Origin of the sequence: Nonomuraea bangladeshensis, from assembly GCF_039529455.1 — a bacterium.
Lineage (GTDB): Bacteria > Actinomycetota > Actinomycetes > Streptosporangiales > Streptosporangiaceae > Nonomuraea > Nonomuraea bangladeshensis.
The window spans coordinates 165,438-219,054 of the sequence record NZ_BAAAMV010000012.1 but is presented as its reverse complement, the minus strand read 5'-3'; the positions used below and the strand labels follow the sequence as shown (position 1 = coordinate 219,054).

The 53,617-nt window shown below is 74.9% G+C and carries 58 protein-coding genes and 1 riboswitch (2 of these 59 only partly in view); of the genes, 36 read left to right on the top strand and 22 right to left on the bottom strand.

The genetic code is table 11. The features are described from left to right. The 3 genes in view from ABD292_RS38345 to ABD292_RS38335 are tightly spaced (at most 56 nt apart) and all read right to left on the bottom strand, a layout consistent with a single transcriptional unit that may run on beyond the window. A protein-coding gene (locus ABD292_RS38345) for a hypothetical protein (RefSeq protein WP_344216344.1) crosses the window boundary here: on the bottom strand, positions 1–289 show its start. Its footprint begins 656 nt before the window's first position; the window shows 289 of its 945 coding nt (coding positions 1–289); its start codon is at positions 287–289; its stop codon lies off the left edge, out of view. A gap of 56 nt (positions 290–345) precedes the next feature. Continuing rightward, a complete protein-coding gene (locus tag ABD292_RS38340) occupies positions 346–1,200 on the bottom strand; it encodes a haloalkane dehalogenase (protein WP_344216342.1) in 855 nt (284 codons plus the stop codon). Positions 1,201–1,240: 40 nt separating this feature from the next. After that, on the bottom strand, positions 1,241–2,056 hold the full coding sequence (locus ABD292_RS38335; RefSeq protein ID WP_344216340.1) for an NAD(P)H-binding protein: 816 nt from the start codon (positions 2,054–2,056) through the stop codon (positions 1,241–1,243). Positions 2,057–2,146: 90 nt separating this feature from the next. Here ABD292_RS38335 and ABD292_RS38330 point away from each other — a divergent pair, with 90 nt between their 5' ends. Continuing rightward, positions 2,147–2,713 carry a TetR/AcrR family transcriptional regulator gene (locus ABD292_RS38330; protein WP_344216337.1) on the top strand — a complete coding sequence of 189 codons (567 nt, stop codon included), beginning with the start codon at positions 2,147–2,149 and terminating at the stop codon, positions 2,711–2,713. Here the strand turns inward: ABD292_RS38330 and ABD292_RS38325 are convergent. Next, positions 2,661–3,692, bottom strand: coding sequence for a DUF418 domain-containing protein (locus ABD292_RS38325; protein ID WP_344216335.1), 1,032 nt, complete (start codon positions 3,690–3,692; stop codon positions 2,661–2,663). The genes ABD292_RS38330 and ABD292_RS38325 overlap by 53 nt on opposite strands. 122 nt (positions 3,693–3,814) lie before the next feature. On the opposite strand from ABD292_RS38325, the gene ABD292_RS38320 reads away from it, so the two are divergent. Both ABD292_RS38320 and ABD292_RS38315 read left to right on the top strand, forming a co-directional pair. Beyond that, entirely contained in the window at positions 3,815–4,999 is a 1,185-nt protein-coding gene (locus tag ABD292_RS38320; RefSeq protein ID WP_344216333.1) for a sensor histidine kinase, read from the top strand. Then, positions 4,996–5,655 (top strand): response regulator, encoded by a 660-nt coding sequence (locus ABD292_RS38315; RefSeq protein ID WP_344216331.1) that lies wholly within the window; start codon positions 4,996–4,998, stop codon positions 5,653–5,655. The genes ABD292_RS38320 and ABD292_RS38315 overlap by 4 nt, the downstream gene beginning before the upstream one ends. Positions 5,656–5,668: 13 nt before the next feature. Here ABD292_RS38315 and ABD292_RS38310 read toward each other — a convergent pair whose 3' ends face one another. Beyond that, positions 5,669–5,914 (bottom strand): hypothetical protein, encoded by a 246-nt coding sequence (locus tag ABD292_RS38310; protein WP_344216329.1) that lies wholly within the window; start codon positions 5,912–5,914, stop codon positions 5,669–5,671. A gap of 352 nt (positions 5,915–6,266) precedes the next feature. Between ABD292_RS38310 and ABD292_RS38305 the strand changes: the two genes are divergently transcribed. The 11 genes from ABD292_RS38305 (at position 6,267) to ABD292_RS38255 (ending at position 14,757) form a co-directional block, all read left to right on the top strand. Continuing rightward, positions 6,267–7,091, top strand: coding sequence for a nitroreductase/quinone reductase family protein (locus tag ABD292_RS38305; protein WP_344216327.1), 825 nt, complete (start codon positions 6,267–6,269; stop codon positions 7,089–7,091). Positions 7,092–7,135: 44 nt separating this feature from the next. Further along, positions 7,136–7,702: a helix-turn-helix domain-containing protein gene (locus ABD292_RS38300; RefSeq protein ID WP_344216324.1), complete on the top strand. Its 567-nt coding sequence runs from the start codon at positions 7,136–7,138 to the stop codon at positions 7,700–7,702. 27 nt (positions 7,703–7,729) lie between these two features. Next, a complete protein-coding gene (locus ABD292_RS38295) occupies positions 7,730–8,248 on the top strand; it encodes a GNAT family N-acetyltransferase (RefSeq protein WP_344216322.1) in 519 nt (172 codons plus the stop codon). Positions 8,249–8,540: 292 nt separating this feature from the next. After that, a complete protein-coding gene (locus ABD292_RS38290; protein WP_344216320.1) occupies positions 8,541–9,176 on the top strand; it encodes a biotin transporter BioY in 636 nt (211 codons plus the stop codon). A gap of 7 nt (positions 9,177–9,183) precedes the next feature. Beyond that, on the top strand, positions 9,184–10,560 hold the full coding sequence (locus tag ABD292_RS38285) for an AMP-binding protein (RefSeq protein WP_344216318.1): 1,377 nt from the start codon (positions 9,184–9,186) through the stop codon (positions 10,558–10,560). Continuing rightward, complete coding sequence (locus ABD292_RS38280) at positions 10,557–11,729, top strand: thiolase family protein (RefSeq protein WP_344216316.1); 1,173 nt, start codon at positions 10,557–10,559, stop codon at positions 11,727–11,729. Before ABD292_RS38285 ends, ABD292_RS38280 begins: the two co-directional genes overlap by 4 nt. Before the next feature lie 12 nt (positions 11,730–11,741). Further along, positions 11,742–12,416, top strand: coding sequence for an energy-coupling factor ABC transporter ATP-binding protein (locus ABD292_RS38275; RefSeq protein WP_344216314.1), 675 nt, complete (start codon positions 11,742–11,744; stop codon positions 12,414–12,416). Beyond that, the gene (locus ABD292_RS38270; RefSeq protein ID WP_344216312.1) at positions 12,413–13,018 is read left to right on the top strand and encodes an energy-coupling factor transporter transmembrane component T family protein; all 606 of its coding nucleotides are present in this window, start codon (positions 12,413–12,415) and stop codon (positions 13,016–13,018) included. Before ABD292_RS38275 ends, ABD292_RS38270 begins: the two co-directional genes overlap by 4 nt. 49 nt (positions 13,019–13,067) lie before the next feature. Continuing rightward, positions 13,068–13,433, top strand: a complete 366-nt coding sequence (locus ABD292_RS38265) for an ArsR/SmtB family transcription factor (RefSeq protein ID WP_344216311.1) — start codon at positions 13,068–13,070, stop codon at positions 13,431–13,433. Then, entirely contained in the window at positions 13,420–14,034 is a 615-nt protein-coding gene (locus ABD292_RS38260; RefSeq protein ID WP_344216309.1) for an SRPBCC family protein, read from the top strand. Before ABD292_RS38265 ends, ABD292_RS38260 begins: the two co-directional genes overlap by 14 nt. Before the next feature lie 84 nt (positions 14,035–14,118). Next, positions 14,119–14,757 (top strand): NAD(P)-dependent oxidoreductase, encoded by a 639-nt coding sequence (locus tag ABD292_RS38255; protein WP_344216307.1) that lies wholly within the window; start codon positions 14,119–14,121, stop codon positions 14,755–14,757. 7 nt (positions 14,758–14,764) lie between these two features. On the opposite strand, the gene ABD292_RS38250 is transcribed toward ABD292_RS38255, so the two are convergent. Then, on the bottom strand, positions 14,765–15,112 hold the full coding sequence (locus ABD292_RS38250; RefSeq protein WP_344216305.1) for a YdeI/OmpD-associated family protein: 348 nt from the start codon (positions 15,110–15,112) through the stop codon (positions 14,765–14,767). Positions 15,113–15,173: 61 nt separating this feature from the next. Between ABD292_RS38250 and ABD292_RS38245 the strand changes: the two genes are divergently transcribed. Both ABD292_RS38245 and ABD292_RS38240 read left to right on the top strand, forming a co-directional pair. Beyond that, positions 15,174–16,142, top strand: coding sequence for a helix-turn-helix transcriptional regulator (locus ABD292_RS38245; RefSeq protein ID WP_344216303.1), 969 nt, complete (start codon positions 15,174–15,176; stop codon positions 16,140–16,142). Between the two features lie 71 nt (positions 16,143–16,213). Then, positions 16,214–16,831: a DedA family protein gene (locus tag ABD292_RS38240; RefSeq protein ID WP_344216301.1), complete on the top strand. Its 618-nt coding sequence runs from the start codon at positions 16,214–16,216 to the stop codon at positions 16,829–16,831. Positions 16,832–16,885: 54 nt separating this feature from the next. Here ABD292_RS38240 and ABD292_RS38235 read toward each other — a convergent pair whose 3' ends face one another. Then, positions 16,886–17,209, bottom strand: a complete 324-nt coding sequence (locus ABD292_RS38235) for a DMT family transporter (protein WP_344216299.1) — start codon at positions 17,207–17,209, stop codon at positions 16,886–16,888. Between the two features lie 16 nt (positions 17,210–17,225). Then, positions 17,226–17,294, bottom strand: a riboswitch (guanidine-III (ykkC-III) riboswitch). Between the two features lie 88 nt (positions 17,295–17,382). Here ABD292_RS38235 and ABD292_RS38230 point away from each other — a divergent pair. After that, positions 17,383–18,294 (top strand): NAD(P)-dependent oxidoreductase, encoded by a 912-nt coding sequence (locus ABD292_RS38230; protein WP_344216297.1) that lies wholly within the window; start codon positions 17,383–17,385, stop codon positions 18,292–18,294. Continuing rightward, complete coding sequence (locus tag ABD292_RS38225; protein ID WP_344216295.1) at positions 18,291–19,028, top strand: SDR family NAD(P)-dependent oxidoreductase; 738 nt, start codon at positions 18,291–18,293, stop codon at positions 19,026–19,028. Before ABD292_RS38230 ends, ABD292_RS38225 begins: the two co-directional genes overlap by 4 nt. A gap of 5 nt (positions 19,029–19,033) precedes the next feature. Here the strand turns inward: ABD292_RS38225 and ABD292_RS38220 are convergent, their stop codons facing one another. Further along, a complete protein-coding gene (locus ABD292_RS38220) occupies positions 19,034–19,864 on the bottom strand; it encodes an AraC family transcriptional regulator (protein ID WP_344216293.1) in 831 nt (276 codons plus the stop codon). A 64-nt stretch (positions 19,865–19,928) separates the two neighbouring features. Between ABD292_RS38220 and ABD292_RS38215 the strand changes: the two genes are divergently transcribed. Continuing rightward, positions 19,929–20,366 carry an SRPBCC family protein gene (locus tag ABD292_RS38215; RefSeq protein ID WP_344216291.1) on the top strand — a complete coding sequence of 146 codons (438 nt, stop codon included), beginning with the start codon at positions 19,929–19,931 and terminating at the stop codon, positions 20,364–20,366. Positions 20,367–20,376: 10 nt separating this feature from the next. Here ABD292_RS38215 and ABD292_RS38210 read toward each other — a convergent pair whose 3' ends face one another. Beyond that, positions 20,377–20,736, bottom strand: coding sequence for a winged helix-turn-helix transcriptional regulator (locus ABD292_RS38210; protein WP_344216289.1), 360 nt, complete (start codon positions 20,734–20,736; stop codon positions 20,377–20,379). A 92-nt stretch (positions 20,737–20,828) separates the two neighbouring features. Here ABD292_RS38210 and ABD292_RS38205 point away from each other — a divergent pair, with 92 nt between their 5' ends. Next, positions 20,829–21,701 carry an NAD(P)-dependent oxidoreductase gene (locus tag ABD292_RS38205; RefSeq protein WP_344216287.1) on the top strand — a complete coding sequence of 291 codons (873 nt, stop codon included), beginning with the start codon at positions 20,829–20,831 and terminating at the stop codon, positions 21,699–21,701. Here the strand turns inward: ABD292_RS38205 and ABD292_RS38200 are convergent. Then, entirely contained in the window at positions 21,685–22,398 is a 714-nt protein-coding gene (locus tag ABD292_RS38200) for a CTP synthase C-terminal region-related (seleno)protein (RefSeq protein WP_344216285.1), read from the bottom strand. The two genes, ABD292_RS38205 and ABD292_RS38200, sit on opposite strands and share 17 nt — an antisense overlap. A gap of 88 nt (positions 22,399–22,486) precedes the next feature. On the opposite strand from ABD292_RS38200, the gene ABD292_RS38195 reads away from it, so the two are divergent. The 4 genes from ABD292_RS38195 to ABD292_RS38180 all read left to right on the top strand — a co-directional run bounded on the left by ABD292_RS38195 (position 22,487) and on the right by ABD292_RS38180 (position 25,613). Continuing rightward, a complete protein-coding gene (locus ABD292_RS38195) occupies positions 22,487–22,837 on the top strand; it encodes an iron chaperone (protein ID WP_344216283.1) in 351 nt (116 codons plus the stop codon). A 41-nt stretch (positions 22,838–22,878) separates the two neighbouring features. Further along, positions 22,879–23,769, top strand: a complete 891-nt coding sequence (locus ABD292_RS38190; RefSeq protein ID WP_344216281.1) for a LysR family transcriptional regulator — start codon at positions 22,879–22,881, stop codon at positions 23,767–23,769. Positions 23,770–23,847: 78 nt separating this feature from the next. Continuing rightward, positions 23,848–24,795, top strand: a complete 948-nt coding sequence (locus ABD292_RS38185) for an ATP-binding cassette domain-containing protein (protein ID WP_344216279.1) — start codon at positions 23,848–23,850, stop codon at positions 24,793–24,795. Beyond that, positions 24,792–25,613, top strand: a complete 822-nt coding sequence (locus ABD292_RS38180; protein ID WP_344216277.1) for an ABC transporter permease — start codon at positions 24,792–24,794, stop codon at positions 25,611–25,613. Before ABD292_RS38185 ends, ABD292_RS38180 begins: the two co-directional genes overlap by 4 nt. A gap of 89 nt (positions 25,614–25,702) precedes the next feature. Here the strand turns inward: ABD292_RS38180 and ABD292_RS38175 are convergent, their stop codons facing one another. The 4 genes from ABD292_RS38175 to ABD292_RS38160 form a co-directional block, all read right to left on the bottom strand. Then, positions 25,703–28,780: an AfsR/SARP family transcriptional regulator gene (locus ABD292_RS38175; protein WP_344216275.1), complete on the bottom strand. Its 3,078-nt coding sequence runs from the start codon at positions 28,778–28,780 to the stop codon at positions 25,703–25,705. Between the two features lie 47 nt (positions 28,781–28,827). After that, positions 28,828–30,159 carry a serine hydrolase domain-containing protein gene (locus ABD292_RS38170; protein WP_344216273.1) on the bottom strand — a complete coding sequence of 444 codons (1,332 nt, stop codon included), beginning with the start codon at positions 30,157–30,159 and terminating at the stop codon, positions 28,828–28,830. Between the two features lie 47 nt (positions 30,160–30,206). Then, positions 30,207–31,223 (bottom strand): CE1 family esterase, encoded by a 1,017-nt coding sequence (locus ABD292_RS38165; protein ID WP_344216271.1) that lies wholly within the window; start codon positions 31,221–31,223, stop codon positions 30,207–30,209. A gap of 110 nt (positions 31,224–31,333) precedes the next feature. Continuing rightward, on the bottom strand, positions 31,334–32,212 hold the full coding sequence (locus ABD292_RS38160) for an SCO6745 family protein (protein ID WP_344216269.1): 879 nt from the start codon (positions 32,210–32,212) through the stop codon (positions 31,334–31,336). A gap of 33 nt (positions 32,213–32,245) precedes the next feature. Between ABD292_RS38160 and ABD292_RS38155 the strand changes: the two genes are divergently transcribed. The 3 genes from ABD292_RS38155 to ABD292_RS38145 all read left to right on the top strand — a co-directional run bounded on the left by ABD292_RS38155 (position 32,246) and on the right by ABD292_RS38145 (position 33,929). Continuing rightward, on the top strand, positions 32,246–32,845 hold the full coding sequence (locus ABD292_RS38155) for a CGNR zinc finger domain-containing protein (protein ID WP_344216267.1): 600 nt from the start codon (positions 32,246–32,248) through the stop codon (positions 32,843–32,845). A gap of 55 nt (positions 32,846–32,900) precedes the next feature. Beyond that, on the top strand, positions 32,901–33,161 hold the full coding sequence (locus ABD292_RS38150) for a hypothetical protein (protein ID WP_344216265.1): 261 nt from the start codon (positions 32,901–32,903) through the stop codon (positions 33,159–33,161). Between the two features lie 183 nt (positions 33,162–33,344). Continuing rightward, positions 33,345–33,929 carry a hypothetical protein gene (locus ABD292_RS38145; protein ID WP_344216263.1) on the top strand — a complete coding sequence of 195 codons (585 nt, stop codon included), beginning with the start codon at positions 33,345–33,347 and terminating at the stop codon, positions 33,927–33,929. Between the two features lie 78 nt (positions 33,930–34,007). Here the strand turns inward: ABD292_RS38145 and ABD292_RS38140 are convergent, their stop codons facing one another. Continuing rightward, positions 34,008–35,852: a rhamnogalacturonan lyase gene (locus ABD292_RS38140; RefSeq protein WP_344216261.1), complete on the bottom strand. Its 1,845-nt coding sequence runs from the start codon at positions 35,850–35,852 to the stop codon at positions 34,008–34,010. A 167-nt stretch (positions 35,853–36,019) separates the two neighbouring features. On the opposite strand from ABD292_RS38140, the gene ABD292_RS38135 reads away from it, so the two are divergent. The 4 genes from ABD292_RS38135 (at position 36,020) to ABD292_RS38120 (ending at position 41,590) form a co-directional block, all read left to right on the top strand. Further along, positions 36,020–36,877, top strand: coding sequence for a TIGR03619 family F420-dependent LLM class oxidoreductase (locus tag ABD292_RS38135; RefSeq protein WP_344216259.1), 858 nt, complete (start codon positions 36,020–36,022; stop codon positions 36,875–36,877). 80 nt (positions 36,878–36,957) lie between these two features. Next, positions 36,958–37,359 (top strand): ATP-binding protein, encoded by a 402-nt coding sequence (locus ABD292_RS38130; RefSeq protein ID WP_344216257.1) that lies wholly within the window; start codon positions 36,958–36,960, stop codon positions 37,357–37,359. Between the two features lie 67 nt (positions 37,360–37,426). Beyond that, entirely contained in the window at positions 37,427–38,983 is a 1,557-nt protein-coding gene (locus ABD292_RS38125; protein WP_344216255.1) for an AMP-binding protein, read from the top strand. Positions 38,984–39,079: 96 nt separating this feature from the next. Further along, positions 39,080–41,590, top strand: coding sequence for a DUF7825 domain-containing protein (locus ABD292_RS38120; protein WP_344216253.1), 2,511 nt, complete (start codon positions 39,080–39,082; stop codon positions 41,588–41,590). Positions 41,591–41,645: 55 nt separating this feature from the next. On the opposite strand, the gene ABD292_RS38115 is transcribed toward ABD292_RS38120, so the two are convergent. Then, entirely contained in the window at positions 41,646–42,623 is a 978-nt protein-coding gene (locus ABD292_RS38115; protein ID WP_344216251.1) for a helix-turn-helix transcriptional regulator, read from the bottom strand. An 87-nt stretch (positions 42,624–42,710) separates the two neighbouring features. Here ABD292_RS38115 and ABD292_RS38110 point away from each other — a divergent pair, with 87 nt between their 5' ends. Next, positions 42,711–44,294 (top strand): FUSC family protein, encoded by a 1,584-nt coding sequence (locus tag ABD292_RS38110; RefSeq protein WP_344216249.1) that lies wholly within the window; start codon positions 42,711–42,713, stop codon positions 44,292–44,294. Beyond that, positions 44,291–44,866, top strand: a complete 576-nt coding sequence (locus ABD292_RS38105; RefSeq protein ID WP_344216247.1) for a MarR family winged helix-turn-helix transcriptional regulator — start codon at positions 44,291–44,293, stop codon at positions 44,864–44,866. Before ABD292_RS38110 ends, ABD292_RS38105 begins: the two co-directional genes overlap by 4 nt. A 51-nt stretch (positions 44,867–44,917) precedes the next feature. Here ABD292_RS38105 and ABD292_RS38100 read toward each other — a convergent pair whose 3' ends face one another. From ABD292_RS38100 to ABD292_RS38085, 4 genes are all read right to left on the bottom strand, one after another. Beyond that, positions 44,918–45,232: a tetratricopeptide repeat protein gene (locus tag ABD292_RS38100; protein ID WP_344216245.1), complete on the bottom strand. Its 315-nt coding sequence runs from the start codon at positions 45,230–45,232 to the stop codon at positions 44,918–44,920. Positions 45,233–45,234: 2 nt separating this feature from the next. After that, on the bottom strand, positions 45,235–46,215 hold the full coding sequence (locus ABD292_RS38095; RefSeq protein ID WP_344216243.1) for a pirin family protein: 981 nt from the start codon (positions 46,213–46,215) through the stop codon (positions 45,235–45,237). An 88-nt stretch (positions 46,216–46,303) separates the two neighbouring features. Beyond that, positions 46,304–47,122 (bottom strand): SDR family NAD(P)-dependent oxidoreductase, encoded by an 819-nt coding sequence (locus ABD292_RS38090; protein ID WP_344216241.1) that lies wholly within the window; start codon positions 47,120–47,122, stop codon positions 46,304–46,306. Positions 47,123–47,153: 31 nt separating this feature from the next. After that, a complete protein-coding gene (locus tag ABD292_RS38085) occupies positions 47,154–49,175 on the bottom strand; it encodes an AfsR/SARP family transcriptional regulator (RefSeq protein WP_344216239.1) in 2,022 nt (673 codons plus the stop codon). A gap of 80 nt (positions 49,176–49,255) precedes the next feature. Here ABD292_RS38085 and ABD292_RS38080 point away from each other — a divergent pair, with 80 nt between their 5' ends. Beyond that, positions 49,256–50,128, top strand: coding sequence for an alpha/beta fold hydrolase (locus ABD292_RS38080; RefSeq protein ID WP_344216237.1), 873 nt, complete (start codon positions 49,256–49,258; stop codon positions 50,126–50,128). A 9-nt stretch (positions 50,129–50,137) separates the two neighbouring features. On the opposite strand, the gene ABD292_RS38075 is transcribed toward ABD292_RS38080, so the two are convergent. After that, on the bottom strand, positions 50,138–50,803 hold the full coding sequence (locus ABD292_RS38075; protein ID WP_344216235.1) for an alpha/beta fold hydrolase: 666 nt from the start codon (positions 50,801–50,803) through the stop codon (positions 50,138–50,140). 80 nt (positions 50,804–50,883) lie between these two features. On the opposite strand from ABD292_RS38075, the gene ABD292_RS38070 reads away from it, so the two are divergent. Then, positions 50,884–51,480 (top strand): TetR/AcrR family transcriptional regulator, encoded by a 597-nt coding sequence (locus ABD292_RS38070; RefSeq protein WP_344216233.1) that lies wholly within the window; start codon positions 50,884–50,886, stop codon positions 51,478–51,480. Between the two features lie 800 nt (positions 51,481–52,280). Beyond that, positions 52,281–52,751 (top strand): pyridoxamine 5'-phosphate oxidase family protein, encoded by a 471-nt coding sequence (locus tag ABD292_RS38065; protein WP_344216231.1) that lies wholly within the window; start codon positions 52,281–52,283, stop codon positions 52,749–52,751. A gap of 121 nt (positions 52,752–52,872) precedes the next feature. On the opposite strand, the gene ABD292_RS38060 is transcribed toward ABD292_RS38065, so the two are convergent. Beyond that, on the bottom strand, positions 52,873–53,617 hold the 3' portion of the coding sequence (locus tag ABD292_RS38060; RefSeq protein ID WP_344216229.1) for an MmyB family transcriptional regulator. Its footprint extends 47 nt past the window's final position; only the last 745 of its 792 coding nucleotides appear in the window; its start codon lies beyond the right edge, outside the window; the stop codon is at positions 52,873–52,875.

The following is a 53,617-nucleotide window of genomic DNA, read 5'->3' as shown; positions in this document are numbered from 1 at the left end:
CGGCCAGCAGCCGTTCGATGTCGACCGCGGACGCCTGGGCGACGGCCTGGGCCCGGCTGTGGTGGCGGCGCACCCCCTGCACGAAGCCGCGGGCGAACTCGGCGGCGAACCCGGGGATCTCGGACGGCGGCAGGAGGCCCGCGTGCTCGGTGTAGGTCGTCACGTCGGCGGGGACGTCGCCGATCTCCGGCACGCTCAGGCTGACGGTCGTCGGGCCGGTGAACCTGGCCTCGACGTTCTCGCCCGCGAAGGCGCTGATCAGAGCGTGGACGGCGACGTCCTGGACCATCGTTCGTTCTCCTTGAGCCGGTGGGCGAGCCCTCCGATCGTAGAGGCGGGCGGCCGTCAGCGGGTCGAGGTCCGCGGCCAGGACGCCACGTCCGCCGCGATGACCAGCGGATGGTCCTCCGGCGTGTGGTGCCCGGCCACCTCGTCGTGCTCGCGCACCTCCAGCGAGGCCATGGTGGCGACGCACCACTTGACCGTCTCGGGCGTCCACATCGAGCCCGGGCCGGGCCGGAAGCCGATCAGCAGCTTCGGCACCTCCGGGCTGCCGGCCGCCCACCGCCCGAACGCCTCCATCCTCGCCACCACGTCCGCGGGCTCGCCGCCGAGCGGCATCGAGCGCGGCCACCGCAGCAGCGGCAGCCGGCTCTCCCTCGTCGGGTACGGCCGCAGGTAGACCTCCAGGTCCTCCTCGGCCGGCGGAGTGGCCATGGTGGCGGGCAGGCCGCGCAGGAAGGCGTTGTCGTCGAGGATCATGGACTCGCCCACGCCCTCGGTCCTGATCGCCCGGAACAGCTCCCGGCCGCCCTCCGGGAACTCCTCCCAGCTCATGGGCTTGATCACGGCCTCGGTGAAAGCGATGCCGCGCACCCGTCCGGGATGGCGGGCGGCCCAGTCGAAGGCCAGCGCGCCGCCCCAGTCGTGGCCCACGAGCAGCACGTCGTCGAGCTCCAGGGCGTCGAACCAGGCGTCGAGGTAGCGGGCGTGGTCGGCGAAGGTGTAGTCGATGGGCGGCTTGCCGGACTCGCCCATGCCGATGAGGTCGGGGGCCAAGCGGCGGCCGGGCCCGGCGGCGGGCATGACGTGCCGCCACAGGTGGGAGCTGGTGGGGTTGCCGTGCAGGAAGACGGTCGGCGCGCCGGAGCCCAGCTCGCGGTAGGCCATGGTGGAGTCGAGGACGTTCAGTACGGGCATGAGCGGATCCGTTCAGGTGTGAAGGGTCATGAGGTCGCGGTCAGCGGAAGGCCGCGATGTTGCGGGCGGCCCAGTCGCCGAACGTGCGCGGCGCCCGCCCGAGCACCCGCTCGACGTCCGGGCTGACCCGCCGTTCCGCCTCGACCGGGTTCCCGAGGATGGCGAGGGTCGCCTCGACGACCGGCTCCGGCATGAACGTGAGCATCCCCGCCCGCGCCTCCTCCGGGCTCTGCTCGGTGAAGCGCACCTCCGTCCCCAGCGCCGCCCCGATGGCCGCGGCGCGTTCGCGCGGGCTGGTCGCCCGGGGCCCGGTCAGCTCGTACGTGCGCCCCTCGTGCCCGTCCTCCCGCAGCGTCACGGCCGCCACCTCGGCGAGGTCGGCGGGATCGACGGCGGGCAGCGCGACGTCGCCGAAGGGCGCGGCGACCGTCCGATGGGCCCGGACGGTCCCGGCCCAGGCCAGGGCGTTGGAGGCGAACCCGCCGGGCCGCAGGATCGTCCACGCGAGACCGGACTCCCGTACGGCGTGTTCGAAGTCCGCCGCGTGGGCGTAGGCGTGCGGCCTGGTCCCCGCCCCCTGCGACGACAGCAGCACCACCCGCCGGACCCCGCCGGCCGCCGCCGCGTCCAGCACCGCCCGTGGCTCCTGGCCCGCGACCAGCAGGAACAGGGCGCGGGCGCCCGTGAAGGCGTCCTTCAGCCCGGCGGGCTCGCCCAGGTCGCCCCGGTGATGCCGGACGCCGGCGAGGGACGTCCCGGCGTTGCGTGACACCGCCGTCACCTGCTCACCCGCCGCCGTCAGCAGCCGTACGAGCTCGCCGCCCACGTTGCCGGTCGCCCCTGTCACCACGATCATCGCTTCCTCCGTCAGAAGTTAGTTAGCTGACTGACTGAATCGGAGCGAAACCATAGCGGACGGCCGGAGCGGTTGTCTATAGTGAGTGAGGTGACTGACTCAATCAGGGCGGGCAAGCGCGAGCGGCTCGCCGCGGCCGCCGCCCGGGTCCTGCACGAGCAGGGCGTCGAGAAGACCACGCTCGCCGACATCGCCCGCGCGGCCGACGTCCCGGTCGGCAACGTCTACTACTACTTCAAGACCAAGGACCAGCTCATCGGGGCCGCCATCGACACCCACGGCCGCGAGCTGGAGACCCTGACCGCCCGGCTCGACGGGCTCCCCGACCCCCGGGACCGGCTCAAGGCCCTCGTCGGCGGCTGGGTCGGGCAGAGCGAGCTCACCGCCCGCTTCGGCTGCCCCACCGGCACCCTCGCCTCCGAGCTGGACAAACGCGACGACGGCCTCGACCGGGCCATCGCCGCCGTCATGGGGGCGCTGCTCGACTGGATGGAACGGCAGTTCGCCGCCATGGGGCGGGACGACGCGCGCGAGCTCGCGGTCGCCCTGCTGGCCGCGTACCAGGGGGTGTCGCTGCTGACCAACACCTTCCGCGACCCCGCTCTCATGCGGGCGGAAGGGCGCCGGCTGGAGCGCTGGATCGACTCCCTCGCCTGAAGGGCGGCCGGCGGGCCCAGGTCGCCCACCGCCACGCCCACTCCAGCGGCCCCTGACGGAACCACCGCAGCCACAAGGTCGACCAGACCCACTGCGAAACGAGGACGCCGCCCGCGATCGACAGCACCGTCGCCGTGGACCAGCCGTCCGGCGAGCCGCCTGCCAGGCGGGCGGTCAGCAGGACCAGCACGGTGGCCGTCAGGTAGTTGGTCAACGCCATCCGCCCGAGCGGGGCGAACACGGCCCGCAGGACCGCCCGCAGCGGGGTGCGCAGCAGCACGAGCACGGCGCAGACGTACGCGCCCGCGGTCAGCAGCCCGGCGGCCCCCATCGCCCGCGGGTCGCCCGTGCCGTTCTGCAGCCAGGCCAGCGGCGCCGCCGCGGCCGAGAAGGCCAGGCACAGCAGGACCGGCACGCGGGTGGAGTCCTCGATCCGCGCGGTCACGCCGTACCTGGTGAGCGCCGAGCCCAGCAGGAACAGCCCCGGCACCAGCCCGAACGTCCCCGCCCCCGTCGCGAGCGCGGCCACGACGACCACGCCCGCCAGCCAGGCCACCGCCCGGCGCGGCAACCAGGAGGAGGGCAGCAGCACCACGAGGCCGGTGACCGCGTACACGGTCAGGATGTCGCCGTACCACAGCAGGAACATGTGAGCCAGGCCCAGCGCGAGCAGCGCCAGGAGCCGGCGCAGCAGGAGCAGCCGCGGCCGTCCCACCCGCCGCCCGGCGGACTCCAGCAGCAGGGAGAAGCCCACGCCGAACAGCAACGAGAAGATCGGGAAGAACCGCTGGTGTACCAGCAGCCCCAGCCAGGCGTCACCGGCGTCGCCGCCGCCGGTCCGCACGGCCAGGGCGTCGCCGGCGTGCGCGATGGGCTGGACGTTGGCCACCAGGATCCCGCAGAGCGCGAGACCGCGGATCACGTCGAGCGCCACGATCCTGGGGCGCGCGTCCCGTGTCGTCAGATGTTCTTGTGACATGGCCCCACATCCTCGGGACCGCGCGGAAGCGGCGGTACGGGCCGGAAGCAGGGTTCGCGGGCGGCGGGAGTCATACTTTCGGCCGGTACGGCGGGAAGGGCGCGGCTTCTAACCTGAGCGGCGTGACTGACCGGGACCAGCCGGCCGCGCGGCATTGGACGCCCGGCGACCGAGCGTTCGCTGTGAGCGCCGCCGTGGCGGACCTCGGGCTCGGCGTGATCCTCGCCGGTCTGCAGGCGTTCTGGGCGTACAGCGTGGCGACCTCCTGGGGGCCCGGCTACGTGCCGTTCGGGTGCGTGGCGGGGGCGGTCGTGTCCGCGATCGCGCTGGCGCGGCGCCGGGGGAGGGTGCTCGCGGCGGTCGCGGGACAGCTCGTGGCGCTGTCGGCCGCGCTGGTGTCCCGCCTCGCCGGGCTGCCCGCCGAGCCGGGGCCCGCCGCGGCGCTGGCGCTGGCCGTGCTCACCGCCTCGGCCGTACGGACCCTCGCGCCCCGCGCCGCCTGCGCCGTCGCCCTGGGCGGGCCGGCCGTGGTCGCCGTGACCGTCCTGCGGCCCGCCACCGGGCTCCCGCCCGTGACCGCGCTGAACGCCGGGGCGTGGCTGGCCGGGCTGGCGGCCGGGCTCGGCGCGCGTGCGCTGGCCGCCCGCCGCGCGGCCATGGCCGAGGCCGTACGCCGCCACGAACGCCTCCAGCTCGCCCGCGAGCTGCACGACGTCGTCGCGCACCACGTCACCGGCATCGTCCTGCAGTCGCAGGCCGCCCAGGTGCTGGCCCGCCGCCGGCCGGAACGCGTCGGCGGCGCCCTGACCGGCATCGAGACCGCCGGCGCCGACGCCCTGGCCGCCATGCGCCGCCTCGTCGGCCTGCTCCGCGACGCGGCCCCGCCCGCGCCGCCCCCGGAGACCCTCGCCGGCCTCGCCGCCCGCTTCGACGGCCCGCCCGTCCACCTGCGCCTGCCCGCGCACGACGAGGACGAAGCCGCCTGGCCGCCGGAGATCGCCGGCACCGTCTACCGCGTCGTCCGCGAAGCCCTGACGAACGTCTCCCGCCACGCCCGCGCCGCCCGCTCGGTCCACGTCACCGTCGCCCGCGAGCCCGGCACGCTCACCGTCGAGATCACCGACGACGCCCCGCCCGCCCCCGCCCGCCGCCGGCGCGCCGCCACGGGCTACGGCCTGCTCGGCATGCGCGAACGCGTGACGGCGCTCGGCGGCACTCTGCACGCCGGCCCGCGGCCCGGCGCGCCGGGCTGGTCCGTGCGCGCCGCCCTCCCGCTGCCCCCGCCCACCGGATCGGAGCCGCCATGAGCATCAGCGTCCTGCTCGCCGACGACCAGGCGCTCGTCCGGGCCAGCCTGCGGGTCATCCTGGAGGACCAGCCCGACATCCGCGTCGTCGCCGAGGCCGCGGACGGCGACCGGGCCATCGCGCTGGCCCGGCGGCTGCGTCCGGACGTGTGCCTGGTCGACGTCCAGATGCCCGGCGCGAACGGCATCGAGGTGACCCGCGCGCTCGCCGGGCCGGGCGTCCCTTCCCCGCTGCGGGTGGTCGTCGTCACGACGTTCGGCCTGGACGAGTACGTCCACGGCGCGCTCCGCGGCGGGGCCGTCGGCTTCGTGCTCAAGGACGCAGGACCGGCCCTGCTGGTGGAGGCGGTACGGGCGGCCAGCGCGGGAGACGCCCTGATCTCCCCGTCGCTCACCCTGCGCCTGCTCCGCCACGTCACGGCCGCCGGTCAGGCGCCGGGCGACCGGCGTCCGGCGTCGCCGCTGTCGGAGCGCGAGGCGGAGGTGGCCCGTGCGGTCGCGCGGGGGCGTACGAACCCGGAGATCGCCGCCGAGCTCTTCATCTCCCTCAGCACCGTGAAGGGACACATCTCCGCCATCCAGGCGAAGCTCGGCGTACGCAACCGCGTGGGCATCGCCTCCTGGGCCTACGAGACCCGCCTGACGGACGCCCCGTGACGGGGGCCGCGGCTCAGCCGGTCACCTGGCGGAACACCACGGTCGCGCGGTAGCCGTCGTCCGCCTTCTCCACGTCGGCGCTGAGAACGGTGACGCCCGTGTGCTCGGCCCGCCCGCCGTAGAACAGGCGGGCCTCGTCGAGCGCGCGGGCGCGCAGGTCGGCCGGGGTCCGGCCGACGACGGTCACGCGCAGGTCCATGGAGAACGTGCTGTCGTCGTCGCCGAACCAGACATGCGTCCCTAACGGCGGCATGCTCATACGACCGTCCCTCCCGTGGGATTCGCCCGGAATCGCATCTCCCTTCCCGCCGCACGCCCCGGATAACGTTCCCGGCCGCGCTTGACAAGATCCACAGAAGGCGCGTGTAATGGCCGTCGCGTCGCGTGACGCCGGCCGGGGTGTACGGCGGCGGCATGGAGGCGCCCGATCAAAGGGGATGACGCCGTGAACACTCACACGTTCGGTCGTGCCTGACCACCGGATCCCCGCGCGTCATCCCATGCCACGGACGGTGTAGTCGGCCCGTCCCGCTCGCTCTGACGGCATGCCGTGCGGGTTCTCCCATGCCCGCCGACTTCGCACACATCTGAGCACGGAGTGACGAACACGCATGCCCATGGACTTCAACCAGCAGATCATCGACGAGTTCCGCGCCAACGGCGGCCGGGTCGGCGGCCCCTTCGAGGGTGCCAGGCTGCTCCTGCTGACCACCACCGGCGCCCGTAGCGGCGCGCCGCACACCGTACCGGTCGGGTGCCTGCCCGACGGCGACCGCGTCCTCGTCATCGCCTCGGCGGGCGGCTCGCCCCGCCACCCGGCCTGGTACCACAACCTGCGCGCCGACCCTCGCGTCACCGTCGAGGACGGCACGTTCACCTACCAGGCCGAGGCGGTCGTGCTCACGGGCGAGGAACGCGACCGGCTGTTCGCCCGCGCCGTCGAGCAGAGCCCGGGCTGGGCCGACTACGAGACGAAGTCCGGGCGCGTCCTGCCGGTGGTCGCGCTCGTCGCCGCCGATCCCGGCCCGCCCGCCGGCCCGATGGGCGACGGGCTCAAGCGCCTGCACGACGCTTTCCGGCGGGAGCTGGCCCTCATCCGCGCCGAGGTCGCCGCCTCGGGCCCGCGCGTGGCCGCCCAGCTCAAGGTCAACTGCCTGACCCTCTGCCAGGGGCTGCACGTGCACCACGCGCGCGAGGACGACTTCATGTTCCCCGGGCTGGAGGGACGCCATCCGGAGCTGGGGCCGGCGCTGGAGCGGCTGCGGGCCGAGCACGCCGTCGTGGCGCGGCTGCTGGAGGAACTGCGTACGCTGCTCGCGGCCGACGACGTCGCCCCGGACGCGCTGCTGGCCGAGGTGGAGCGGCTGACGGCGGAGCTGGAGGCGCATCTCGACCACGAGGAGGAGCAGCTCGTCCCGCTGCTCAACGCCCTGTAGTCCTCTTCCGCCGCTTCTCCCGGATGTGGGATAACATCCCGGATATGAGAAGCGCGGAGGAGCTGGACGCCCGGCTCGCGGGCCGGCTGGCGGAGCTGCGCGTCGAGCGCGGCTGGTCGCTCGACGAGCTGGCCGCCCGCGCCGGCGTCAGCCGTTCCACCCTGTCCAGGCTCGAACGCGCGGAGATCAGCCCCACCGCCGCCCTGCTCAACAAGCTCTGCGCCGTCTACGAGCGGACCCTGTCGCGGCTGCTGGCCGAGGTCGAGACGGAGCCGCCGCTGCTGGTGCGCGCGGCGGAGCAGCGGGTGTGGCGCGACGAGGAGTCCGGCTTCGCCCGCCGGTCGGTCTCGCCGCCGCACCCGGGGCTGCGCGGCGAGGTCGTGGAGGGGACGCTGCGGCCCGGCGCGGACATCGCGTACGACGTGCCGCCCGTCCCCGGCCTGGAGCAGCACATCTGGGTGCTGGAAGGCACGGTCGAGATCACCGCGAACGGCCGCACGCACGCCCTCGACGCCGGCGACTGCCTGCGCTTCCTGCTGTGGGGCGCCTCCCGTTTCCACTGCCCGGGCCCCGGCCCGGCCCGCTACGTCATCATCGTCGTCCTGCCCTGACCCCCCACTGCTGGAAGGACCTCGCGCATGTACGCCATCGACCTGCTGCCGGCCGAGGAGTTCGACGCCGCGCTCAAGGATCTGGCCGTTCTGCTCGCCGACGCCGTGGACGACGGCGCGTCCGTCGGCTTCCTGTCGCCGTTCAGCCTGGAGGAGGCCGCGACCTGGTGGCGGGCCCAGGCCCCGGCCGTGGCCGCGGGCACCCTGCGGGTCTGGGTCGCCCGTGACGACTCCGGCGTCGCCGGCACGATCGGCCTCGCCCTGGCCACCAAGCCCAACTCCCGCTACCGTGGCGAGATCATCAAGCTCATGGTCCACCGCGACGCCCGGGGCCGCGGCCTGTCCCGCGCGCTGCTCGCCACCGCCGAGCGGGCCGCGCTCGCCGCCGGCGTCCACCTGCTGATGCTCGACACCGAGACCGGCAGCACCGCCGAGCACGTCTACCTCACCGGCGGCTGGACCCGCTACGGCATCGTCCCCGGCTACGCCGCCTCCCCGGACGGCACGCCGGCCGCCTGCAGCTTCTTCTACAAGGACCTCCGGTGATCACTGTGCCGACGCGCAGATGCCTCGGACTTCTGCTGTCCGTCCTGACGATCTGCGGCTGTTCCGCCGCGCCGGCCGCGTCGCCGACGCCGGTTCGCCCGTCCGTGACGGCGCGGCGGTTGGTCGACCTGACAGTGAGCAAGGTCCTGATTCGCGCTCCGGCTGACGCGGCATGGTCCGTGCTCATCGCCAGAGTGTGAAGACCCCTCAACCTGTCCACCGGCTGCCGGAGGGTATCGTTCGATCGCAGATGAACGGCCGGATTGTTGTGGGAACCCTCCATGACCGAAGCATGCCGTTCTGGTGTGAGATCGACTTCATGAAGAATGCAGGCAAGTGGCGACGGTTCCCCACCGGAGACCTGGCGAGGGTGGCGGTGTTCGCCGCGCTCATCGCCGTGCTCGGGCTGCCGGGCTCGGTCAACGTCTTCGGCAACCTGGTCCCGATCACGCTCCAGACCCTGGGCGTGATGCTGGCCGGGGTGATCCTCGGCGCGTGGCGGGGCGCGCTGGCCGTCGCCGTCCTGCTGGTGCTGGTGGCGGCCGGGCTGCCGCTGCTGGCGGGCGGGCGCGGCGGGCTGGGCGCGTTCATCGGGCCCTCCGCCGGGTTCCTCATCGGCTGGCTGCCGGGCGCGGCCGTGACGGGCTGGCTCACCGAGCGGGCCGGCCGCAGCCCGAGCCTGCTCCAGCTCGTCGTGGCCTGCCTGGTCGGCGGCATCGGCGTGATCTACCTGTTCGGCATCCCCGTGCAGGCGCTGGTCACGGGCGCGTCGCTGCCGGCCGCCGCGGCGCTCAGCGCCGCCTTCCTGCCTGGCGACGTCATCAAGGCGGTGCTGGCCTCGGTCGTGGCGCGGGGCGTCCAGCGGGCCTATCCGGACGCGGTGCCCGCCGTGCACCGCGAACGGCTCCGCTCGGGCTGGGGGCGTTGAGCGGTTCATGCCGGTAGCAGCACACGTCCTGCGGCACGCCGCCGCCCGCCCCGGCGCCGTCGCGCTCCGCGGACCGGGCCGCGAGCTCACCTACGCCGGGCTGGCCGGCGACGTCCACGGCGCCGCGCGGCGGCTGCGCGGCCGGGGCGTACGTCCCGGCTCGCTCGTCGCGATCGGGCTCGCCGACCCGGTCGCGCTGCTGACCGCCGTGCTGGCGGCCGACCTCGCCGGGGCCACCCCGCTCGTCGGCGACCCGGCCTGGGACCGGCCGCGCTGGGCGCGCATGCTCGCCGCCGCGCCCCCGGACCTGCTGGTCGACGAGCCGCTGCCGGCCGCGCCCGGCCCCGCGATCGTCCCCGCTCCCGCGCCCGGCGACCTCGCCTGGGCCTGCTTCACCTCCGGCAGCACCGGCCGCCCCCGCGCGATCGTGCGCACCCGCGCCTCCTGGGCGGGGTCGTTCCCGCACCTGGCGGACCTGGCCGGGATGAGCGCCGACGACGTGGTGCTGGTGCCGGGACCGCTGTGGTCCTCCCTGTACGCCTTCGCCGCCGTGCACGCCCTCGCCATCGGCGCGACCGCGCTCGTCCCCGGCCGCCGGCCGACGGGCCGCGGCCCCGAGAGCCTGGCCGCGCACCTGGACCTGGCCACGGTCGTGCACCTGGTGCCGCACCTGCTGCCCACCGTGCTGGCCGCCCCCGGATCGGTACGCGCCGCCGTGGCGGGCGGGGCCGCGCTCGCCCCCGGCGTACGAACGGCCGCCGAACGGGCCGGCATCCGGGTGGTGGCCTACTACGGGGCGAGCGAGCTGTCGTTCGTCGCCGCCGACGCCGACGGGGCGGGGCTGCGCCCGTTCCCCGAGACCGAGATCGAGGTCCGGCCCGGCGCCGGCGGGCTGGGGGAGGTGTGGGCGCGCTCGCCCTGGCTGGCCGAAGGCTACCTGGGCGGCGCGAGCGGGCCGCTCCGCCGCGACGGCGACGGCTGGATTACCGTCGGCGACGTCGCCCGCCCCTACCGGCCGGGGGAGCCGCTGCGGCTGCGCGGGCGCGGCGACGGCGCGATCCAGACCGGCGGGGCCACCGTCGTGCCCGAGGACGTCGAGGAGGTGCTGCGCAAGGTGCCCGGCGTCGGCGACATCGTGGTGATCGGCTCGCCGCACCCGTCCCTGGGCTCGGTGGTGACCGCGGTCGTCGAGGGCGACGGCGGCGCGCCGCCGCCCCGGGCGCTGCTGGAGGCGGTGGCCCGGAGCGGGCTGGACGCGGCGCAGCGGCCCCGCCGCTGGTACGCGGTGCCCAGCCTGCCCCGCACCGGCGCGGGCAAGCCGGCCCGCGCGCTGGTCGCGTCCCGCCTGGCCGGCGGCGACCCCGGCATCAGGCGGCTGACGTGACCGGCTCCGGCATCAGGGCGGCCGATCCCGCCGCGCCCGTCGTCGTGGCGGCCCGCCGCACGCCCATCGGCACGGCCGGGCACGCCTACAAGGACCTCGCCGTCGAGCTGCTGGCCGCCCCGGTCGTCGCCTTCGTGGCCCGCGACGCCCGCCTCGACGGGACCCCCGTGGACGACGTCGTGCTCGGCAACTGCATGGGCCCCGGCGGCAACGTGGCCAGGGTCGCGGCGCTGGCGGCCGGGCTGGGGAACGAGGTGCCCGGCCTCACCGTGGACCGGCAGTGCGGCAGCGGGCTGGCCGCGATCCTGGTGGCGGCGCAGGCCGTACGGGCGGGGGAGGCGGAGCTGGTGATCGCGGGCGGGGCCGAGAGCGCCTCGACCGCGCCGCTGCGTACCCGCAGGGGGGAGAGCGAGCCCTACGCGCGGGCGCCGTTCGCGCCGGACGGCCACCCGGACCCCGACATGGGACCCGCCGCCGAGGCGCTGGCCGCGGCGCGCGGCATCACCCGCGCCCGCCAGGACGCCTACGCCGCCCGCAGCCACGCGGCCGCGCTCGCCGCCCGCGACTCGGGCGCGTTCACCGAGGAGATCGTCCCGGTCGGCGGCCGGCACGACGACCAGCGCCCGCGCCCGCTGCGCGTGGCGTCCCTGGCCCGTCTTCCGGCCGCTTTCACCACGCCCCCGTCAGCGGGATCGGTGACGGCCGGCAACTCCTCCCCGATCAGCGACGGCGCGGCGGCCGTCGCCGTCGTGCCGGAACGGCTGCGCGCCGGCCGGCCCGGGCTGCGGCTGGTCGCCGGGGCCGTGACCGGCTGCGATCCCGCGCTGCCCGGCTGGGGCCCGGTCCCCGCCGTACGGCGCGTGCTGGCGCGTGCCGGGATCGGCATCGAAGAGGTCGCGGCCGTGGAGCTCGTGGAGGCGTTCGCCGCCCAGGTGCTGGCCGTCACCGACGCCCTCGGGCTCGACCCGCTCGGCGCCGACGCCGGCCGCGTCTGCCCGGGCGGCGGCGCGCTCGCGCTCGGCCACCCCTGGGGAGCGACCGGCGCGGTCGTGGTGACCCGGCTGTTCACCCGGCTGGTACGCGGCGGAGCCCCGCCCGGCACGCTGGGCCTGGCCGCGGCGGCCGTCGGCGGCGGCATGGGCGTGGCGGCCCTGTTCGAGGTGGTGTGAAGTGGGGGGAACGTGATCGAGTTCGCGGACGTGCGGGTCCGGCTCGGCGAGCGGGACGTGCTGCGCGGCGTCACCGCCTCGCTCGGCGAGCGGCGGATCGGCGTGGTCGGGGCCAACGGCTCCGGCAAGAGCACGCTCGCGCGCCTGATCAACGGCCTGGCGCTGCCCACGTCCGGCACCGTGACCGTGCTCGGCCTGGACACCCGCCGCCACGCGGCGAGGATCAGGCGCGAGGTCGGCTTCCTGTTCACCGACCCCGACGCCCAGATCGTCATGCCGACGGTGGCCGAGGACGTCGCGTTCTCGCTGCGCCGCCACCGCCTGCCCCGCGAGGAGGCCGACCGGCGGGTCGCCGAGGTCCTCGGCCGCTACGGCCTGGCCGGTCACGCCGACCATCCGGCCCATCACCTGTCCGGCGGGCAGAAGCAGCTCCTCGCGCTGTGCTCGGTGATGGTCCTGGAGCCGCAGGTGATCGTCATGGACGAGCCCACCACGCTGCTCGACCTGCGCCACTCGCGCCAGGTGGCCGACCTGCTGCGCGAGCTGCCGCAGCAGGTCGTGGTGGTCACCCACGACCTGCCGCTGCTGGCCGGCTTCGACCGCGTGCTCGTGCTCGACGAGGGCCGCGTGGTCGCCGACGGCGCGCCCGAGGAGGCCGTCGGCCACTACCGGAAGCTCATGGCGTGAACGGCAGGACCGGCGCCTACGTCCCCGGCGCCTCGCCGCTGCACCGGCTGCCCGCCGGGGCCAAGCTGGCCGGGCTCGCCGTCGTCTGCACGGCCCTGGTGCTGCTGAGCTCGCCGCTCGCGCTGGGGGGCGCGGCGGCGCTCACGGCGACCCTGTACGCCCTGTCCCGCGTCGGCGTGGCGGCGGCGTGGGCGCAGGTGCGGCCGGTGCGCTGGTTCGCGGTGGCGCTGTTCGCCCTGCAGTGGGCGTTCGTCGGTCTGGAAGGGGCGGCCGTCACGACCCTGCGGGTGGTGGTGGCCGTGGCGCTGGCCGGGCTGGTGACGATCACCACGCGCACCTCGGACATGATGGCCGTGCTGGAGCGGCTGATGGCCCCGGCGCGGCTGGTCGGGCTGGACCCGTTCCGGCTGTCGCTGCTGCTGTCGCTGACGATCAGGACGGTGCCGGTGCTGGCGGACCTGGCGGGCCGGGTACGCGACGCGCAGCGGGCCCGCGGGGTCGAGCGCAGCCTGCGGGCCTTCGCGGTGCCGCTGGTGGTCGGCGCGCTGCGGCACGCCGACGCCCTGGGCGAGGCGCTGAGCGCCCGCGGCCTGGACGACTGACCTTATCTCAAGTTTGACTTATATAAGCAGGACCTGAAATACTCGGGTCGTGCACGCATTCGACGTCCTCGGCGATCCGGTCCGGCGCCGGATCCTGGAGCTCCTCGCCGGCGGTGAGCGAAGCTCCGGCGAGGTCACCGCCGTCATCCAGCAAGAGTTCGGCATCTCCCAGCCGGCCGTCTCGCAGCACCTGCGGGTGCTGCGCGACAACGGGTTCGCCAGCGTGCGGGCCGCGGGCACCCGGCGGCTCTACGCCGTCGAGGCCGGCCCGCTGCGTGAGGTCGACCTCTGGCTGGAACGCTTCCGCGGGTTCTGGGACCAGCGCCTCGACGCCCTGGCCACCGAGCTGGCCCGCGGCAGGCGCGAACGCAGACCGGCCACCGAGAAGAAGGAGACCCCTGATGAACATGGTTGACGAGATCACCCGGGCGCACCGGGAGTTGTTCGACGGCGAGCGCAAGGAGCTGGTCATCCGCCGCCGCTACGAGGCCGAGATCGAGGACGTGTGGGACGCCTGCACCGACGCCGACCGGCTCAAGCGCTGGTTCCTGCCGGTGAGCGGCGAGCTGCGGCTCGGCGGCAGATACCAGTTCGAGGGCAACGCCGGCGGCGAGATCCTGGAGTGCGTGCCGCCCCGGCGGTTCAAGGTGAGCTGGGCGATGGGCGACGCCCCCGGCCTGTCGGAGGTCTCGGTCGAGCTGACGTCCGACGGCGGCGCCACCGTGTTCGAGCTGCGGCACGTCGCCGAGGTCCCGCCGGAGATGTGGGAGGGGTTCGGCTGCGGCGGGGTCGGCGTCGGCTGGGACCTCGGGCTGCTCGGCCTGGCCCTGCACCTCTCCGGCGGCGAGAAGGCAGGTGAGGACACCTTCCACCTGACCCCGGAGGGCCGGCAGGTCATCACCGCCTCGGCCCGGGCGTGGGGCGCGGCGGAGGAGGCGGCCGGCATCCCGGCCGGGCAGGCCGCCGCCCACGTCACCGCCGTCACCTCCTTCTACGCCCCGGAGCCCGGCGCCTAGATCGGACCGTCCGGGTGGGCGGCGGGGCTCGGAGGTAGGGTGGTGAGTGAACATTCACTAACCCCTCCGAGAAAGGGGACGCCCATGAGGCTGGCAGTCTTCGGAGCGACCGGCGGCATCGGGCTCGAACTGGTCCGTCAGGGCCTCGACCGGGGCCACGAGATCACCGCCGTCGTACGCGCCGCCGCCCGGCTGCCCGCCGGGCTTCGCGACCGCGTCGAGGTCGTCGAGGCCGACGTCATGGACCCCGTCGCCGTCGCCCCCGGCGTCGCGGGCCGTGACGCCGTGCTCAGCGCCATGGGCAGCCGCGAACGCGGCCCCACCACCGTCCACTCCGGCAGCGTCGCCGCCATCACCGAGGCCATGCGCCGCGCCGGCGTGCGGCGCGTGCTGACCGTCGGCGCGGCCGGAATGGTGGCCGACGCGGGCGACGGCCCCTTCACCCGGTACGTGCTCAAGCCGCTCATCGTGCAACCGCTGTTCCGACACTCCTACGCCGACCTCGCGGCCTCGGAGGAGCTGCTGCGCCGCGCCGGCCTCGACTGGACCGTCGTCCGGCCCGGCCGGCTGCGCGACGCCCCGCCGACCGGCCGCTACCGCACCTCCTGGGACCGCTGCGTCAGGGGCGGCCACAGCACCGTGCGCGCCGACACGGCCGACTGCATGCTCTCCCTCCTGGACGATCCGGCGAGCGCCGGCCACGTCGTGTACGTGACCTCCTGACCAGGGATCAGGCGGGCCAGCGGCCGTCGGCCCGCGCCCGTTCGACGGCCGCGAGCCCGGCGGGGCGCATCCGGCCGGCCGCCGTCAGCCGCGCCACCCGGTCCACGTTCGACCGCGACCAGGCGCTGCGCGGCCGGCGCGGGGTGTAGCGCTGCAGGTAGGTCGCCGCGTCCCGCGAGCGGGTCAGCCCGTCGATCCAGCCGTGGCACAGGGCCTCCTCCACCGCCTCCTCGTACGTCAGCCGGGTCGGCTCGACGGTGCCCTTCTTGGCGAGCACGACCCACACCTCGCTCGCGCTGCCGGCGTGCCGCTCCAGCCAGTCCCGCCAGGCGGCGGCGTCCTCGAAGATCTCCATGGGTCCATCATCGCGCCCAAAGTGCTCATCCCTTGAGTCCTTTTCCTGCCAGGATGAACGCATGCGCGCAGACCGCCTGGTCGCCGCCCTCCTCCTGCTCCAGGGACGCGGCCGCCTGACCGCCTCGGAGCTGGCCGGGGAGCTGGAGATCTCCGTCGCCACCGCCCGCCGCGACCTGGAGGCGCTGTCGGCCGCGGGCATCCCCGTCTACCCGCAGCCGGGACGCGGAGGCGGCTGGTCGCTGGTGGGCGGGGCGCGTACGGACCTGACCGGGCTGACGGCCGCCGAGGCGCGGGCGCTGTTCCTGCTCCTCGGCCCGGCCACGCCCGCCGCGCCGGCGCTCACCTCGGCCCTGCGCAAGCTCGTACGGGCGCTGCCGGCCACCTTCCGCGCGGACGCCGAGGCCGCCGCGCGGGCGGTGGTGTCGGACCCGGCCGGCTGGGGTGAGGCGGGACGGGAGCCGCCCGCCCTGGTCCGGACGCTGCAGGACGCGGTCGTCGCCGGGCGCAAGGTGCGCCTCACCTACGCCCGCAAGGGCGGCGAGCCGGCCGAGCGGCTGGTCGATCCCCTCGGACTGGTGGACAAAGACGGCCTGTGGTACCTCGTGGCGGGCACAGAGGCGGGCCGGCGGACGTACCGGGTGGACCGCGTCACCGCCGCCGAGCCCACCGAGCTGCCCGCCGAGCGGCCGGACGGCTTCGACCTCGCGGCGGAATGGGAGCGCGTCGTCGGCGAGGTCGAGCGCCGCCGCTCCCTCGTGACGGCGGTGGTGCTCGTCGCCGGGCGGCACGCCGGGGTCCTGCGCGACCACTTCGGACGCCACTGCGAGGTGCTCGGGCACGAGCCGGACGGCCGGGCTCGGGTACGGGTCGCCGCCCCGATGGCCCTGTCGATCGCCGAGCAGCTCGCCGGCTGGGGCGCCCAGGCGGAGGTCGTCGAGCCGGAGGAGGTGCGCGCCGAGCTGGCCAGGATCGGCGCCGAACTCGTCGCCCGCTACGCGCCCGAGGCAGCGGTGCGGCCGGAGGGGTGAGGTTTACCCCCGGTTGGGTCGGGCAGCAGCCTCATTCCGAACTTATCTGATCATCTCTAGCCTTGAGGCTCATGACTGACTGGCTCATCGGACTGATGGAGACGCTGGGGGCCCCAGGGGCGGGCCTCGCGATCGCGTTGGAGAACCTCTTCCCGCCCCTGCCCAGCGAGGTGATCCTGCCCATGGCGGGTTTCACCGCCAGCCAGGGGGAGCTGGACCTGCTGGACGTGATCGTGTGGACCACCATCGGCTCCGTCGTCGGGGCGCTGGCGCTGTACTGGGTGGGCGCAATGCTCGGGCGCGACCGCGTGATCCGCCTCGTGGAGCGGATGCCGCTGCTGAAGACGTCCGACATCGAGAAGACCGAGGCGTTCTTCCAGCGGCACGGCCGCAAGACGGTCTTCTTCGGGCGGATGATCCCCGTCTTCCGCAGCCTCATCTCCATCCCGGCGGGGGTGGAGCGCATGCCGCTGCCCATGTTCCTGCTCCTCACCACCGGGGGCAGCCTGATCTGGAACGTCATCTTCGTCTACGCCGGCTACCTGCTCGGGGAGCAGTGGCACCTCGTGGAGACGTACGTGGGGGTCGGCACCAACGTGGTGATCGGGATCGTCGTGGCCGCCGTGCTGGTGTTCATCGGGGTACGGGTGGCCGAGCGGCGCAAGGAGAAGAAGGCGGCGCGCCGCTGACCCGGCCAGATCCCCGCCCTCGGGCCGCCTGGCCCGAGGGCGGGGATCTTTCCGTCAGTGGCCGGCGCCGGCCAGGTTGAGGCCGACGACGCCGAGGAGGATGAGCCCGATCGAGATCAGCTTCAGCGGGGACGTGTCCTCGCCGAGCGCGATCATGCCGAGCGTGGCGGTGCCGACGGCGCCGATGCCGGTCCACACCGCGTAGGCGGTGCCGACCTCCAGGTTCTTCAGCGCCATCGCGAGCAGCCCGAACGACAGCACCGCGGACACGCCGAAGGCGACGCTCGGCCAGAGCGCGGAGAACCCGTTGGTGAGCTTGAGCGAGTAGGCCATGACGACCTCGAACAGACCGGCGGCGATGATCAACAACCAGGCCATGACGGCTCCTTCCCAGGGAGCGTCGTCTTTGCAGGCCGGGTACGGCGCGTCTCGTCCGGGCGGGCCACCGGATCGGGGCCCGCGTCCACGACAACGGCCCGTCCGCCGCTCCTATTCCGGTCTGCCCGATCACAACCGTTCAAGACCCGCGCCCGGTCCCTCCGCTACAACGGATGCCGCTGGAGAGGGAGGTGGGGCGGATGACGGTGGGGTTCGCCGGGCTGGGCCTCATGGGGCAGCCCATGGCGGTCAATCTGGCCAGGGCCGGCACGCCGCTCGTGGTGTGGAACCGGACCCCGTCCCGCGCCGAGGCGCCGCGGGCGGCCGGGGCGCGGGTGGCGGCGGACCCGGACGAGCTGTTCCGGCTGGCGCGGGTGGTGCTGCTCATGCTGGCCGACGAGGCCGCCGTGGACGCCGTGCTGGGCCGCGGCACCCCGAGCTTCGAGTCACGCGTGTCCGGCCGGATCGTGGTGCACATGGGGACGACCGCGCCCGCGTACTCGGCGGCGCTGGCCGGCGACGTGCTCGCGGCCGGCGGCCGGTACGTGGAGGCCCCGGTGTCGGGCTCGCGCGGCCCCGCCGAGGCCGGCCGGCTCGTGGCGATGCTGGCGGGCGAGGCGGGCGCCGTGGAGGAGGTACGGCCGCTGCTGGCCCCGATGTGCTCCGGGACGGTCCCGTGCGGGCCGGTCCCCGGGGCGCTGCTGATGAAGCTGGCGGTGAACCTGTTCCTCATCACGATGGTGAGCGGGCTGGCCGAGTCGGCCCACTTCGCCGCCCGGCACGGGCTGGACATGGAGACGTTCGCGCGGGTGCTCGGCGCCGGGCCGATGGCCAGCGACGTCTCGCGGGTCAAGGCCCGCAAACTGGTCGAGGGCGACTTCGCCGCCCAGGCGGCCGTCGCGGACGTGCTGAAGAACAACCGGCTCATCGCCGAGGCGGCGCGGGAGCGCGGCGTGGCCGCGCCGCTGCTGGACGTCTGCCACGCGCTGTTCGCCGAGACGCTGCGGCTGGGGCACGGCGGGCTCGACATGGTGGCCGTGATCCGCGCGATCGAGGCCAGGACGGAGAGAGGACGGACAGCGTGATCATCGTCACCGGCGGCTCACGGGGGATCGGCGGCAGCATCGTGGAGCGGCTGAGCGCGGACGGCGCGAGCGTGCTGTTCACGCACTCCGGCTCCGACGAGGAGGCGCGGGAGCTGGAACGGCGGCTCGGGCCGCGGGTCCGGGGCCTGCGCCACGACGTCAGGGACGACCCCGGGACGCTGTTCGCCGCGGCCGAGGCGATGGGCGAGACGATGGGCGAGGCGATGGGCGAGGTGACCGGGCTGGTGAACAACGCGGGCGTCACCGGACGGCTCGGCCCGTTCACCGAGCTGACGGACGACGACCTGCGGCGCGTGGTCGAGGTCAACCTGGTCGCGCCGCTGCGCCTGTGCAGGGAGGCGGCCCGGCGGTGGCGGGGACGGCCGGCGGGCGGGAGGGCCATCGTGACGATCTCGTCGGTCGCGGCCCGCACCGGATCGCCCGGCGAGTACGTCGCCTACGCCGCCACCAAGGCCGCCGTGGAGACCATGACGATCGGCCTGGCCAAGGAGCTCGCCCCCGAGGTGCGGGTCAACGCCGTGTCGCCGGGCACCATCGACACCTCGATCCACGCGCGGGCGGGCGAGTCCGGACGGGCGTGGCGGGTGGCCGAGCGGGTCCCGCTGGGGCGTCCCGGGCGGCCGGAGGAGATCGCGGCGGCGGTGGCGTGGCTGCTGTCGGACGAGGCGTCGTACGTGACCGGCGCCGTCATGAACGTCGCCGGCGGCCTGTAGCGCAGCTAGGGGCGCAGGGCGGCCAGCCAGCGGCCCGGGGTGAGGCCGTAGGCGCGCTTGAACATGCGCGTCATGTGGGCCTGGTCGGCGAAGCCCGCTTCCAGGGCCGCCTCGCCGAGCGGCGTGCCGTGCCGCAGCGCCCGCCGTACGACGTCGAGCCGGCGCATCGTGCGGAACCGGGTCGGGCTGGTGCCGAAGGCGGCGCGGAACTGGCGGGCCAGCGTCCACCGGTCGAGCCCCGACACACCTTCCAGCTTCGCCACCGTCAGCCGCGCGGCCGGGTCGGCCGCGATCAGCTCGCGCACCCGCGCCAGCGCCGCCACCGCCAGTGGCCCGGGACCGTCCTGTACGGGGCCGCCGGCGTGCCTGCGCAGCGCGTCGGCCACCAGCACCGCGACCTCCAGCCGGGCGAACGCGCCCAGCGGCTCGTCCATCCGGCGCAGGCAGGCCAGCAGCGACGGGTCCATCCCTGACGACGCGACGATCGGGTCGGCCACGAACGGCAGCGGCCCGCCGCCCAGCGCCTCCCGCACCAGGAACGGATCCACGTACAGGATGCGGTAGCCGAACCCCTCGTCGGTGCCGGCCGCGCCGTCGTGCGGCTCGTCGGGATGCAGGACGTGCCACTCGCCCGGCAGGCAGTGCCGCCGCTCGCCCCGGTAGCGGAAGGTCTGCACGCCGGACAGCGTCACGCCGAGGGCGTAGGTGTCGTGGCGGTGGGTGGCGAACGCCGCGCCGACGAGTCTCGCCTCCAGCCGTTCGATGCCCTCGGCGCCGTGGCCGAAGCGCAGCCGCTGCCCGGGGACCGGCTGCAGATGCTCGCTCAGGTCGTCCATCCCGGACGGGACTCTAGCACCGGGCGCGCGGGGTAGGGGGGAGCGAGGAGAGACAGGAGGCGACGTGGGCAGAGCCGTGTACGTCGGCGCCGCCGTCGAGGTGGCGGCGCCGCCCGAGCAGGTGTTCGCGCTGCTCACCGACTGGGCCAGGCAGCGGGAGTGGATGTTCCTGACCAGCACCCGCCAGGTGGCCCCTGACGCCGTCGAGGCCTACACCGGGGTGGGGCCGCTCGGGTTCATGGACACGATGACGATCACCCGGTGGGAGCCGCCCGAGCTGGTGGTGATGGAGCACACCGGGCGGCTGGTGCGCGGCCGGGGCGCGTTCCGGGTGCGGGCGCTCGGGAGCGGCAGCCGGGTGATCTGGACGGAGGAGCTGCTGGTGCCGTTCGGGGCGCTGGGGCGGGCCGGATGGCCGCTGGTGCGGCCGGCGGCCAAGGCGGTGTTCCGTCACAGCCTGCGGGGGCTCGCCGCCCTGGCGGCGGCCGAGCGGCGGAGGTGACCTCGGGGCTTCAGGCGTCCACGGAGACCTTCGCCGCGCCGATGCGCCCCATGCGTTCGGTGCCCCAGGCGCCGAGGGGGGCGAGCGCCGCGTTGAGCGAGACGCCGTGCTCGGTCAGGGAGTACTCGACCTTCGGCGGCACCTCGCGGTAGACCTCGCGGTGCACCAGGCCGTCCTCCTCCATCTCGCGCAGATGCTGGACCAGCATCTTCTCGCTGACGCCCGGCAGGCCGCGGCGCAGCTCGGCGAACCGGCGGGTGCCGTGGTGGTGCAGCTCCCAGAGGATGAGGGACTTCCACTTGCCGGCGACCACGTCCATGGCCGCGTCGATGCCGCAGAAGTAGGGACCCCGTCGTGCCGATGACGCCATCCGCTCTCTCCCAGCCGTACTTACTTTCTGGTGAGTACCTGACTAAATAGTCCGTACTGGTCAACCCTACCGGTAGTGGACAGGATGGGGCCATGACGAACCACGACATTCAAGTGAGCGTTCTCGGCCTGGGAGAGATGGGCGGCGCGCTCGCGGCCGCCCTGGTGGCGGCCGGGCATCCGGTGACGGTGTGGAACCGGTCGCCGGGCAAGGCGGACCGCCTGGTCGCGCAGGGCGCGCGGGCCGCCGCCACGGCCGGTGACGCGGTGCGGGCCGGCCGGCTGGTGATCGTCTGCCTGCTGGACGACGCCTCGGTCCGCGAGGTGCTCGAACCGCTCGCGGGCGAGCTGGCCGGCCGGACCCTGGTCAACGTCACCACCACGACACCGGCCCAGTCGCGGGAGATGGCGGTCTGGGCGGAGCGCGCCGGGGTCGCCTACCTCGACGGCGGCATCATGGCCGTGCCGCCGATGATCGGCCGGCCGGGGTCGTCGGTCCTCTACAGCGGGTCGGCGGACGCCTTCCACGAGCACAAGCACCTGCTCGACCTGTGGGGGAGCAGCACCTACTTCGGCGCGGACGCCGGCCTCGCCTCCCTGTACGACCTCGCGCTCCTCTCCGGCATGTACGTCATGTTCGCCGGGTTCATGCACGGCGCCGCCATGGTCGCCCCGGCCGGCGTGACGGCGAGGGAGTTCGCCGCCATGGCCGCCCCCTGGCTGACCGCCATGACCGGCGGCTTCGAAGGGTTCGCCGCGGTGATCGACGGCGGCGACTACACCGTCCCGGGGCAGCAGAGCCTGGAGTTCTCCGACCTCAGCCACCTCGTGGCCGCCAGCGCCGAGCAGGGCGTCAGCACCGAGGTCGTCGCCATGGTCCAGAAGCTCGTGCAGCGCCAGGTCGACGCCGGTCACGGGAAGGAGGGCTTCGCCAGGATCATCGAGAGCATCAGGCGACCGGCCTGACGGCCCGCCTCCCCGCGCCGTGCCGGGCCACGGCGGCGGCGAACGCGGAGATCACCGGATGCGGCCGGCCGTCCCGCTCGGCCAGCTCCGGCTGGAACAGCGTGGCCAGGAGGAACGGATGGCCGGGCAGCTCGGCGACGCGGGCGGTGCCGTCGTCGGCGGCGTGGCCGGAGAAGACCAGCCCGCCCGCGGTCAGGGCGTCCCGGTAGGACTCGTTGAGCCCGTACGAGCAGACGTAGGACTCCAGCGTCTCCGGCGCGGCCACGATCCGGGCGATGAGGGTGCCGGGCGTGAGCCGGACCAGGCTCTCGTGACCGGCCAGCGAGCAGGCCAGCGGCGTGAGCAGGAAGTCGCGGCCGGCCGGGTCGTTCTCGGCGTGCGCCACGTCCAGGCCGCACACGTGGCGTGCGTACTCCAGGAGCATGTGCTGGAAGCCCGCGCAGGTGCCGAGGAACGGCAGGCCGCCCTCCCTGGCCACGCGCACGGCCTCGACCGCGCCCGCCTCGTCCCGGTACGGGCTGCCGGGCAGCAGCCACACGCCGTCGAAGCCGTCCAGCCCGGCGGCGACGTCCGTGGTGGGGATCCAGTAGGGGTCGAGGGCGATGCCGTCGCGCTCGCGCAGCGCCTCCATGACCCAGGGGACGCGGGTGTGCGAGCGGACGCTGGGGGAGCGGTCCCCGACGAGGGCGATTCTCATGCCACCATCGTGACGGCCGCTACCGGTGAAGCGCCAACGATGATTCCTGCACCTGCCATAAGGGTTGCTGATGGAATAGCCTGGCGAAATGGCGCAGAGCAAGGCCGGCGACGTCGACGGCTACCTGACCGAGGTCCCCGCGGAACGCAGGGAGGTGCTGACCCGGCTGCGGCAGTTGTGCCGGGAGGAGCTGGCGGGCTTCGACGAGGTCATGGCGTACGGGATGCCGGCGTACGGGCGCGACGGCTCCTGCGAGATCGCGTTCGCCAGCCAGAAGCAGTACATCTCCTTCTACCTCATGCGCGCCGACGTCCGCGAGGCGTTCGAGGAGCGGCTGGCCGGACAGGACATGGGCAAGGGCTGCCTGCGGTTCCGCAAGCCGGAGAACGTCGACTTCGACCTGTTGCGGGACCTGCTCAGGGCCACTGCGGCCGGGTGAAGCGCCGGCGATGGGTCCTGCCCCTGCTATAAGGGGTGCTGATGGACCCTCATCTGCTGACGACGTTCGTGACCGTGGCCCGGCGCGGCTCCTTCTCGGCCGCCGCCGCCGAGCTGGGCTACACGCAGTCGGCGATCTCCCAGCAGATCGCCGCGCTGGAGGCCGACCTCGGCCTGCCGCTGCTGAGCCGGCGTCCCGTGGAGCCGACCCCGGCCGGCAGGCGGCTGCTGGAGCACGCCGAGCCGCTGCTGCTGCGGCTGCGCGCGGCCCGCGCCGACGTGCTGCGGAGCGCCGCCGCGCCCCGCGACCGGATCGCCCTGGCCGTCACCCCGCTCGGCTTCACCGACGCCCTCGCCGACCGGCTGGCGCGGGCCCGCGCCGCACGGCCCCGGCTGGAGGTGACCGTGGTGACGTGCGGGCGCGAGCGGGTCGCCGCGCTCGTGGCCGAGGGGGAGGCGGACCTCGGGCTGGTCGACGGCCTCGCCGCGCCCAGCGACCCGCTGCGGCCGCCCGACGCCGGGCCGATGACGATCGCGGGCGTCGGCGAGGAGGACGTGGTCGTGGCCCTGCCCGCCGGCCATCCCCTGGCCGGGCGGGCGGCGCTGCGACTGGCCGACCTGGCGGACGCGCGCTGGCTGCGGACGCCGCTCTGCCCGCTGTCCCGGCTGCGCGCCCTCGTCGGCGACGGCTTCCCCGTGGCGTTGGAGCATCGGGGCGACGACGTGCGCACGCTGATCGCCCTCGTGGCCGCCGGGCACGGCCTGACCCTGCTGCCCGCCTCCGCCCTGTCCGCCACTGTCCTGGGCGGTGCGGTGGCGGGCGCGGTGGGGGTGCCGGTGTCCGCGCCGCGCCTCGTCCACCGCGTCGAGCTCCTGCACGGCACGCTGCCGCCGGGCCCGGCCGCCGACCTGGCCCGCGCGCTCACCGGCTGAGGCGGCTGTCAGGCGGTGCGCGGGGGCTGACAGCGTTCTGTGCGGGAAACGGCAGGGCCGCCCCCCACGATGGGCCCCATGTACGCCTTCGAAGCCGAGGGCCTGGTCAAACGCTTCGGCGAGACCACCGCCCTGAACGGCATCTCCTTGTCCGCCCCGCCCGGCACCGTCCTCGGGGTCCTCGGCCCCAACGGCGCCGGCAAGACCACCGCCGTACGCGTCCTCGCCACGCTCCTGCGCCCCGACGCGGGCCGCGCGGCCGTCGCCGGCGTGGACGTCGTGCGCCACCCCGCCCGCGTCCGCCGCCTCATCGGCCTGACCGGCCAATACGCCTCCGTCGACGAGGACCTGACCGGCACGGAGAACCTCGTCCTCATCGGCCGCCTGCTCGACCTGCGCTCCGGCGAGGCCAAGGCCCGCGCCGCCCGCCTGCTGGCGGACTTCGGCCTGGCCGAGGCCGCCGACCGGCGCGCCGCGACCTACTCGGGAGGCATGCGGCGCCGCCTCGACCTGGCCGCCAGCCTCGTCGGCCGGCCCGAGGTGATCTTCCTGGACGAGCCGACCACCGGCCTCGACCCGGCCAAGCGCGAGGACGTGTGGGCGATCGTCCGCCGCCTCGTCGCCGACGGCGTCACCGTCCTGCTCACCACCCAGTACCTGGAGGAGGCCGACGCCCTGGCCGACGCCATCTCGGTCGTCGACCACGGCCGGGTGATCGCGCACGGCACCGCCGCCGAGCTCAAGCGCGTCGTCGGCGGCCAGACCGTGCTGGTGCGCCCCGCCGACCCGGCCCGCCTGGCCGAGGCGGCGGCCATCGCCGCGGCGGTCGCCGGCCGTCCCGCCGAGCCGGCCGGCCGCGACGTGACGACCGTGCCGGTGGACGACGCCGCCGCGTTCACCGAGATCGTCCGCCGCCTGGACGCGGCCGGGCTCGCCGTCACCGAGCTGTCGCTCCGACTCCCCAGCCTGGACGAGGTCTTCTTCACCCTCACGGGCCACCGCACCGGACAGGAGAGCGCCGCATGACCACCACCGAGACCGCGGCCCCCTCGCGGGCCGCCGCCCACGGCGAGGAGGGGCGGCGCCCGTTCCGGCTCGCCCGGCACAGCCTCGCCCTGGCCGGGCGGAGCGTCCGCAAGACCTTGCGCACCCCCGAGCAACTGATCGACGTCACCCTGCAGCCGGTCGTGTTCGTCGTCGTCTACGTGTTCCTGCTCGGCGGCGCGGTCGCCGGCTCGACCGGCGAGTACCTGCAGTTCCTGCTTCCGGCGATCATGGTGCAGACCGTGCTGTTCGGCGGGATGGCGACCGGCGTCAACCTCAACACCGACATCAAGAAGGGGGTCTTCGACCGGTTCCGCAGCTTGCCGATCGGCCGCTCGGCGCCGCTCATCGGCTCGGTGCTGGGCGACCTGATCCGGTACGTGCTCGCGGAGGCGGTGCTGCTCGGCTTCGGCTACGCGCTGGGCTTCCGCGCGCACACGGGGATCGTGCCCGTGCTGGCGGCGTGCCTGCTCACGGTGTTCCTGGCGTTCTGCGTGAGCTGGGCGTTCGTGCTGGTCGGGATGCTGATGCGGGAGCCGGGCGGGGTGCAGGGGACGGCGTTCATCGTGCTGTTCCCGCTGACGTTCGGCACCAGCATGGTCACTCCCAAGGAGACGCTGCCGGGGTGGCTGCGGGCCTGGGTCTCGGTCAACCCGGTCAACCACGCCATGGAGGCCGCACGCGGGCTGATGCTGGGCGGGCCCGTCGCCACCGGCGTGGTGTGGACGCTGGTGTCGGGCGTGGTGATGCTGGCGGTGCTCGCCCCGCTCGCCGTCGCCGCCTACCGCCGCCGCGCCTGACCGGCCGCACCCACCGGTGCCCGGCGCCTGACCGGCCGCACCCACCGGTGCCCGGCGCCTGACCGGCCGCGCCGCCGGCGCGCCGCGCCTCACGGGCCGGTGCAGCCGCTGTCGCGCGGGTCCGCCGTGGCCGCGCGGACCAGCGACACGGCCTCGGCGGGGGGCAGGGCACGGCCGCGGGCGTGGGCGGCGGCGTAGCGCGCCGCGCCCAGCCGGGCGCGCAGCCGGGACGTCAGGCGGGCCACGTCGGGAAGCGCCGCGTCGGGCGCGCCCCGGAGCCGTTCGGCCGCCCCGGTCAGCGTCGCCGCCCGCTCCGGCGCGCCCTGCGCCTCCCGCAGCTCGGCGACGGCGACCGCGGCCCGCGCCAGCACCGGCATGTCCCGCACCAGCAACGTCAGCTCGACCGCCTCGGCCACGCGCCCGGCCGCCTCCTCCAACGCGCCGCGCGCCACCGCCAGATGGGCCTGCCCGATCAGGACCAGCGCCCGCAGCTGCGGCGCGACCGAGGCGGACTCCTCCAGCAGCGCCGCCGCCCGCTCGTACGACCGCCCCGCGGCCCCGAGCTCGCCCTCCATCCGGGCCAGGTCACCCAGCCCCAGGTGGGCGAAGGCGAGATCGTGCTCCGACGGCTCGACGCCGTCCGGCTCCAGCATCGCGCGGAACTCCGCGCGGGCCCGCTCGACATCGCCCTGCCTCACCCGGATCTGTGCCCGCCAGCCCTGCTGGTGCAGCAGGCCCGCCTCCGGATCGAGCTCGCGCAGCAGCGTCATGGCCTCCGCCATGGCCGCCAGCGCCGCGTCGAACTCGCCGAACACCGCGTGCGCCTCCGCCAGCACGGTCAGCGCCATCGACAGGCCCCACCGCTCGCCGGCCACCCGCAGGTGCGCGCACGCCGACAGCAGGTCCTCCCGCGAGCCGGCCATGTCGCCGTCGTTCTCCTTCAGCGCGGCCCGCGCGACGTACAGCATGCCGCGCGTCCAGGGGTCAGGATGGGACAGCCGCCGCCCGATCACCTCCATGCCGAACGCCGAGTCGTCGGTGAACAGCGCCAGCGCCGGCTGCAGCATCGCCAGCACCGGATGCTCCGGCTCCGGCTCCGCCTCCTCGGCCGTACGGCGCAGCTCGCGCAGCGCGGACTCCGCCCGGATGTGCCCGCCGGCCAGCGCGCCGTTGATCAGGCAGACGGCGGAGGCGATGAGGCGGGCCTGCCGGGGGGCGGAGCCGGGCAGGGCGAGCGCGCGTTCGAGCCAGCCGACGGAATCGGCGTTGAAGCCGCGGATGACCCAGAACGTGCCCATCGCCGCCGCCAGCCGCAGCGCCGTGTCGGCGTCGCCGGTGTCGGCCGCGTGGTGCAGCGCGGTCAGGATGTTGTCGTGGTCGGCCAGCAGCCGCGCGATCCAGGCGAGCTGGTCGGGGCCGCGCAGGTGCGGCTCGGCCCGCTCGGCCAGGTCGCGGTAATGGGCGGCGTGGCGGGCGCGGGCCTCGGCCAGGAGACCGGCGTCGGCCAGCCGTTCCAGCCCGTACTCCCTGATCGTCTCCAGCATGCGGTAGCGGCCGTCGCCTGCGGCCTGCACGAGGGACTTGTCGACCAGGGCGGCGAGCACGTCGAGGCTGCCGCCGGCGCCCTCGGCGGCGGCCAGGTCGAAGCCGCCCGCGAAGACGGCGAGCCGTTCGGCGAGGACCCGCTCGTCGTCGTCGAGCAGGTCCCAGCTCCAGGCGACGACGGCCCGCAGCGTCCGGTGCCGCGGCAGCGCGGTACGGCTGCCGCCGGTCAGCAGCAGGAACCGGTCGCCGAGCCGGTCGGCGAGCTCGCGCGGGGTCAGGGCGCGCAGGCGGGCCGCGGCCAGCTCGATGGCGAGCGGCAGCCCGTCCAGCCGGCGGCAGATCTCGGCGGCGACGCCCGGGTCGAGGACGAGGGCGGGGTCGATGGCCGCGGCGCGGTCGGCGAGCAGCCGCACGGCGGGCTCGGGCGGCAGCGGCGGCACGGGACTGAGGGTCTCGCCCAGGATGCCCAGCGGCTCGCGGCTGGTGGCCAGCACCCGGAGGCGGGGGCAGCGGCCGAGCAGCTCCTCGGCCAGCCGGGCGGCGGCCTCGACCACGTGCTCGCAGTTGTCCAGCACCAGCAGGACGCGGCCCGGCGACAGCGCCTCGGCCAGGGACTCGACCGTGCCGCTCACGCCGGGATGGCGGCTCGCCTGGTCGCCGAGCACGGACAGCACGGCCCGCGGCACGTCGGCCGGGTCGGTGACGGCGGCCAGCTCCACCAGCCACGTCGCGGTGTGCTCGGCCACCAGGGCGGCGGCTGCCGTGGTCGCCAGCCGGGTCTTGCCCGCGCCGCCGGGCCCGACCAGCGTGACCAGCCGCCCCGCGCGGAGCTGGTCGTGGAGCCGCGCGAGCTCGGCGTCGCGGCCGACGAAGCTGGTCAGCGGGGCGCGCAGGTTCGTCCGCCGGGGGCGGGGCGGCTCGGCCCGCAGCACCTCCAGGTGGGCCTCGCGCAGCTCGGCCCCGGGCCCGGTCCCGAGCTCGGCGGCCAGGGCGCGGCGGCACTCCTCGTACGCGGCCAGGGCCTCGGACCGCCGCCCGGCGGCGTGCAGGGCCCGGACCCGCAGCGCGTGCAGCCGCTCCCGCAGGGGATGGCGAGCGGCCAGCTCCCCCAGCTCACCCACGACGTCGGCTTCGGGGGTGGCGGGCAGGGCCAGGCGTGCCTCCGCGCGGTCCTCGACGGCCGCCAGCCGCGCCTCCTCCAGCCGTGCGGCGTGCCCGGCCGCGAACGGCGACGCGGCCAGCTCGCCCAGTGCCGGCCCCCGCCACAGCGCCAGCGCCTCGGTCAGCAGCCGCTCACGTACGGCCGGATCGGCCTGGCGGCGGGCTTCGGCGGTGAGCCGGTCGAACGCCTCGGCGTCGGTCCCGGCGTCCAGCCGGTAGCCGCCGGGCACCGACACCAGCGCCCCGGCGCGGGGCAGCGCCCGCCGCAGGCGGGAGACCAGCGACTGCAGCGCGTTGCCAGGGTCGGCGGGCGGGTCGTCCGGCCACAGGCACCCGGCCAGTTCCTCCGCCGTGACGGCCCGCCCGGCCGCCAGCGCCAGCCGGGCGACCAGCAGGCGCAGCCGGGCGCCGCCGACGGCGGCCGACTCGACCTCGATCGGCCCCAGGATCCCCACGCGCACACGACCATGCTGCCACCGCCGCGCGGCCCCGGACGTCGGGGGAGCGGTCAGGCGTGCCAGTCGGCGACGCCGCCTGGGACCGGCGCGGCCGGGTCGTACGGCTCCCGCGTGAAGATGAACGTGTTGAGGTCGAGATGGTCGGGGGAGACCCGCAACGTCTCGCCCGCGTAGTAGCCGTCGAGCCCCAGCCACGTCCCGTCGTCCTGCGGCACGAACCGCGACGCCCGCCCGCCCCCGTTCAGCGGCTCCAGCGCCAGGCCCCGCTCGGGCAGCAGCCGCAGCGCGTACGGCTTCGGCCCCCAGTGCCACAGCCCCGTCAGCGCCAGCAGGGCGGGGTCGGCCTCGACTGGACGCCACTCGTCGGGCAGGCGCGGCTCGTGCTCGTCGAGGATGTCGAGCAGGTCCGTGAGCAGCCGCCCGCTGAGCCCGGAGGTGGTGTTGGCCATGAACAGCACCCCCACGCCCTCGGCCGGGTCGGCCCACACGGTGGCGAGGAAGCCCGGCATCGAGCCGGAGTGGCCGGAAAGGCGCCGCCCGCCGGACCGGGCGAGCTGCAGGCCGAGCCCGAACCCGGAGGTCCAGGCGTCGCCGTCGTCCACGCCGATGGGCTCGCGCATCTCGGCGAGCGTGCCGGGGCACAGCACCCCGCCCGTGTCGCCGCACAGGAACGCCGCCCACCGCGCCAGGTCGTGCGGCGTGGACCAGAGCTGCCCCGCCGGGCCCATGGCGTCGGCGTCGTGCTCGGGCTCGGGCAGCACCACGTCGGCCCACGGGTGCACGGCGTAGCCGGTGGCGTGCGGGGCCCGGGGGCGGGGCGTGGTGCCGTCCATGCCGAGCGGCGTCAGCACCTCCTCGCGTACGGCGTCCCACCAGGTGCCGCCGCGCAGCCGCGCGACCAGCTCGCCGAGCAGCGCGAACCCGACGTTCGAGTAGTGGAAGCGGCGGCCGGGCCGGTGCTTGGCCTCACCCGGGCCCAGGCGCTTGAACAGGTCGTCGACGGGGACGCCGGGGGTGCGCTCCCACCAGGCGGTGGGCGGCTCGGCGGTCAGCCCGGAGGTGTGCGAGAGCAACTGGGCGATGGTGAAATGGCCGTGCGGCGCGTCAGGCAGGTGGGCGTCCAGACGGTCGTTGAGCTGAAGCGCGCCCTCGTCGCGCAGCCGCATCACCACCACGGCCACCATCGACTTGGTGATCGAGCCGAGCCGGTACTGCGTGGCGGCGGTGGGCGGCCCGTCGCCCACCCGGCCGCGCCCGCCGAACCACGCCGTCCGCCCGTCGCGGACGATCGCCGCCGTCAGCGAGGGAACTTTGCATTCGGCCTGCTCGACGGCGAGCCGGCGCAGCAGGGCGCGGGCCGTCGCCTGTCCAACCTGAGTCATGAGCGACAAGGGTAGTCGCTGGAGCGGCGGCTGCGCCGGGTAGCCGATCAGCGGGCCGGGGTCCGGTCGAACGCGTCGAGGATGAGCGCCGTGGCGTCCAGGGTGCGGGCGGTGGCGCCGAGGCGGGGCACCTCGGCGGAGCCCGGCCAGGTGTGCCCGCCGCCGTCGAGGGTGTAGAGGCGCACGGCGGCGCCCTCGGGGCACGATCGCCAGGTCCGCAGCCGTACGCCGGTGGCGGGGCGGGTGGTCGCGCGGCCGGAGCAGCCGAACGCCCGCGCCCAGTCGTCGGCCGCCCGCTCCACCGGCGGGAGGACCACCAGGTCGGCGAGGGCGCGCAGGGCGCCCGTGGCGTCGGGGAACGGATGCCCGCCCCGGTAGGGGACCGCCCGGTCGGCGGTGCCGTGGAAGGCGAGCAGCGTCGTGGGGAACGGCCGGTCGCACGGCCGGGCGACGCTGAGCCCGCCCACCGCCCCGACGCCCGCCAGACGGCCGTCCAGGGCGCAGATCAGGGCGGCGGACATGGCGGCGCCGTACGACATGCCGGCCGCGAACGCCCGCCCCCGGTCCACGCACAGGCCGCTCTCCAGCCGGTCGAGCAGGGCGGCGAGGAACCCGGCGTCGTCCGGCCCCGGGGTGCCGGGCAGTGTCCAGCCCATGCGGCCGTCGGCGGCCTGCGGGGTGGCCACGACGTAGCCGCGGCGCGGGCCCTCCACGGCCAGGCGGCTGTAGAAGCTCTCCTGCGCGGCGTCGGAGCCGAGCCCGTGCAGGTCCAGCAGGACGGGATGCGGGCCCTTGCCCTTGGGGACGGCCAGCAGGAAGGTCCGGCGCAGGCCGTCGTGCGTCATCGTGTGGCGGCCCGCCTTGAGTCGCGGCGCGGCCGAGCACCCGCTCGCCCGTCCCCGGTCCTCCGGGGGCTGGACGGAAGGGCTCTGATCGGGCTGCGGGCTCGCCGGGCTCCGCTGGGCCTGCCGCGCGGGGGCGGGCTGGGGCGCGGCGGAGCAGCCCGCGACCGGCGACGCGGCCAGCAGCGCCGCCAGCGCCAACGCGATCGCGCCTCTGCCCATCCCGCCCCTCCTCGTCCGCGTTCAGCCTCGTCTGTCCCCGTTAAGCCGTCACCCACCCCTTTCGTCGGGGGCCGGGACCAAGTCTCGTCGATCGGTCCGGGCCGCGCTCGTCAGTCCGGGGCCTTGACGGTGGCGATGCCGAGCGTGCTGGTCATCGGCAGCAGGCCCGCCTCGAAGACCGGGCCCAGCAGCGGCCCGCCGAGCCGGGCGAGCCGGTCGGCGCGCTCCTGCCCGAGCAGCCGCCACGGCCCGGCGGCCAGCTCGTCGGTCATCCGCTCGACCCGGTCGCGCAGCGCGCGCCCGCGTTCGGTGGCCTGGCCGCCGGCGTCCACCAGGCCGCGGGCGGCCAGCCGCTCGCGGGCCGCGTCCCACTCCTCGGCGCTCCAGCCGCGCCCGGCGAACGTCTCCACCGGCGCGGCCCCGATCGCCGCGAACGACACCAGCGCCTCGCATCCGTCCAGCTCCGCCGCCAGCAACGCGGCCAGGTGACCGTCGCCGCGGTGCTCGCGCAGCACGGTCGCCGCCTGCCACAGCACCAGGTGCGGCTCGTCGGCCCACGGCAGGTCCAGGTTCGCGGCGGTGAGCGCCCGGCCCTCCACGCCCGCGCCCTCGGCCGCCCGCCGGGCCAGCTCGGCGGCCTCCCGCAGCTCCGGCCCGGCGAGCAGGTCGCCGAGCAGGCTCCGGTACGTCCGGTCGACCGCCGTCAGCCGCGCCTCCAGCACCCGCTCAGGTGCGGCGACCGACCACACGGCGGGCACGTGCTCGGCCACCGTCGCCGGGCTGAAGCTGTAGCAGGCCGCCGTGGCCAGCCGCGTGCCGACCCGGCCGAGCGGGGCGGTGCGGTAGGCGAAGTAGCTCGGCCAGCGTGACTCGACGTCGTAGCCGAGGGCGGCGGCCTCCTCGAACGCCTCGGGGGAGAAGTACAGCACGGCGTGCAGGGGTTCGAGCTGATGCCACATGCGGCGGGCCAGCCGGGCCATCTCGTCCATGCCAATTCCTCACTGTCTAGATAAGCTATGCCAGTGACGATAGACGCGTGGCGCATCACTGGTCAATCCCAAATAGACAGTTATGTCGGGCGATGGGCGGAGCTGGCCGTCCTGCTGGTGAACGGGCTGGCCGTGACCCGCGTACGCGGCCGCGACGTCGAGCCCCCGTCCGATCCCGGGCCGGCCCTGGAGGCGGCGCTCGCCCGCGCGGGCTGGAGCCCGTCGCCCGGCGCGGCCGGACCGGTACGTCTCGGCGACGAGGACGCCGCCCGCCTGGCCGCGATCGCCGCCGAGCTGCGCCCGATCCTCGGCGGCGCCCCGGACGCGGTGGCCGCGCTCAACGGCGTCCTGATCCGCCACCGGGCGGTCCCCAGCCTGTACGGCGACCCGCCGGTCCTGGCCTTCCACGCCCCGGGCGCGACCCTCGCCGACGCCTGGGCCGCGAACGCCGCCACGGCCCTCGCCATGGTCATCGGCGTCGGTCAGGGCGTCCGGCTGCGCAGCTGCGAGGCCGAGGGCTGCGAGCTGGTCTTCTTCGACGTCACCAGGAACGCCTCACGCCGCTTCTGCGGCCTGTCCTGCCAGAACCGCGCCAAGGCCACCGCCTACCGCGCCCGCCGCCGCGGCGCCTAGTGCCGGTTTTGTGCCATTTGCCCCACTCTTTGCCCCTGTCCTGGCACGGTGAAGTATGGCCACATCGGGGGAGGACAAGTGGCTGAGCGCGCTGCGTGACCACGCCGCCCGGCTCGCGTTCCCGGACTGGACGCCGCAGCCCGGGGACTGGGCCCACCTCTACACCGGCTTCGACGACGACGGCATCCCCTACACCGAGGTGGCCGTCTACCGCACCGACCGGGACGGCGGCCATGAACGCATCCGCCACATCCGCTACAGAGGCGGCGAACTGACGGCGTTCTGGTCCAGGCTGGTCAACGAGATCATCGAATAGACCGAGACGAACGGCGCGTCCTGTTACAGGTGAGTTCTGGGGGTTTTGATGGGTCCTTTGAGTTTGGAGGGATAAAAGAGAACATCCGCATGGGTACGTCTGCTTGCGTCTGAGCGCACGCCGAAGTGCGAGTGCCGGATTTTCGGTAGACATCACCATGAACGGAAACGAGAGCACGTGAATATGAAGACTCGGCAAACGTGGGCGCCGCGCCGCGGGCGCTTCGCGGCACTGGCTCTGACCGGTGCGGCCGCCAGCATCATGATCCTGCCCGTGGGCCTCGGTGTGGCCTGCGCGAGCACCATCGTCCCCACCGTCGAGGCCGGGGGCGCCCCGCCGAAGCCGGCGGTGAAGCACGTGACGCAGACGAGATACGTCACGAGGGAGAAGCCGGTGCTGCGCAGCCCGCGCATGCGTCTCCCGCGGGTCGACGTCATCGTCGACAACATCAACGACAACATCAACCTGCGTCGCCAGCACCGGCGCCACGACTTCAGGCGTGACTTCAAGCACGACTTCAAGCACGACTTCAAGCACGACGACTACAAGAAGGTCGACCCGTACAAGTCGGTCGAGCAGGTCAAGCCCGAGTACGACGAGTACGACGAGTACAACAAGTACGACGGCAACCTGTACGACAACGTCCAGTCCGGCAACACCCTGTCCGGCAGCGGCCAGTACGGCACCAGCCAGACCGGCAGCGGCCAGACCGCCGGTCAGGACAAGTACTGGTGGCCCGGCAGCAAGCAGTGGAAGAACTGGAACTGATCGCCACCGGACGTGATCCGGCCGCCGCGGCGTGAGGAATCACGCCGGGCGGCCGGACCACAACCGTCAGCAGGACGGTCAGCGGACGTAGATGTCCGGGCGGGGCGGCGTGGGCATGCGGTCGCCGAGGAAGAAGCTCGTGTGCGGCGGCTGGTTGTAGGCGGTGTTCTGCCAGGCGACCGAGACCCGGTAGAGGGGGTCGTGCATGAGCGTGTAGAGGCGGCGGTCGGTCGGGATCGTGGTGGAGTAGATCCGCAGGGCCCGGTTGTCGGAGGTGGGCCAGACGACCTCCTCACGCCAGTCGCCGAACAGGTCGGCCGACAGCGACGGCGTCGCCTTGGTGCCGTTGTTGGAGTGGACGCCCGAGGCGGTCAGGAGGCGGGTGTCGCCGTCCGTGCCGTACTTGTCGATGCGCGTCTGGTCGAGCAGCTCCCGCACCGGGTCGCCGTCCCACCAGACGAGGAAGTTGATCGAGGACGGCTTGCGGCCTGCGGTGTTGCCGGTGACGCTGCGCAGGTTCCCGTCCGCGGCGGACCAGAACTCCGAGGCGACCCGCACGGTCGAGATGTCCCCGGCCACGCCCCGCCCGTTGTCGGAGCCGGACGCCGTCTGCCACAGGACCTGGCCGCCCCGGGGGTCGATGTAGAGCGAGCCGGGCTGGCTGGTGCCCTCGCTGACCTTGAAGTACTCCAGGCCGGCGCGGGCCGGGTCGAAGTCGCCGAGGTGCTGGGCGTCGCCGTGGCCGGTGCGGGTGGACCACATGCCGGTGCCGTTGTCGTTGACGGCCATGGCGCCGTAGACGATCTCGTCGCGGCCGTCGGCGTCCACGTCGCCGACGGACAGGCTGTGGCTGCCCTGGCCGGCGTACTGCGAGCCGGCCGAGTTGCTGTCGAACGTCCACCGCTTGGTGAGCGTGCCGTTGCGGAAGTCCCAGGCGGCGATGACGCTGCGGGTGTAGTAGCCGCGGGCCATGATCAGGCTCGGCCGCTCGCCGTCCAGGTACGCCGTCCCGGCCAGGAACCGGTCCACCCGGTTGCCGTAGCTGTCGCCCCAGGAGGAGACGGTGCCGCGCGGCGGGTCGTAGTTCACCGTGGACATGGCGGCCCCGGTCAGGCCGTTGAACATGGTCAGGTACTCGGGGCCGGACAGCACGTAGCCGCTGGAGTTGCGGTGGTCGGCGCCGGAGTTGCCGATGACGGCGCCGGTGCCGTCCCTGGTGCCGTCGGCGGTCTTCATGGCGACCTCGGCCCGGCCGTCGCCATCGTAGTCGTAGACCTGGAACTGCGTGTAGTGCGCGCCGGCGCGGATGTTGCGGCCGAGGTCGACGCGCCACAGGCGGGTGCCGTTGAGCCGGTAGGCGTCCACGAAGACGTTGCCGGTGTAGCCGGACTGGGAGTTGTCCTTGGCGTTGGACGGGTCCCACTTCAGGATGATCTCGTACTGGCCGTCGCCGTCCACGTCGCCCACGCTCGCGTCGTTGGCGCTGTAGGTGTAGGAGACGCCGTCGGGGGTGGTGCCGCCGGACGGGGGCTGGATGGGCACGTCGAGGTACGCGCCGCCGGTGAAGCGCAGCGAGGCGGGGGAGGCGGCCTGCTCGGCCCCGCCGACCACGGCCCGGACCGTGTAGGAGGCGTCGGCGGCTGCGCCGTTGTCGAGGTAGTTGGTGGAGGCGGTCAGGCCGGAGACGATCCTGGTGGAGCCGCGGTAGAGGTTGAAGGAGACGCCGTCGGGGTCGGTGCCGAGCAGCCGCCAGGAGACGAGGTTGCCGGAGCCGGAGCGTACGCTGATCAGCCCGCGGTCCAGGTCCTCCATCTGCTTGGTCGGCGGGGCGGCCTGGGCGGGGCCACCGGTCGTCACGGCGGCGCCGGTCGCCGCCGTGGCCAGTGCCGTCGCCAGGGCGAGGGCGGCCTTTCGTAACCGCATCACGGGTCCTCTCGTCGGGTAAGCGCTTTCCCAGAAGGCAAAAACGTTTCACGGGGCGCGGGGCGGGGTTCTCGGCGTATTAAAACCGCGACCCCGCCCGGGCGGCAAGCGATCGTGAAACTTTCGGGCTTGCCCTGACGCCGGTGTCAAGGTTCTAGCCTGCGACGGTGAAATTCGGAATCAGCTACAACGCCGCCCATTTCGGCACCGACCCGGAACAGCTCGTGGCGTTCGCCCGGCAGGCCGAGGAGTGCGGGTTCGAGTCCCTGTACGTGCCGGAGCACGTGGTCCTGTACCCGGGCGCCCGGGTCGGGCCCTTCGAGCTGCCGCCGGCGCTGCCGTACCTGGACCCGCTCGACTGCCTGGCCTTCGTCGCCGGGGCGACCCGGCGCATCCTGCTCGGCACCGCCGTGCTGCTGATCCCGTACCACCATCCGGTGCCGCTCGCCAAGCGGCTGGCCACCGTGGACGTGCTGTCCGGCGGGCGGATGAGGCTGCTCACCGTCGGGGTCGGCGCGTTGCCGGGCGAGGCGCGGGCGGTCGGGGTGGACTTCGCGACCCGGGGCCGGCGCGCCGACGAGGCCATCGACGTGCTGCGGCTGCTGTGGGCGGGGGGCGAGGAGGGCGCCGGTCACCAGGGGGAGTTCTACGCCTTCGACGACCTGTGCAGCTTCCCCAAGCCGCTGGGCGGCGCGGGCCTGCCGGTGCACGTCGGCGGGTCCAGCCGGGCCGCCGCGCGCCGGGCCGGGCTGCGCGGCGACGGCTGGTTCCCCGGCGGGCGGCTCGACGCGCGGGAGCGGGCCGGGCAGTGGGACCTGGTGAGGGCCACGGCCGCCGAGGCGGGACGGGACCCCGGCGCGCTGGAGTACACCCGCTGGGGAGCTCTCGACATGACGGAGGACGACGTCGAGACGCTGGCCGCTCAGGGGGTGACGCGGATCGTCGTCAGCCCGGCCTCGCCCGACCCCGAGGAGCGGCGGGAGGAGCTGGCGGCGTTCGCCGGGCGGTTCGGCCTGTCTTCCTGATCTACTTTGTAAAGGCCACACTCCGGTCGTTGTGACCTTGAGCACTGTTCGGAACGCCGGAAGTCGCCGACAGTGAGGACATGGGCCTGCTGAAGGTGGATTTCGACGAGAGCTGCCTGGTACGCACCCGCCGCGCGGTCCTGGCCTGCGCCCGCGCTCAGGGAGTGACGGGGGAGCGGCTGGGCGACTTCCTGTCGGCGGTCAACGAGTGCCTGGTCAACGCGGTCGAGCACGGCGGCGGGCGGGGCCGGCTGCGCCTGCGGCGCGAGGACGGCCCGGGGGGCGGCAGGCTGGTCTGCGAGGTCGCCGACGACGGGGACGGCATCCCGGTCGAGGTGCTGAAACGCGAGTCGCTGCCGGCCGCGTCCGCACCGGGCGGGCGCGGCATCTGGCTGATGCGCCGCCTGGCCGACGAGGTGGTCTTCCTCACCGGGCCCGGGGGCACCACCGTCCGCATCGCGCTGGAGGTGGCGGGTTCCTGACCGGCGTGCCGGGGTACACGTACGCTCTCCGTCGATCCCCGTTCGAGCGAAAGGCGTCGGTGCGCGGATGTTCGCAAGGCTGGTCGAGCTGGGCGGTTTCGGGGTGGAGGCGGCGATCACGCTGACCCGCAACGGGCTGCTGGGGCCGGTGCCGCCCGCCGCGCTGGCCCGCGTGGTGGAGGCGTACCGGCATTTCGGCGTCACCCCGGCGGCCGGGGTGGCGATCGCGGCGGCGCGCTGGCCGGACCGCACCGCGGTGGTGGACGAGGCGGGCTCGCTGACGTTCGGCGAGCTGGACGCGCGGGCCGCCGGGCTGGCCGCCGAGCTGCGGCGGCGGCACGCGGTGGGGCCGGGGCGCACGGTCGCCGTCATGTGGCCCAACGACCGGGGCTTCCCGCTGGCGATCGCGGCGGTGTCGCGGCTGGGCGCGGATCTGCTGCTGCTCAACACCGGGCTCGCCGGGCCGCGGCTGCACGAGGTGCTGACGCGGGAGGGCGTGGACGTGCTGATCGCCGCGCCGGACCTGCCGCCGGTGGAGTTCGACGGGCCGCGCGTGGGCGACCTCGACGCGCTCGCCGCCGCGGGCCTGGCGGCCGGCTCCGCCGCCGAGCCGCCACGCCGGCCGGGGCGGCTGGTGCTGCTGACGTCGGGCACGACGGGCACGCCCAAGGGCGCTCCGCGCCGTTTGTCGCTGGCCGAGCTGACCGAGCCGTTCGTGTCGATGCTGACCACGGTGCCGCTGCGCGGCGGCGAGCCGATGCTCATCGCGCCGCCGCTGTTCCACGGCCTGGGCCTGCTCTGGTACGGCGCGGCTCTGGTGCTCGGCTGCCCGGTCGTGCTGCTGCGCGGGTTCGACGCCGGCGCCGTGCTGGACGCGCTGGCCGTCGAGCGGGCCGCGGCGCTGGTGGCCGTGCCGGTCATGCTGCGGCGGCTGCTGGCCCTCCCGCCGCGCCGCCTGCCGGATCTGCGGGTGGTGGTCTCGGGCGGCTCGGCGCTCCCTCCCGGCCTGGCCGCCGGGTTCATGGACGCCTACGGCGAGGTCCTCTACAACCTGTACGGCTCCACGGAGGCCGGCTGGGCGGCGCTGGCCACGCCCGCCGAGCTGCGCGCCGCGCCCGGCACCGTGGGCCGGCCGCCGCGCGGCGCGACCGTCCACGTGGCGGGCCCGGACGGCGCCGAGCAGCCGCCCGGCGAGGTGGGCCGGGTGCTGGTGTCCGGCGGGCTGACCTTCACCGGCGCCGCCGACGGCCTGCTGCCCACCGGCGACCTCGGCCACCGGGGCCCGGACGGGCTGCTGTTCATCGACGGCCGCGACGACGACATGATCGTCTCCGGCGGCGAGAACGTGTTCCCGCAGGAGGTCGAGGACCTGCTGGCCGGGCGGCCGGGCGTGACCGACGTGGCGGTGCTGGGGGTGCCGGACGAGGAGTACGGGCAGCGGCTGGCCGCGTACGTGGTGCCCGACCGGGACGCGCCGCCGTCGGCCGACGACCTGCGCAAGGCGGTGAAGGCCGAGCTGGCCGCGTACAAGGTGCCGCGCGAGGTCGTTTTCGTGGAGTCGCTGCCGCGCAACCAGACGGGCAAGGTCGACCGGTTCAGGCTCCTGGAGCAGGTCGGCGGCTGAGCGGCCGCCGGGCGGATCACCGGCGGCGGGGAACTGTCGGAGGCTCCCGCTAACGTCCCCGACCATGATCAGCCGTCATGGATCGGAGGTCCCCGCGTGAGCGCCTGGGACGACCTGCTGAAGCTCGCACAGGCCGGCGACGTGCATGGCACGATGCGCCGCGTCGGCGAGCTGACCCCGGCCGAGCGCCGGTCGGTGGCCGAGGAGCCGGCCAGGCGCCTCGCCCACCGACGCGCGGCCGGGATCTCCCCGTGGGAACACCGCCAGGAGCTGTCGCCGCTGCTGCTGACGGGCGCCGGCACGGTCGGCGGGGCGTCGGCGGTGGCGTCGTGGCTGCTGCGGCGCGACTTCCGCGACCTGAGTGAGCGGAACGTCCCGCGCGTGCTGGAGGTGCTGCGCGCCCGGCCGGACGACTGGCGCGCCGACCTGGCCGTGCGCCTGGCCCGGCGGTTGCGGCTCACGGACGGATGGCCGTGGCGGGTGGCGGCCGAGCTCGTCCGCGAGACGGGCGTCGAGCCGCCGCAGGACGCCGACGCCTTCAAGACCGGCTGGCTGCGCACGCTGGAGGCGGACCGGGCGGCGGGCGATCCACTGCTCGCCGCGTACGGGCCGGGTCTGTTCGAGATCGACGGACTCGCCACGCTGCCGCTGTGGGAGGTGGCCGACAACGTCGTCCGCCTGGTCGAGGCCGGGCTGCTGGAGCGCACGGTCGTGCTCGACGGGCTGGTCCGGCGGCTGCTGCGCGACGGCCCGGCCGCGCTGTCGCCGCTGGCGGGCCTGCACGACCGGCTCGACCCCGATCTCGACGAGATCACCGGGCACGCCGAGGACTACGTGGCGCTGCTGCCCGCCGGGCCGGTCGCGGTGGCGGACCTGGCGCTGGCGCAGCTCCGGCGGCTGGAGGAGGCCGGGCGGCTGAGCGAGGAGTCGTTCACCGAGGCGCTGGAGGCGCTGGTGTTCCGGCCGGAGAAGAAGCTGCTGCGGGGCGCGATCGCGTGGGCGGGCGACGCGGTGCCGCGCGACGGCGGCCGGACGGGCACGGTGCTGCGGGCGATGGCGGTGCTGTTCGCCCAGGACACCCTGGCGCTGCAGGAGCGGGCCGTGCGGCTCGCGGTGCGGCTGGCCCCGCACGCCGATCCCGAGGAGCGGGAGGCGGTCCGCGCCGCCGCCGCGGGCCTGCCCGCCGAGCTGCGGGAGAAGGTCGCCGCCGGATACGGCGGCGCCATCGAGGCCGACGAGCTGGAGGCGGTGCCGCTGGCGGCGGCGGGGGACGGGCGGCGGCTGCCGGCGCCGTACGGGTCGCCGGAGGAGCTGGCGCGCGGCCTCGACGCCTTCCGCGCCGACGAGGATCCGCACACGTTCGAGGTGCTGCTGGCCGGGCTCGCCACCTGGTCGGAACGCGACCCGGAGGGGCTGCGCGCGGCGCTGCGTCCCTGGACCGAGCCGTTCGACGCGAGCTTCTTCGGTCGCTGGCCGGACGAGCTCGACGAGCGCGTCGGCTACGCGCTGCGGCGGACGTTCCTGGCCTTCGCCGCCCCGGCGGTGACCAGATCGCTGCCCTGGCGGCCCAGGCAGTGGACGAGGTCCCTGGCCGTGCTCGACGAGCCGCCGGCGCGCCGGTGCGCGGAGCTGACCGGTCACTACGCGGACGGCGGCCGCTACCCGGTCGTCCTGGCGACTCCCACGGCGGTCACCGGCCACGTGGCGCCCGGCGTGCTGCTGGACCGGCTGGAGCGCCTGGAGGCTGAAGGGGTGGAGGCCCTGCCCGCCGACCTGACCCAGGCCCTGCTCCGCCTGCCCCGTGAGATCGCCGCCGCCGACGTCGCCCGCGCCGGGCGACTGACGTCCGAGGCGGGGCGGGCGTGCGCCGCCTGGATGCGGGGGGAGCGCCTGGGTGATCCCGAGGTGACGGTCAGGCGGGATCCCTGGTCCTGGCTGCCGACCACCATCAACGCCGACGGAGCGCCGGAGCGCGTGCGGGGGCTGCTGGAGATCCGGGCGGCCCACTCGTGGACGATGGAATGGTGGCCGCTGGTCATGCCCTCGCACCGCGACGTGGTGGCCGCCCACCTGGTATCCCCGCTGGCCGCAGGCACCGATGCCAGCGACAGCGACGCGCGCGTGCTGGTGGATCTCGTCCACGGCGACGGGCCGCTCGGCACGGGCATGGCGTACGCGCTGGCCTGCGGCATGGGGCAGACCCAGGCGGCCGGGCGGGCGGCGGCGGGCGACGCGCTGCTCACGCTGGCCGCGCGCGGCGAGGTCCCGGCCGCCGAGCTGGCCGAGGTGGTCACGAAGCTGGTCAAGAGCGAGTACGTCAAGCTGAACCGGGTGGTCGTCGTGCTCGACGACGCGACGCAGGCGGGCGCGCACGAGGTGGTGTGGGAGGTGGTGGTGCGGCTGCTTCCCGGGCTGCTGCCCGAGGAGGGCGAACGGCCGCGTGCCGGGCTGGCGGACCTGCTCGCGGCGGGGGCGCGGGCGGCGAGGATCGGGCGGGTGCGCGCGGACCTGCCGGAGGTGGCGGCGATCGCGGCACGCAAGGGCTCGTCGCGACTGGTCCAGGAGGCGAGGCGGCTCCAGAGGCTGGTCTCGGAATCTACATTGTAAAGGCGTCGAGCTGGATGATCCCTCCACCGGTACCCGGAAAAACAACAGCAACGAGTCAGCCCGTGGCGGCCCTGGCGTAGCGGCGGGCCAGGCGCTCGAAGGCGTTCCTGAGCTCCGGCGGGCCGACGACCTCGATGTCGGCGTCGAACCTGCCGAGCGCGGCGGCCAGGCCGTGCCACGACCAGGAGCCGAGGACGAGCCGGCAGCGGCCTGGCCCGAGCTCCTCGACGATACCGTCGTGGAGATAGGGGGCCACGTCGGCGGCGGGCAGGTGGAGGATGACCTCGCCCTGGCAGGGCCAGTCCGCGGTCCCGGTCGCGGGGTCGGAGCCGCGGAAGCGGGCGGCGATGAAGGTGGCGACGTCGCCCGCGGGCGGTTCGCGCGGGGTGAAGCGGGGGCCGGTCGGGACCTTCGGGGTGATGCGGTCGGCGCGGAAGGTGCGCCAGTCGTTGCGGTCGAGGTCCCAGGCGAGGAGGTACCAGCGCCCCCGCCAGGTGAGGAGGTGGTGGGGTTCGACGCGGCGCGGCGGGCCGTCGTCCTCGCCGCTGGGGGCGTAGTCGAAGCGCAGGATCTCGCGGGCGTGGACGGCCGCGCTGACGGTCATGAGGAGGGCGCTGTCGGTGCGCGCGCGTGGCCGGGCGGTGGGGGGTTCGACGGCGGTGACGTGGAGGGCGTCGATGCGGTGGCGCAGGCGGGCGGGCATGACCTGCCGGACGGTGGTGAGCGCGCGGGCGGCGCCTTCGGCGATGTCGGCGCCGGTGGCGGTGGCGTGGTGGAGGGCGATGGCGAGGGCCACGGCCTGGTCGTCGTCGAAGAGGAGCGGGGGCAGGTCGGTGCCGGGAGTGAGACGGTAGCCGCCCTCGGGTCCTTTGGCGGCGGTGATGGGGTAGCCGAGTTCGCGCAGGCGGTCGACGTCGCGGCGGACGGTGCGGGGGCTGACGTCGAGGCGTTCGGCGAGCAGCGCTCCCGGCCAGTCGCGGCGGGTCTGGAGCAGGGTGAGCAGGGAGAGCAGGCGCGCGGACGTCTTCGGCATGGGGTCATTGTGCCGGGAATGGCGGTCACGTCCTGTCCGCTTCGGCCATCGTTATTTTACTAGTGAAACATTTGCTAAACTTATCGGATGCGTTCTTCTGCCTTCGCCGTCCGCCTGCCCGTCCTGTCCGCGTTGCGGCTGAGACCGCTCGGCGACGTCTGGCACAAGCCCGCGTTCAGCTCGGTCGTCGCGCTGCTCGTGGTGCTGGGGCCGCTGGTGGCGGCGGGGCGGCTGGACCTGGTCCTGTACGGCGCCACCGGCGCCATGTGCGCCCTCTACGGTCACGCGCTGCCCTACCGGGCGCGGGCCGGGGCGCTGGCGTGGGTCGTGGCCGGGCTGCTGGCCGGCACGGGGATCGCGCTGGTGACCGCCGCGCTCACCGACGCCGTGGCCGTACGGGTCGCGGTGGCGGCGGTGCTGGCCGGGCTGCACAAGGCGGTGTGCGACGCCACCCGCATCGGCCCGCCGGGCAACGTGGTGCTCACCTTTCTGACGGCGAGCGCGGCGTTCGTGCCGCAGCGGCTCGCCGACGTGCCGCTGCACCTGGGGATCGGAGTGCTGGGCGGGGCCGTGGCCTGGGCGGTGGGGATGGCGCCGTGGCTGGTCCGGCCGGACGGGCCGGAGCGGGTGGCGGTGGCCCGCGCCCTGGAGGCGACCGCGCGCCTGCTCCGCGTCCGGCAGGACGGGGCGGATGCCCTCCACGAGGCGCGGCACGCGGCCGCCGCGGCGGTGAACGCCGCCTGGCAGACGCTGTTGCGCGCGGGCGCGGGCCGTGAGGAGCTGCGCCGGCTGCTGGTGCGGGCGGAGTCGGGCGTGAGCGGCGGCGTCGGGGCGGAGGCGCTGCGCGGCTGGGCGCGTGAGCTGCGCAAGGGGCGGCCGGTGCCCGTGCCGCCGGCCGGTGACCGGGGCACCGCGGCGGCCGAGCGGGCGGAGCTGGCCGGGATCGCCGCCGAGGAGCGCGCCGCGCGTGGGCTGCGGCGGCTGGCGCGGGACGTCGCGGGCCGGTGGCGGGTCGTGGTGATGGTGTTCGCCGGCTCGGCGGTGGCCGGGTGGGCGTCGATGGCGTTCGGGGTCGGGCGGCCGTACTGGGCGGTGGTGACGGCGGCGTCGGTGTTCGCGGCCAACACGGCCATGTCGTGGAGCCGGGCGGTGCAGCGGGTGGTGGGCAACCTGCTCGGGGTGGCGCTGTTCACGTTGCTGGCGCCGGTGACGCGGCTGGGGGCGGTGGCGCTGCTGGTGACGGTGCTGGCGCTGCAGTTCGTGACGGAGCGGGCGATGACGCGGAACTACTGGCTGGGGAGCGTGTTCGTGACGCCGACGGCGATCCTGATGACGCAGTTCGCGGGGGCGCAGCCGGTGCCGGTGCTGGTCGCCGACCGGTGGCTGGACACCTGCCTGGGCGCGGTGGCCGGGCTGGTGGCGTGCGTGGTGCTGCGCGACCGGCGGGCGGCCGGGCGGGTCCACGACGGTCTGGAACGGCTGGAGCGGCTGGTGGCCGAGCCTCGTCCGGCGGCCGACCGGCTGCGCGCGGCGCTGGTGGGGCTGCGGGAGGCGGCCGACCTGGCGGCGGGGGAGTGGCGCGGGGCGGCGTTGCCGGAGGAGCGGATCGTGGCGGCCGAGCGGGCGGGGCACCGCCGCCTGGCCGAGCTGACCGCCGTGCGGCATCCGTGACGGCGGGCGCGTACGATCAGTCCGTCGCCGGGGACGAGCCGGCGGGGGTCGAGAGGAAGGGCGGGCAGGTGGAGGACGCCGTGGCGGTGGCGCTGCGTCAGTGGCGGCAGGTCCTTCCCGATGCCGACCTCGACGCGATCGCCGTGATCGGCCGGCTCAACCGGTGTACGGCTTTGCTGCAGCAGGCGACGGACGCGCCGCTGGGCCGGGCGGGGGTCAACCGCGCCGAGTACGACCTGCTGTGCGCGTTGCTGCGGGTCGGCGGCGAGCTGACGCCGGGGCGGCTGGCGCGGGAGACGTTCGCCTCGGGGGCGGCGGTGACCAAGCGGGTGCGGCGGCTGGAGCAGATCGGGCTGGTGGCCCGGCGGGTGGACGAGCGGGATCGCCGGGTGGCGCATCTGTCGCTCACCGAGCGCGGTCGGGCGTTCGTGCTGGAGCTGGTGCCCGAGCAGCTGGCGTACGAGAACGCGTTGCTGGCGGGGCTGGCTCCGGGGCGGGAGCGTGAGCTGGCCGGGCTGCTGGGGGAGTTGCTGCTCATGCTGGAGGGGCGGCTCGGCGGCGTGATCGGCTGACGAGCGGCCGGGTCCCGGGCGCGGGGCGGTGCCCCGCGCCCGGGTGGTGGTTCAGGCGGCGGTGCCGGTCATGGCGGCGTGCAGCCGCAGGTACGGCTCCGCCTCCTGCGGGCGGCTGCGGCGTTCGAGCGTCCGGCCGAGCAGCAGGTACGCGTACGCCTCGGCCGGGTCGCGCTCGATGACCTGCCGCAGCTCGGCCTCGGCCCGCCCGAGCTGGGCGGAGTGGTAGTAGGCGCGGGCCAGCAGCAGCCGGGCGGCAACGTCGTCGGGCGCTTCGGCGACGACGCCGGCGAGGTGGCGGGCGGCTTCGATGTAGTCCTTGAGCTGGAAGAACATGCGCCCGCGCGCGTAGGTGTCGGCGATCATGGTCACTCCTTTCCCGGACCGGTGTGGGGGAGTCGGGCGGCGGGGACGACGCCGAGGCGGCCGGCCTGGTAGTCCTCCATGGCCTGGACGATCTCGGCACGGGTGTTCATGACGAACGGCCCGTAGTGGACGACGGGTTCGCGGATGGGCTGCCCGCCGAGCAGCAGCACCTCCAGGTTGGGCTCGGCCTGCGGCTGGTCGGGGGCGGCGGCGAGGGTGAGCGAGTCGCCCGCGCCGAAGACGGCCAGCTGTCCCTTGGTGACCGGGCGTCGCTCGGCGCCGGCGGTGCCGTGTCCGGCGAGGACGTACGCCAGGGCGTTGAAGCCGGGGTTCCACGGCAGGTCCAGCCGCGCGCCGGGGCTGAGGGTGGCGTGCACCATCGTGATCGGGGTGAAGGTGACGCCGGGGCCGGGGTGGCCGTCCAGCTCTCCGGCGATGACGCGCAGCAGCGTGCCGCCGTCGGCGGAGGCCAGCAGCGCCGACTGCCGGCCGCGGATGTCCTGGTAGCGGGGGACGTGGAACTTGTGGGCGCGGGGCAGGTTGACCCACAGCTGGACGCCGTGGAACAGCCCGCCGGACACGACCAGGTGCTCCGGCGGCTTCTCGATGTGGAGCAGGCCGCTGCCGGCGGTCATCCACTGGGTGTCGCCGTCGGTGATCGTGCCGCCGCCGCCGGCGGAGTCCTGGTGCTCGAAGATGCCGTCGATGATGTAGGTGACGGTCTCGAAGCCGCGGTGCGGGTGCCAGGGGGTGCCTTTCGGCTCGCCGGGGGCGTACTCGACCTCGCCCATCTGGTCCATGTGGATGAAGGGGTCGAGCAGCGACTGGGGCAGGCCGGCGAAGGCGCGCCTGACGGGGAAGCCCTCGCCCTCGTAGCCGGTGGGCGCGGTCGTCACCGAGCGCACGGGGCGCGGCCGGGTGGCGGCCGGGTCGGGGGTGGTGACGCGTGGCAGCGTCAGGGTGTCTGCGGTGACGGCGGGCATGACACACCTTCCAGGTTGAAATTTCAACTTCTTGCGCCGTGTAACCCGCGGGGCCCCGCCGGCATTCCCACGGTCAGGTGGTGAGCATTCAGAGGGTGAGCATCGCCTGGCTGCGCTCCCACAGCAGCCGCGCCGCCTCCGGGTCGCCGGCCAGGCGGTGGGTGGGAGCGGGCCGGCGTTTCACGTAGTGGCCGCCGGGCTCCCAGCCCTCGCCGGGAGGTGTGGTGGCCAGCCAGACGAGGGTGTCGGCGCCCTGCTCGGGCGTGAGCATCAGCCGTTTGAGCGGCGAGCGGTAGGTCAGCCGGGCCAGGCTGTCGGTGCCGTCGGCGAAGTTCGTCGCGACCACTCCGGGATGGAAGGAGACCGCGCTGACCCCGTCGGCCCCGTGGCGGCGTTGCAGCTCGCGGGTGAACAGGATGTTGGCCAGCTTGGAGTTGGCGTAGGCGCGGGTGCCGGAGTAGCGGCGTACGGCGTCGAGGTCGTCGAGGTCGAGGCGGGCGCCCCGGTTGAACTCGCTGGAGGTGTTGATCACCGTGGCGCGGCTCTCCGCCAGGCGCGGCAGGAGCAGCGTGGTGAGCAGGAACGGCGCCAGATGGTTGACCTGGAAAGTGGCCTCGTGGCCGTCGGCCGTCACGCGGCGCGAGCCCATGATGCCGCCGGCGTTGTTGGCCAGCACGTCGATGACCGGGTGGCGCTCCAGCAGCGTCTCCGCCAGCGCCCGCACCTCGGCCAGCCGGGCGAAGTCGGCCACGTGGAAGTCGGCGTCCAGTTCCTTGGCCAGCGTCTCGGTCTTGCCCGGCGAACGCCCGACGAGCACGACGCGCGCGCCGCGCTCGTGCAGGATGCGGGCGGCCGCGCGGCCGATGCCGTCGCTGGCCCCTGTGACGATCACGGTCCTGGCCGCCATCGCAGCGTCCCTTCGCCGGAGATCTTCTACATTAACCAGGCTCGCCCTGTCTGGATACGCGCGTGAGCGCGGCCAGATGATCGGAGACCGGCCCCAAGGTGAGCAGGCCGCTGCCCGCGCCCGCCAGCTCACCGGCCGCCGGTGCCAGCGCGTCGCGAGCCCGCCGCGCCGCCTCCCGGTGCCCTGTGGCGACCGCGGCCCGCGCCACCAGGCACCACTCGGCCTCCAGCAGCAGGTCGCGCGGTGGGTCCGGCACCTCGTCCAGCGCCGCCGCGGCCATGTCCGTCCGTCCTGCGGCGGCCAGGAGCAGGGGGCGGACCCAGGGCTCGTACGGGCCGTAATCGGCGTCCCCGTCCGGGGGCGGCAGGCCACGCCGCACCCGCGCGCACAGCAACGCCAGCCCCGCAAGCCCCCGCTCCAGCCCCGGCATCCCAGCCCCCACCAGCAGCCCGGCCGCCTCCCGATAGGCCCCTTCCACCTCGGCCGCATCCCCATCGAGCCCCGAGTGGGGCGCGGTGCCGGGCAGCGCGCCCGTCACGTCCAGGCGCAGCGCCCGGTACCAGCCGGTGAACACCCCCACCAGTGGCCGTTCATGCCGTTCGGCCAGCCGCCCGGCCGCGGCCGCGTGCTCGTCGGCCGCCAGGAAGTCGCCCAGGGCGCAGCGGGCCTGCAGCTGGACGAGATGGCCGAGCACCTCGAAGGTGACCAGCCCGTGCCGCCCCGACAGGGCGACCAGCTCCGCGCCGATCGCGTCCCGCAGCCCGGCCAGCCCGGCCCGTTCGAAGCTCTGCATGAAGACGGCGTTGAGCGCGAAGGCCAGCAGCGCCGGATCGTCCAGCTCGCGGGCCAGCCGCTCGGCCTGCCGCGCCGCCTCCGGGCCGCGCGGCCCGTGCCCGCCCCGCGACTCCAGCCCGACGGCGGCCAGCAGCCGCGCCCGCGTCGCCTCGCGCGCCCTCGTCCCGTCCGGGGGCAGCGCGGCGAGGGTGCGTTCGGCCGCCGCCACCACCTGCGCCGCCCGCGCCGGGTCGTCGGACCGGGTCCAGATCGCCGGTACGTCGAACGCCCCGATCACCCGCGCCGTCAGCTCGGCATCGCCCAGTTCCTCGGCCGCCGCGACGGCCGCCACCCGGTGCCGCCCGGCCGCCTCCAGCCCCGCGCCGCCGGTGACGGCCAGGTCGCGCATGAGGTTCACGGTCGACTCCAGCCGCGCCCGCGCCCCGGGCGGCGCGCTGCGGTCGTAGGCGGCGGCCGCCCGCGCCCACACCGCGTCCGCCGTACCGGAGGCGGCGGGATCGAGATGCGGCGCCTGGTGCAGGATGTCGGACTCCAGCCTGCGCAGCGCCGGGCCCGGGTCCACGCCCAGCTCCTCCACCAGCAGCGCCCGCGCCCGCCGCAGCACCGCCAGCGCGTCCCCCTGCCGCCCCGCCCGGTACAGCGCCAGCGCCAGCAGCCGCCAGCCGTCCTCCCGCCACGGGTGCTCGGCCACGTGCGCGTCCAGGTCGGGCACCGCCTCGGCGGCCGGGCGTACGGCGAGGCGCGCCTCGGCCCGCCGTTCGACGGCGTGCAGCCGCAGCTCCGCCAGCCGTGACCGCTCGGCCCGCGCCCACTCCTGCCCGGCGAACTCGGCGTACGCCGGCCCCCGCCACCAGCCCAGCGCCTCCTCCAGCCGCTCCAGCGCTTCCCGGGGCGGCAGCGTGGCGGAGTCGGTCACCGCCTGCTCGAACCGCCAGGCGTCCACCGCGCCGGGCGCGGCGCGCAGCGCGTACCCGGGGCCCTCGGTGACCAGCAGCCGGGGCGCGGCGCGGGGCGGCCGCTCCGGCTCCAGGGCGCGGCGCAGCGCCGCCACGAACGTCCGCACCGCGCTCACCGCGCCGCGCGGCGGGTCGCCGTCCTCCCACAGGTCGGCCACCAGCAGGTCCACGGGTACGACGCGGCGGCGGGCGACGATCAGCCGGGCCAGCACCGCCCGGTGCCGTGGCCCCTTGACGTCGATCGTGTTCCCGGCGTCGTCCCAGGCCGTCGCCGGCCCCAGCACCCCGAAGCGCACCCCCACCCTGTCGACCGTAGCGCGCTCATCGGATGCTCATCGCCGCCCGGCAGGCTGGAAGCCGACCCCGAAGGAAAGGAAACCTCATGCGGATCCCAGGCTTCGCCTACCACCGCGTCCCAGTCGCCGGCGATGTGGCGCTGAACGTCGCCGTCGCCGGCTCCGGCAGCCCCGTCGTGCTGCTGCACGGCTTCCCGCAGACCCACCTCATGTGGCGGCACGTGGCCGCCGACCTCGCCACCGCCCACACGGTGATCTGCCCCGACCTGCGCGGGTACGGCGCCAGCGACAAACCCGCCGAGACCGGGCCCGGCACCTACAGCAAGCGCACCATGGCCGCCGACGTCGTCGCGCTGGCCCGCGCGCTCGGGCACGAGCGCTTCGCGCTGGCCGGTCACGACCGCGGCGCCCTGGTCGCCTTCCGCGCCGGGCTCGACCACCCGGCCGCGATCACCCATCTGGCCTGCCTCGACGTCCTGCCCACGCTCGACATGTGGGAGGTGATGCGCGGAGCGGAGGCGGCCGTCGGCTTCCACCTGTACCTGATGGCGCAGCCGCCCGGCCTCCCCGAGACGATGATCGCGGCGAGCGCGGACGCCTTCTTCGGCCACTTCCTCGATCTGTGGACCGGCGACGCGGAGTCGATCCCGCCCGCGGTCCGGGCCGCCTACCTCGACGCCTGCCGGGCCGCCGTCCCGTCGATCGTGGCCGACTACCGCGCCTCGGCCGGCGTGGACGCCGAGCACGACCGGGCCGACCGGGCGGCCGGCAGGCGCCTGGCCATGCCGGTCACCGTGCTCCAGCAGGACTGGGGCGCGGCGCTCGGCTACGACGCGGCGGCCCTGTGGGGGGCCTGGGCGGGCGATCTGGACCACCGGACCGTCACCTGCGGGCACTTCATGGCCGAGGAGGCCCCGGCCGAGGTCGCCAAGGCCCTGCGCGACCTGCTCGCCCGCTGAGACCTGCCGTCAGGCCGATTCCGTGATGATCCGCACCAGGTCGTGCGGGGCGTCGCGCATCAGGTTGTGGCCGCCGTCCACGGCGACCACCCGCCAGGCGGGGTCCTCGCGCAGCCGTTCGTACGTGGTGGTGAACGGGGACGGGCCGTCCCAGCCGGTCGCGTACACGTACGTCCGCCGCTGCACCCGCTCCAGCCCGCCGGTCAGGCGCAGCGGCTGGAGCACCGAGGCCAGCGGGTGCGGCGTGGCGCGCGGGTCGAAGAACGGCAGGGGACGCGTGGCGAAGCCGTCGTCGGTCACGTCCAGGTACCAGCGCCGCTCGTTCTCCGAGGCCAGGTCCCAGCAGGAGTCGCCGTCGCCGGGGACCATGGCGTCCAGGTAGACCAGCGAGGCCACCCGCCCCGGCATCCGGTCGGCGACGCCGGTGATGACCATCCCGCCGTAGCTGTGCCCGGCCAGCACCGCGTCGCGTACGTCCTCGGCGGCCAGCAGGGCGGCCACGTCCTCGATGTGGGTGTCCAGGTTGACGCCGCCGCTGAGCAGGTGGGCCCGCTCGCCGATGCCGGTGAGGGTGATCGGCAGGACCCGGTGGCCCCGCCGGCGCAGCTCGTCGCCGAGGTCGGCGTAGCACCAGCCGCCATGGCACATGCCGGGGACGAGGACGATGTCGCTCACGTGTCGCTCCTGGAGATCGAACTGATCGGTACGGTCCGGCGATCGTAGCAGTCATCGCACCGACCGGTACGATCCAAGTCATGCCGGTCCCCAAGGGCTCGACCATCGACCCCGCCCGCACCCGCGCCGCCATCCTCCAGTCCGCCACCGCCCTGCTGTACGAACGCGGCCTCGACGGCATCGGCGTCGCCGAGCTGTGCACCAGGCTCGGCGTGTCCAAGGAGACCCTCTACCGCCACTTCGGCACCAAGGACGGCCTGGTGGAGGCGGTGCTGGAGGCGCGCAGCGACCGCGTGATCGCCTGGGTGGAGTCTGCCGTCGCGGCGGCGGGCGACGACCCGGCCGCCCAGCTCGCCGCCGTGTTCGACGCCTTGCAGCACTGGTACGAGGAGCCCGCCTTCCGCGGCTGCGCCCTGGTCAACGCCGCCGCCCAGCACCACGTCCCGCAGGTACGCGCCATCACCGCCCGCCACCTGGGCCGCCACCTCGCCCTGCTGACCGGCATCGCGGACCGCGCCGGAGCCGCCGAACCCGGCCTGCTGGGCCGCCAGCTCCTCATGCTGGTCGAAGGCGCCACCGTCGTCGCCGCCCACCGCGACGCCCGCGGCCCGGGCGCCGAGGCCCGCGCCGCCGCCCTCACCCTCCTCGCTGCCGCGCGCGCACAGCCGTCGTCGTAACTTCTCGAACGTGGGCACCCAGCCTGGCGAACCATGACTACTGGCGCCGTTCACGATGGACCTGAACAAGTCAGGCGGCCTTGTCCCAAAACACCTTCCGTCCTCCCGCCACCCGCATCCTGCGGAGCCTGCCTCCCTGTCCATACGCAGCCGAGGACGGGTTCGTCCGTCGCGCCGCAAGCGTCCTCCTTGCGCGCCCGACCGTCCTGCCCCCGTGATCTTCCTGATCGAACAGCCCGGGAAGCCGTCCGGGAGCCGCGCGCACCGACGACTGCCGGATCCCGCAGGCCGGGAGCCGCGTGCGCCGACGGCTGCCGGATCCCGCAGGCCGGGAGCCGCGTGCCGACGGCCAGCCGCTCTCCGGCAGGCAGGCTTCCCACGTCCCCAAGCCAGCGAGGAGCCTTCCACGGCCGTCATCGACGCCGCCCCGCCCGGCAGGGGCACCCATCCGGCACCGACCCTTGTGGACCTGGCAGGGGAGACCGACATCTCCAGGACGGCCCGGCTGCGTCAGCGGCTGACCAGCCTCCTCACCCCTGGCGCCTGCGGTCTCGTCCTGGACGGACCCGTCCCAGGTCACCTTCTGCGGTGCCGGTGGACTCGCCGTGCTGCTCGGGGTGCAGAAGCGGACCCGCTTCCTGAGCTCACGCGGGCGTTGCCCGGCGTCCCGGCCGCGTGATCCTCCAAACCCCGGCCACTTCCCTCTGCACCACCCGCAACGCACGAGCCGGCCGGCGACTGCTGATGGGGCGACGCGACGAGCCCCGATACTGTCGGAGGCTTCGGGCATGATGGCGGGCATGGCGTCATGGCAGGAGTTCGAGCAGCAGGCCCCTGAGCTGAGCAAGGTCGCCCGCCGGCTGGTGGAGGCTTACCGGCACAAGGTGCTGGCCACGTTGCGCAAGGACGGCTCGCCCCGGGTCAGCGGCACCGAGACGACCTTGAAGAACGGCGAACTGTGGATCGGGTCGATGGGCGGCGCCGTCAAGGTCCTCGACCTGCGGCGCGACCCACGCATGGCCATCCACGTGACCTCGCGCGCCCCCGAGGGCGACGACCCGTCGTCCTGGGAGGGCGACGTCAAGCTGGCGGGGCGCGCGATCGAGATCACCGGAGCGGACGTGCTCGCGGCACTGGAGGTTTCGGAGGAGGGATCGCATCTGTTCCGCATCGAGCTGACCGAGGTGGTCTGGACCCACGTCGAGGGCGACGAACTAGTCATCGACTTCTGGCAGGAGGGATCGAGCCCTCATCAGATCCGCCGCCACTGACAAGCCGTACCGGCCAACGGACCGCGCGAGCCAACAGACCGTGCGGGCCGACGAGTTCGTCCCGATCAGTGGGCTATGCCGCCGAGCAGGCCGTGCCGCCCAGTGGACGGTGCCGTGTCGCTCAGTAGGCCATGCTGCGCTCCCGCAGGATGCGCGCCGAGTTCTCGTCAACAGGCAGAAACGCCTCCAGGCGCAGCTCCGCCAACGTCACATCCACAGCCGTCGCGAACGAAGTCAGCGTCGTCATCAGCCGCAGCTCACCCTCCGGCACGCGCAACCGCAGCGGCACGGCGAAGCCGAGATGCCCACCGGGCGCCCCCAGCCCAGGCAGATAACCGTCCAGCTCGACGATGAACTCCTCCAACTCCGGATCGGGGCTGCGGTCGAGCTGGTCACGCAGGCTGCCCGTGACGTGGCGGCCCCACTCGGCCAGGTTCACCACCCGGCCCGCCATGCCGTCAGGATGCAACGCCAGACGAAGTACGTTGACCGGAGGCTTCAGCAGCTCAGGGGCCGCGCCCTCACACAACACCCCGAAGGCCACGTTGGCGGCGACCAGCAGCCCGTGCGGCCGCACGACGACCGCGGGACAGGGCAGATGACCATCGAGAATACGGTCCAGCGCCTCGCGCACCGGGCCCAGCTCTGGCGCGTCCAGCGACGACTCCGCGTACACCGGCGCGTACCCGGCGGCCAGCAGGAGCCCGTTCCGCTCCCGCAGCGACAGGCTCAGTGACTCGGCCAGCCGCACCACCATGGCCCGCCCCGGCCGAGAACGCCCCTGCTCCAGAAAGCTCAGATGCCGCTGCGTCGTGTCGGCCCTGATGGCCAGATCGAGCTGGCTGAGACGGCGACGCGCACGCCAT

Bases quoted from the DNA above. Each gene is read 5' to 3' on its own strand.
- ABD292_RS38340 (WP_344216342.1), bottom strand. From the start codon at position 1,200: ATGCCCGTACTGAACGTCCTCGACTCCACCATGGCCTACCGCGAGCTG.
- ABD292_RS38335 (WP_344216340.1), bottom strand. From the start codon at position 2,056: ATGATCGTGGTGACAGGGGCGACCGGCAACGTGGGCGGCGAGCTCGTA.
- ABD292_RS38325 (WP_344216335.1), bottom strand. From the start codon at position 3,692: ATGTCACAAGAACATCTGACGACACGGGACGCGCGCCCCAGGATCGTG.
- ABD292_RS38315 (WP_344216331.1), top strand. From the start codon at position 4,996: ATGAGCATCAGCGTCCTGCTCGCCGACGACCAGGCGCTCGTCCGGGCC.
- ABD292_RS38310 (WP_344216329.1), bottom strand. From the start codon at position 5,914: ATGAGCATGCCGCCGTTAGGGACGCATGTCTGGTTCGGCGACGACGAC.
- ABD292_RS38305 (WP_344216327.1), top strand. From the start codon at position 6,267: ATGCCCATGGACTTCAACCAGCAGATCATCGACGAGTTCCGCGCCAAC.
- ABD292_RS38300 (WP_344216324.1), top strand. From the start codon at position 7,136: ATGAGAAGCGCGGAGGAGCTGGACGCCCGGCTCGCGGGCCGGCTGGCG.
- ABD292_RS38295 (WP_344216322.1), top strand. From the start codon at position 7,730: ATGTACGCCATCGACCTGCTGCCGGCCGAGGAGTTCGACGCCGCGCTC.
- ABD292_RS38290 (WP_344216320.1), top strand. From the start codon at position 8,541: ATGCCGTTCTGGTGTGAGATCGACTTCATGAAGAATGCAGGCAAGTGG.
- ABD292_RS38285 (WP_344216318.1), top strand. From the start codon at position 9,184: ATGCCGGTAGCAGCACACGTCCTGCGGCACGCCGCCGCCCGCCCCGGC.
- ABD292_RS38260 (WP_344216309.1), top strand. From the start codon at position 13,420: ATGAACATGGTTGACGAGATCACCCGGGCGCACCGGGAGTTGTTCGAC.
- ABD292_RS38255 (WP_344216307.1), top strand. From the start codon at position 14,119: ATGAGGCTGGCAGTCTTCGGAGCGACCGGCGGCATCGGGCTCGAACTG.
- ABD292_RS38250 (WP_344216305.1), bottom strand. From the start codon at position 15,112: ATGGAGATCTTCGAGGACGCCGCCGCCTGGCGGGACTGGCTGGAGCGG.
- ABD292_RS38245 (WP_344216303.1), top strand. From the start codon at position 15,174: ATGCGCGCAGACCGCCTGGTCGCCGCCCTCCTCCTGCTCCAGGGACGC.
- ABD292_RS38240 (WP_344216301.1), top strand. From the start codon at position 16,214: ATGACTGACTGGCTCATCGGACTGATGGAGACGCTGGGGGCCCCAGGG.
- ABD292_RS38235 (WP_344216299.1), bottom strand. From the start codon at position 17,209: ATGGCCTGGTTGTTGATCATCGCCGCCGGTCTGTTCGAGGTCGTCATG.
- ABD292_RS38230 (WP_344216297.1), top strand. From the start codon at position 17,383: ATGCCGCTGGAGAGGGAGGTGGGGCGGATGACGGTGGGGTTCGCCGGG.
- ABD292_RS38220 (WP_344216293.1), bottom strand. From the start codon at position 19,864: ATGGACGACCTGAGCGAGCATCTGCAGCCGGTCCCCGGGCAGCGGCTG.
- ABD292_RS38210 (WP_344216289.1), bottom strand. From the start codon at position 20,736: ATGGCGTCATCGGCACGACGGGGTCCCTACTTCTGCGGCATCGACGCG.
- ABD292_RS38205 (WP_344216287.1), top strand. From the start codon at position 20,829: ATGACGAACCACGACATTCAAGTGAGCGTTCTCGGCCTGGGAGAGATG.
- ABD292_RS38200 (WP_344216285.1), bottom strand. From the start codon at position 22,398: ATGAGAATCGCCCTCGTCGGGGACCGCTCCCCCAGCGTCCGCTCGCAC.
- ABD292_RS38195 (WP_344216283.1), top strand. From the start codon at position 22,487: ATGGCGCAGAGCAAGGCCGGCGACGTCGACGGCTACCTGACCGAGGTC.
- ABD292_RS38190 (WP_344216281.1), top strand. From the start codon at position 22,879: ATGGACCCTCATCTGCTGACGACGTTCGTGACCGTGGCCCGGCGCGGC.
- ABD292_RS38185 (WP_344216279.1), top strand. From the start codon at position 23,848: ATGTACGCCTTCGAAGCCGAGGGCCTGGTCAAACGCTTCGGCGAGACC.
- ABD292_RS38180 (WP_344216277.1), top strand. From the start codon at position 24,792: ATGACCACCACCGAGACCGCGGCCCCCTCGCGGGCCGCCGCCCACGGC.
- ABD292_RS38170 (WP_344216273.1), bottom strand. From the start codon at position 30,159: ATGACTCAGGTTGGACAGGCGACGGCCCGCGCCCTGCTGCGCCGGCTC.
- ABD292_RS38165 (WP_344216271.1), bottom strand. From the start codon at position 31,223: ATGGGCAGAGGCGCGATCGCGTTGGCGCTGGCGGCGCTGCTGGCCGCG.
- ABD292_RS38160 (WP_344216269.1), bottom strand. From the start codon at position 32,212: ATGGACGAGATGGCCCGGCTGGCCCGCCGCATGTGGCATCAGCTCGAA.
- ABD292_RS38150 (WP_344216265.1), top strand. From the start codon at position 32,901: ATGGCCACATCGGGGGAGGACAAGTGGCTGAGCGCGCTGCGTGACCAC.
- ABD292_RS38145 (WP_344216263.1), top strand. From the start codon at position 33,345: ATGAAGACTCGGCAAACGTGGGCGCCGCGCCGCGGGCGCTTCGCGGCA.
- ABD292_RS38140 (WP_344216261.1), bottom strand. From the start codon at position 35,852: ATGCGGTTACGAAAGGCCGCCCTCGCCCTGGCGACGGCACTGGCCACG.
- ABD292_RS38130 (WP_344216257.1), top strand. From the start codon at position 36,958: ATGGGCCTGCTGAAGGTGGATTTCGACGAGAGCTGCCTGGTACGCACC.
- ABD292_RS38125 (WP_344216255.1), top strand. From the start codon at position 37,427: ATGTTCGCAAGGCTGGTCGAGCTGGGCGGTTTCGGGGTGGAGGCGGCG.
- ABD292_RS38115 (WP_344216251.1), bottom strand. From the start codon at position 42,623: ATGCCGAAGACGTCCGCGCGCCTGCTCTCCCTGCTCACCCTGCTCCAG.
- ABD292_RS38110 (WP_344216249.1), top strand. From the start codon at position 42,711: ATGCGTTCTTCTGCCTTCGCCGTCCGCCTGCCCGTCCTGTCCGCGTTG.
- ABD292_RS38100 (WP_344216245.1), bottom strand. From the start codon at position 45,232: ATGATCGCCGACACCTACGCGCGCGGGCGCATGTTCTTCCAGCTCAAG.
- ABD292_RS38095 (WP_344216243.1), bottom strand. From the start codon at position 46,215: ATGCCCGCCGTCACCGCAGACACCCTGACGCTGCCACGCGTCACCACC.
- ABD292_RS38090 (WP_344216241.1), bottom strand. From the start codon at position 47,122: ATGGCGGCCAGGACCGTGATCGTCACAGGGGCCAGCGACGGCATCGGC.
- ABD292_RS38080 (WP_344216237.1), top strand. From the start codon at position 49,256: ATGCGGATCCCAGGCTTCGCCTACCACCGCGTCCCAGTCGCCGGCGAT.
- ABD292_RS38070 (WP_344216233.1), top strand. From the start codon at position 50,884: ATGCCGGTCCCCAAGGGCTCGACCATCGACCCCGCCCGCACCCGCGCC.
- ABD292_RS38065 (WP_344216231.1), top strand. From the start codon at position 52,281: ATGGCGTCATGGCAGGAGTTCGAGCAGCAGGCCCCTGAGCTGAGCAAG.